The sequence below is a fragment of the Burkholderia sp. Bp8992 genome (assembly GCF_003853705.1).
Taxonomy (GTDB): Bacteria; Pseudomonadota; Gammaproteobacteria; order Burkholderiales; family Burkholderiaceae; genus Burkholderia.
Map to the genome: position 1 here is coordinate 1 of NZ_QTQI01000042.1, position 51,540 is coordinate 51,540.

The following is a 51,540-nucleotide window of genomic DNA, read 5'->3' on the forward strand; positions in this document are numbered from 1 at the left end:
ATGAACGACAACGCACCGGCGTGGAACGACGACGTGTTCGTGTCGTGGTCGCCGGCCAGCGGCGTCGTGCTGACGCAATGAGGGCGACGCGATGAGAACCTCTGCTTCCACGCCCTCCACGCCGGTGTCGACCGGCGCCGCGAGCGCCGGCGCCGGCCGCGCCCGCCCGGGCCGCTTCGCCGCGCTGTCGCGCTTCTTGCCGTCGGGCCGCAGCGTCGCGATCGGCGTGCCGTTCCTGTGGCTCGCGGTGTTCTTCGCGCTGCCGTTCGTGCTGGTGCTGAAGATCAGCTTCGCCGACCAGGTGATGGGCATCCCGCCGTACACGTCGCTCGTCGAGTTCAAGGACGGCGTCGTGCACTTCGCGCTGCAGCTGTCGCACTATGCGTTCCTGCTGCAGGACGACCTGTATGTCGCGACCTACCTCAGCTCGCTGAAGATGGCCGCCGTGTCGACCGTGCTGTGCCTGCTGATCGGTTATCCGATGGCGTACTACATCGCGCGCTCGGAGCCGAACCGCCGCAACGTGCTGATGATGGCCGTGATGCTGCCGTTCTGGACCTCGTTCCTGATCCGCGTGTACGCATGGATCGGCATCCTGAAGGACGACGGCCTGCTGAACCACACGCTGATCGCGCTCGGCATCATCCACACGCCGCTGCGGCTCTATCACAGCGACGCGGGCGTCTACATCGGGATGGTCTATTCGTACCTGCCGTTCATGGTGATGCCGCTGTACGCGCACCTCGTGAAGATGGACCTGACGCTGCTCGAAGCCGCGTACGACCTGGGCGCGAAGCCGTGGGTCGCGTTCACGCGCATCACGCTGCCGCTGTCGAAGAACGGGATCATCGCCGGCAGCCTGCTGGTGTTCATTCCGGCGGTGGGCGAGTACGTGATTCCGGAGCTGCTCGGCGGCGCCGACACGCTGATGATCGGCCGCGTGATGTGGGATGAGTTCTTCAACAACATGGACTGGCCGATGGCGTCGGCGGTGACGGTCGCGATGGTGCTGCTGTTGCTGGTGCCGATGGCGCTGTTCCAGTACTACCAGGTCAAGGAACTGGAGGAAGCGAAATGATCAAGCCGAGCAAACCGCTGTCGACGGGCGTCCTCGCCTTCGGCTTCCTGTTCCTGTACATCCCGATCATCAGTCTCGTCGTGTACTCGTTCAACGAGTCGAAGCTGGTGACGGTGTGGTCGGGCTTCTCGCTGAAGTGGTACGCGGCGCTGCTGGAGGACGACGAGCTGCTGACGGCCGCGTGGCTGTCGCTGAAGATCGGCCTCTTGACGGCGACCGCGTCGGTCGTGATCGGCACGTGGGCGGGCTTCGTGCTCGCGCGCTTCGGCCGCTTCAAGGGCTTCACGCTGTACACGGGGATGATCAACGCGCCGCTGGTGATTCCGGAAGTGATCCAGGGCATCTCGCTGCTGCTGCTGTTCGTGGCGCTGGAGCAGATGTTCGGCTGGCCGAAGGGGCGCGGGATGGTGACGATCTGGATCGGTCACGTGATGTTGTGCGTGTCGTACGTGGCGATCATCGTGCAGTCGCGCGTGAAGGAGATGAACAAGTCGCTGGAGGAGGCTGCGCTGGATCTGGGCGCGACGCCGCTGAAGGTGTTCTTCGTGGTGACGCTGCCGCTGATCTCGCAGGCGCTGCTGTCGGGGTGGCTGCTGTCATTCACGCTGTCGATCGACGACCTGGTGCTGTCGGCGTTCCTGTCGGGGCCGGGCTCGACGACGCTGCCGCTGGTGGTGTTCTCGCGCGTGCGGCTGGGGCTGAACCCGGAGATGAATGCGCTGGCGACGCTGTTCATCACGGCCGTGACGATCGGCGTGATCGTGGTGAACCGGATGATGATCGCTCGCGAGCGGCGCCGGATGGCCGACCTGAAGGCGGCGTTCGCGATGGCGTGACGCCCCGTTTCCCGCTTCAAGGATAACAAGCACTGCAGACAAGCAAGGCGCGCTGCCCCAGGGGGGGCGCGCGATTCGATCCCGATTTGACAGGCGCACGACAAGGAGAATCCGCAATGAAGAAGAAACTGATCTGCCTGCTGGTGGCCGGCGCGTTGCCGGGCATCGCGCTGGCCGGCTCGACATCCGCCGAGATCAAGGCGCTGCAGGCGCAGGTCGCGGCGCTGCAGAAACAGATGAAGGCGATGCAGGCGCAGCTCGCCGCGAAGCCGGGTGGCGGCGCGGTCGCGACGGCCGGCGCGAGCGCGGGTGCGGGTACGGCCGGCGGCGGCAAGGCCGTCGCCGTGGCGGCCGATCCGGGCTCGCCGGATTACGGCAAGGCGCAGGCCGCGCTGACCAACGACGAGGTCAGCGAAATGAAGCAGCAGATCGCGAACCAGCAGCTGAAGGTCGACTCGCTGACCGACGCGGCCAACACCGGCCCGCTGGCCGGCCTGTCGGTCACCGGCTACATCGATCCGACCTACATCTACAACCGTGCGGCCGGCACGTCGTCGTTCCTGTTCGCGAACCACGAGAACGCGTACAACTACTTCAACAGCACGTTCGGCGATCTCTACCTCGACATCAAGAAGACGTTCGGCGTCGGCCCGATGGCGCCGTCGGCCGAGATCACGCTGATGCCGAACCGCGGCAACGGCATCACGTTGCTGCAGAACTCGCGCGGCTCGATCACCGACAACCTGCTGAACACGGCGGTCATCAACGTGCCGATCACCGCCGAGACGACGCTGGTCGCCGGCTTGATCCCGAGCTTCGGCGGCTACGAGGTGCAGCAGTCGAACCAGATGCTCACGCTCACGCACAACCTGCTGTACGATTTCTCCGATCCGGGCAGCTACGTCGGCGTCGGCGCGAACTACACGAAGGGCAACTGGGCGTGGAAGTTCTTCCTCGGCAACGAGCAGTACCGCACGTACGGTTCGGTCACGACGACGGGCACCAATGCGCTCGGCGACCCGATCACCACCAGCAACAAGGTGCCGACCTTCACCGCGCGCGCGGACTACACGTGGTCGAGCGCGCTTGACCTCGGCGGCTCGTTCAACATCGGCCGCCAGACGTTGGCGAGCGCGATCGATTCGAACGGTGTCGTCCACTACGGCCCGGGTGGCGCGGCACCGAGCGGCTACGGTTCGTTCTTCTTCGGCGAACTCGACGCGACCTACACGCTCGCCGATATTCAGTACAACGCGGAAGTCGACTACGGCCGGCAGCAGCATGCGGCGTTCAACGGCGGCCTCGCGCAGTGGTACGGCCTGTCGCTGCTCGCGCACCGCAAGTTCAACGCGCCGGTGGTCGGCCGCATGGGCGTGACGCTGCGCTACGACCTGCTCGCCAACTCGAAGAACGGCGGCGGCGGTGGCGGCATCGCGCTGAACGGCAACGGGATGGATCCGAGCAACGGCTTTGGCGTCGACGCAGACTGCCTCGCGCAGTCGAAGGCCGGCGGCGGCCTGGGCTTCGAGTGCAAGGGCGCGGTACGCCAGGATGTCGCGCTCGACCTGCTGTTCTATCCGACCCAGCAGATCACTGTGAAGGTCGAATACCGGCACGACTGGGCGAACAACAAGGTGTTCCTGCGCAACGACGGTTCGTACGGCAAGTCCAACGACCTGCTCGCCACGCAGTTCATCTATTCGTTCTGACGCAGCACACGCGGGACGCCGTGCCGCGCGCACGGCGTCCCGCGCCGTTTTCAGGGTGGCTGCGTGCGGGTTGCAGCCGTTTTGAGGGAGTCGTTTTCATGACGCAGTCTTTCACCCGCCGCGCCGATGCGCTCGCGCGCGACTCGTACTACGAAGCAACCGTCACGCGGCCCGTGGTCGACGACCCCGTGCTCGACGACGCGATCGATGTCGACGTCTGCGTGATCGGTGCCGGCTTCGCGGGCCTGTCGACGGCGCTCGACTGCCGTGCGCGCGGGCTGTCCGTCGCCGTGATCGATGCGCACCGGCCCGGCTGGGGCGCGTCGGGCCGCAACGGCGGCCAGGCGATCACGGGCTTCGCGAAGGACGAGGTGATCGAGCAACAGCTCGGCGCCGACGGCGCGCGTGCCGCGTGGTCGCTGTCGCTCGACGGCGTCGCGCTGATCGCCGAACGCATCGCGCGCTACGGGATCGACTGCGACTTCACGCGCGGCTACCTGACCGTCGCGACCAAACCGCGCCGCATCGACGACCTGCGCGCGTGGATGGCGGCCGCGACGTCGCGCTGGGGCCATCCGTCGCTCACCTGGCTCGACACCGGCGAAATCCACGCACGCATTGCGTCGACACGCTATCTGGCCGGCGTGCACGACCCGCTGTCGGGCCACCTGCATCCGCTCAAGTACTGCCTCGGTCTCGCCGAGGCCGCACGCCGCGAAGGCGTCGCGCTGCATGCGCATACGCCGGCGCTCGACGTCGTGCGCGGTGCGCGCCCCGTCGTGCGCACGCCGTCGGGCGAGGTGCGCTGCCGCTACGTCGTGTCGTGCTGCAACGCGGGGCCCGGCGGCATCCTGCCGGCCGCGACCGCCGCGCGCATCGCGCCGATCGCGTCGTACATCATCGCGACCGAGCCGCTCGGCCAGGCGCGCGCCGACGCGCTGATCGCGAAGCGCGAAGCCGTGTGCGACAACAATTTCTTCCTCGACTATTTCCGGCTGTCGGCCGACCACCGGATGCTGTTCGGCGGCCGCGCGAACTCGGCCGGCGCATCGCCCGCCACGCTCGCCGAAACGATCCGCCAGCGCATGGTCAGCGTGTTCCCGCAACTCGGCGACGTGCGCGTCGACCACGCGTGGGGCGGCTTCGTCGACGTCACGCGCAACCGCGCGCCGGACTTCGGCGCACTCGATCCCAACTTCTTCTACGTCCAGGGCTTCAGCGGGCACGGCGTCGCGCTCACCGGCATTGCCGGACGCTCGATCGCCGGTGCGATCGCGGGCGACACGCGCGCATTCGGCCTGTTCGCGCGTCTGCGTCACCGGCGCTTTCCCGGCGGCGACGCATGGCGGCAACCCGCGCTCGAACTCGGGATGCTGTACCACCGCGTGCGCGAGCTGTTCTGAGCCCACTTCCTTCGTTATCCAGACCATGCAGACATTCGCCAACCAGCCGCACGTCGCGTCCTACTACGCGGCGACCGCCAACGATACGACCCGCCACGCGCCGCTCGCCGGCACGGTCGACGCCGACGTATGCGTGATCGGCGCGGGCCTCACGGGCCTGTCCGCCGCGCTCAACCTCGCCGAGCGCGGCCATTCGGTAACCGTGCTCGAAGCGTCGCGGGTCGGATGGGCGGCGAGCGGCCGCAACGGCGGCCAGCTGATCGGCGGCTTCGCGTGCGACATCGACACGTTCGCGCAATTCATGCCCGAAGGCGACGTGAAGCGCATCTGGGACATGGGGCTCGAAACGCTGTCGCTCGTGAAATCGCGCATCGCACGGCACGACATCGACTGCGCGCTGGTGCCCGGCTACCTGACTGCCGCGAACACCGAGCGCGACGCCGATTCGCTGAAGCGCTGGCGCGACGAAGCCGCGAAGCGCTTCGGCTACGACCGCTTCCACTTCGTCGAAGCCGACGAACTCGGCGACTACGTGCAGTCGGTCCGCTATTGCGGCGGGCTGTACGACCCCGACAGCGGCCACCTGCATCCGCTCAACTACACGCTCGGCCTCGCGCGCGCGGCGACCGACGCAGGCGTGCGCATCCACGAGGACAGCTGCGTGACGCGCGTGCGCGACGTCGCCGGCGGCCACGTCGTCGAGACGAGCGGCGGCAACGTGCGCGCGCGCTTCGTCGTGCTGGCGTGCAACACCTTCGTCGGCACGCTCGCACCCGCGCTGTCGAAGAAGATCATGCCGGTCGGCACCTACGTGATCGCGACCGAGCCGCTCGGCGAAGCGCGTGCCGCCGCGCTGATGCCCGCGCGCGCGGCGATCTGCGACAGCCGCTTCGTGCTCGACTATTTCCGGCCGGCGCCCGACACGCGGCTCGTGTGGGGCGGCAAGGTCAGCTATTCGACGCGCGAGCCGCGCGACCTCGCCGCGGCGATGCGGGCGGACATGCTGAAGACGTTCCCGCAGCTCGCGGACGTGAAGGTCGACTACGCTTGGGGCGGCTTCGTCGACATCACGATGAACCGCGCGCCGCACTTCGGCCGCATCGCGCCGACGCTGTACTTCGCGCAGGGGTTTTCTGGGCACGGCGTGAACACGACCGCGCTCGCGGGCAAGCTGATCGCCGAAGCGATCAATGGACAGGCGAGCCGCTTCGACCTGTTCGAGAAGATCCGGCATCGCGATTTCCCCGGCGGCGAAGCGCTGCGCACGCCGGCGCTGGTGCTCGCGATGAGCTGGTACCGGATGCTCGACGCGTTCGGCGTGCATTGAGCGGCGGACATGCCAGCGAGGAACGGCCGCGACAAAACGCGGCCGCCCCTTCCCGCCCGCGCGCATGCCGCGCCCGCTAGTCGGCCACCTTCTGCCGCATCGTCACGAATTCCTCGGCCGCGGTCGGATGGATGCCGATCGTGTCGTCGAACTGCGCCTTCGTCGCGCCCGCCCGAATCGCGATCGCGATGCCCTGGATGATCTCGCCCGCGTCGCGGCCGACCATGTGCGCGCCGACCACGCGCTGGCTGTCGCGCGCGACGACGAGCTTCATCATCGTGCGCTCGTCGCGGCCCGACAGCGTATGACGCAGCGCCTTGAACGACGTGCGATAGATATCGACCTCGCCGTGCGCGTGACGCGCATCGGCTTCGGTCAGGCCGACCGTCGCGACCTCGGGCTGGCTGAACACGGCCGACGGCACGTACGCGTGATCGGCCGCGACACGCGAGCCGCCGAACAGCGTGCGCGCGAGCAGCCCGCCGTCGCGCGTCGCGACCGGCGTGAGCTGCGGCCGCGACGTGACGTCGCCGATCGCATGGATCGACGGCACCGACGTCGCCGAATAGGCATCGACGGCGATCGCACCGCGTGCGTCGAGCAGCACGCCCGCCTGCTCGAGCCCGAGCCCGTCGACGTTCGGCACGCGGCCGGTCGCATAGAGCACCTGGTCGTACGGCCCGTGCCGCGCATCGCCGACCCGCACGCTCAGCGTGCCGTCGTCCGCGCGCTCGATCGACTCGACCACCGTACGCGCGTGGATCGCGACGCCCTGCTTCGTCATCTCGTCGGTCAGGAACTGGCGCACGTCGTCGTCGAAGCCGCGCAGGATCTTCTCGCCGCGATAGAACAGGTCGACGTGGCTGCCGAAGCCGTTGAAGATGCCCGCGAACTCGACCGCGATATAGCCGCCCCCGACCACCGCGATGCGCTTGGGGCATGTCGCGAGCGACAGCGCCTCGCGCGACGTGATCGCGTGCTCGATGCCGGGCCGCGCCGGCATCGACGGGCGCGAGCCGGTCGCGATCGCGATGTGGCGCGCACGTATCGTGCGGCCGCCGATCGCGACGGCATGCGCATCGACGAGCGTCGCGCGGCCGGCGTGCATGTCGACGCCCGATTGCCGCAGCAGGTTGATGTAGATGTCGCTGAGCCGGTTGATCTCGCGATCCTTCGCGGCGATCAGCGCGGACCAGTCGAGCGTGCCCGCGCCGAAGGTCCAGCCGAAGCCCTTCGCGTCCTCGACTTCATGCGGGTAGTGCGATGCGTAGACGAGCAGTTTCTTCGGGATGCAGCCGCGCAGCACGCAGGTGCCGCCGATCTGCTCCTCTTCCGCGATGCCGACGCGTGCGCCGTATGACGCGGACATCCGCGCGAGCCTCACGCCACCGGAGCCGGCGCCGATGACGAACAGGTCGTAGTCGAAATCCATCGCATTCCCTCATCGCAGTTCGGATGACGGCACGATAGCAAGATTCGGCGATTCGTGCGGCGCACGGTGCGACCCGGCGCGCGCCCAATAAAAAACGGCGAGAGACGTGGCCTCTCGCCGGTCAAACCGACTGCCGGGTGTGTCATGCGTCACCGATCGACCGCATGCCCGACCCGCCGGCTGCGCGGCACCGGTCCGCCCGGGCGCGCGAAGGGCGCGCCCGCGGCCGGACCAGCCGCCATGCTCAGGCCTGCGACGTGTCGCCGCCGTCCGTCGCCTGCGTGTCGTCTGCTGCTTGCTCGTCGTCCTTCTTCTTCTCGAGCATGCCTTCGATCGCTTCGGCGCCCTTGAAACCGGCGACGGCCGCGGCCGCCTTGGTCAGCAGGCCCGCATCCGGATCCAGCTTTTCCGCGCCTTCGACGGCTGCCACGGCGCCAGCGATTTCACCCACGGTGTTCAGGATACCCATCGTCATCCCCTTTCAAGAAAATCGTGAGCGCATCGTCCCACGAAAAAAAACCGGCAGACCGCGATTGTCATCACCGGATACACAAGTTACGCACCTGGCCGGCCGCGCTCGCCGAGCACCACCGGAACGACGCACGCGCGAGCCTCTCGGCACGCAACGGGCGATGCACGCAGCGTAGCGGAAAGCGCTCGCGCGTACTGTAAAAGTATGTTCTGGAATGCCGACGGATCGCTTACGGCGCGGGACTTCCGCAATGGAGCGATTGCCGAATAGTCGGGCACGCGTATGAACGTCGCGTGTCGAAAAAAAAGAGGCGCCTCGCGGAGCCTCTTCGATGCGCGCCGGGCGAATGCCGGCGCATGCGTTCCGACGTTCGTCAGAAGATATTGCGCAGGCCGATCGCGATGCCGGTCTGGTTGTTGCGCCCCGGCAGCTCGACGTTCGCCGCGCCGGTCGTCTTGTTGAAGTCGACGGTGCCGTAGACTTCCGTGCGCTTGCTCAGCGCGTACTCGGCGATGCCGACGACCGCGTAGCGGTTGCCGCTCGCGAGCGTGCCGTTCTCGGTCATCGCATTGCGCATGTGGTCGTAGTAGAACGCGCCCGTCAGCGTCAGCGGCGCGCTGACCTGCCAGCTCACGCCCGCGAACGGACCGTCGTCGATCCGGCCGGTGCCCTTCGCGACCGGAATCGTCTTCTGCGCGAGCAGGCTGTCGACGAAGCCGGTGTCATCCTTCGAGCGCAGGTAGCCCGCGTAGATCTTCGCCTTGCTGAACGCATACACGACGTTCGCGTGGTAGATCGTCTGCTTGCGTGCCGAGTTGTCGCTGTTCTGCTGCGCGCCGGCCGCGATGCTGAGCGGGCCCATCACGTACGACAGCGACACGCCCCACGCATTGCCCTTGCCGAGCGAGCCCGGAATCTGGCCCGAGAAGCCGCCGGCGCCGGTCGATTCGTAGTTGGTGCCGGTCGAGTACATCGCCTTCGCGGTCAGGCCTTCGAACTTGCCCGTGTACTTGATCTGGTTGTCCGCATACAGGCCGCCGCCGAGTGCGACCGGCAGCCACGCGTTTTCGAGGTAGTTGCCGACCGTCAGCGGATCGTAGGTATCCGACAGCAGGTCGAACAGCGGCGTCTTCTGGCGGCCGAGGGTCACCGTGCCGTACGGGCTCTGCAGGCCGACGTACGCTGCACGGTTGAACAGGCGGCCGCTGTCGGCGAATGCGCCGTTCTGCAGGTTCACGCCGCTTTCGAGGTTGAACACGGCCTTCAGGCCGCCGCCGAGATCTTCCGTGCCGTAGATGCCGAAGCGGCTGTTCGTGATCGCGCCGTTGGTCATCGACAGCAGGCCGTCGTTCTTGGCGTTGGCGTTGGTCAGGTAACGGATGCTGGCGTCGGCGACGCCCCAGAGCGTGACCGAGCTTTGTGCGGCCGCGTACTGGCTGGCAAATGCGAGCGCGGCGCCCCCTGCGATGGCTGCGAGTCGAGTGGTCTGCTTCATGAGCTTTCCTGTTTGTAGGTGTCTCCGTTCATGGCCGGCCGCGTGCGCAGCCGGGTGGCGATCGCTCACGTTCTTGGCGCGCGCGATGTGGGCTGAATCATATGACGAGTGCGATCGCTGAAAGAAATTGAAATGTGCGGTAACGGCGGAACTGTCGCCCGCGCACAACGTTGCGCATGGGACGCTTGTCCGGCGGACGGCGGGCGCCGCGCAGCAGCAACCGGCCGCGCGGCTTGCGGTGCGTCGGGGCGGTCAGGATCGCGCGGCAGGCGCCGCGGAACGGACGGGCGCACGGGAACGCCCGCCGGATGCGCGGTCACGCCGCCGCCGGCCCGCCGTCGGCCGCATGCCGGCGCCACGCGCGCCGCACGATTTCCGCGAAGGCGCCGACGAGCAGCAGCACCGCGCCCCACAGCGCGATGTCCGGCACGAGCCGCGTCACGAGTCCGCCGACCACCGCGCCGGCCAGGAAGCAGAAGCTGATCGTCGCGAGCAGAGCCGAGTCGTGCAGCGCGCCCGCGTCGTAGCGCGGGATCAGCCCGACGAACAGCTTCTGCGCGGCGCGCCGCAGGTTGCCGGTCGTCATCACCGACGTGTACGACAATTCCTCGAGATGGGTGAACGACAGCGTCTGCAGCGTCGCGACGAACGAGATGCCCGGAATCAGCCACGCGCTCGACGCGCCGACGAGGCCGCTCGCGGCGATGCCGAGAAACGCGATCTCGACGATCAGGCTCGCGAACGCCGTGTGCCGCATCCAGCCGCGCTGCGCGGCGAGGCCGAGCAGGTGCGCGACGAACACCGCGAGCACGAAGCCGACGAGCGGCGGCACGTGATGCAGCGCGGCGGCCCAGTCGCCGGCCGACACGTTGATGCCGAGCAGTGCGACGTTGCCGGTCATCGTGTTCGCGAATACGTGGCCGTGGCCGACGTACGTGTATGCGTCGAGATAGCCGCCGGACAGCGTCAGCAACGCGGCGACGGTGAGATTGCGGCTGGCGCCGTCGAGATCCATCGATCCTCCCGTGAAAAGTCGCGCCAGTATCGCGCACGGGCGGGCGGTTGTGCGTCGCTCACTGCCCGATACCCGTGAGCCCGATCAGCGCGCCGCCGGCGAGCAGCCACAGCGGATGGATGCGCGTGCGCCACGCGAGCACCGCACACGCGGCCGTGATGCCCCACTGGATCGCCGTGCGGTTCGACGCCTCGGAGATCAGCACCGCGCTTGCCGCGACCAGCCCGGCCGTGACGGGCATCATCCCCTGCTGCACGTAGCGGCGCCACGGCCGGTCGCGAAAACGCTCCCACGCATGCAGCGCGAGCACGGTGACGATCGACGACGGCCCGAACTTCGCGAGCGATGCGACCAGCAGCCCGGACCAGCCGGCCACGTGCCAGCCGACCAGCGACACGATCATCATGTTCGGCCCGGGCGCCGCCTGGGCCAGCGCGAACAGCGCGGTGAACTCGTGTGCGCTCATCCAGTGATGCACGTCGACGACCTGCCGCTGCATCTCCGGCAGGATCGTGTTGCCGCCGCCGAAGGCGAGCAGCGACAGCTGGCTGAAGATCGTCGCGATGGCGATCAGCGTGTCGGTCATGAGCGGTCTCCCGGCCGGGTGTCGCGCGCGGCGGCCCGCGCCGACTGCGGCTTGCCCGCGTCGCGGCGGCGTGACGCGAGCCACACGCTGACGGGGGTCAGCACGAGCATCGTGGTCAGCAGCGGAATGCGCAGCACCGCGATCGCGACGAACGCGAGCGCCGCGATGCCGGCCGCCGCCGGTGCGTGCCGCAGCGGCTTCGCGACCTTCACGGCCATCGCGACGAGCAGCCCGGCGGCCGCGGCGGCAAGCCCCGCGAACAGGTGCTGCACGTGCGGATCGTTCTGCGTCTTCGCGTACAGCACGCCGAGCGCGACGACGACGAGCGTCGGGCCCGCGATCAGCCCGAGAATGCCGGCGAACGCGCCGGCCACGCCGCGAAAGCGCATGCCGACGGCGACCGACAGGTTGATCACGTTGCCGCCCGGCAGGAACTGGCACAGGCCGAGCAGATCGGTGAATTCGTCGGCGGAGAGCCACTTGCGCTCGTCGACGATCGTGCGCCGCGCGAACGGCAGCGCGCCGCCGAACGACATCAGGCCGAGCGACAGGAAACCGGTGAACAGCTCGGCGAGGCCGACGCTGCGGGGCGTCGCGGCAGACGGCGGGGAAACGGATTGCATGGTGCTCCTCACTAAACGGTGAACCGAGGTTACCGCCGTTCCGGATCGTGGCAAAACGATTTTATCGGCACGCCCTTGTGATCTAGAATCACAAGCATGGCACGCGATCTCCCGCCCTTTTCCGCGCTTCGGGCCTTTGAAGCCGCGGCACGACATGAAAGCTTCAGCGCCGCCGGCGATGAGCTGCATGTGACTCATGGTGCCATCAGCCGGCAGATCGCCGCGTTCGAGGCATGGCTCGGCAAGCCGGTGTTCCACCGCTACGGCAAGCGCGTGAAGCTCACCGACGAAGGCCGCCGCTACCTGGACACCGTGCGCGCGGCGTTCGACAGCATCGCGCATGCGACCGAGCAGCTGCGCAACACCGGCGCGGCGCGCGTGCTGCGCATCAACGCACTGCCGACCTTCGCGATGAAATGGCTGCTGCCGCGCCTGTCGCGGTTCCAGCGCGACGTGCCGAACGTCGAGCTGAAGCTGTCGACGTCGAATGCGCCGCTCGACATGCTGAACGGTTTCGACGTCGCGATCCGCCGCGGCCCCGGCCACTGGCCGAACTGCACGAGCGGCCATTTCCTCGACGAAAGCGTGATCCCGGTCTGCAGCCCCGCGCTGCTCAAGCGCGCGCCGATCACCCGCGCGGACGATCTCGCGCGGCACGTGCTGCTGCATTCGGATACGCGGCCGGAAGGCTGGCGCGACTGGTTCGCGGCGGCCGGCGTGGCGATGAAGGGGCGCAAGCGGCAGTCGTTCGACCACTTCTACCTGGCATTGCAGGCGGCCGTCGACGGGCTCGGCGTCGCACTCGGCCCGCTGCCGCTGATCGACGACGAGCTCGCGAGCGGCCGGCTCGTGATGCCGCTCGACGGGCCGCGCATCGCGACGCGCAGCTACTGGTGGATCGCGCCGGGCGCGCCGGCCGACGATCCGCTCGTCGCGCAGTTCTGCGCGTGGCTGCAGGCGCAGTCGAATACCGGCGCGTGAGGGCGCGCCGGCGGGCGGCATTGCACCGCCCGCGCTTGAATCAGACCACCGGGCCCGGTTCCTTTTCCTTGCGCAGGATCGCATACAGGATGATCGCGCCGAACGTCGCGGTGCCGATCCCGCCGAGCCCGAAACCGCCGATCTTCAGCGAGAAGTCGCCGGCGCCGAGCACGAGCGTGACGGCCGCGACGATCAGGTTGCGGTTGTCGGAGAAGTCGACCTTGTTGACGACCCAGATCCGCGCGCCCGTCACCGCGATCAGCCCGAACACGACGATCGACACGCCGCCGAGCACGGGGCCCGGGATCGTCTGGATCACCGCGCCGAATTTCGGCGAAAAGCCGAGCCCGATCGCGATCAGCGCGGCGACCGCGAACACCAGCGTCGAATAGATCCGCGTGACGGCCATCACGCCGATGTTCTCGGCGTAGGTGGTCACGCCCGTGCCGCCGACGCTGCCCGATACGATCGTCGCGAGCCCGTCGCCGATGAACGCGCGGCCGACGTAGCGGTCGAGGCTGGTTCCCGTCATCGCGCTGACGGCCTTGATGTGGCCGAGGTTCTCCGCGACCAGGATCACCGCGATCGGCGCGAGCATCAGCATCGCGTGCGGATCGAAGACCGGCGCACGGAAGCTCGGCACGCCGAACCACGCGGCATGCGCGACGATCGCGAAATCGATCGGCTTGCCGAGGCCCATCCCGTTGGTCGCGACGGCATAGAGCGCGTACGCGATCGCGAGCCCGACGAGGATCAGCAGGCGCTGCATCATCCCGCGCGCGAACACCGCGACGCCGCCGACGCACAGCACCGTGACGAGCGCCATCACCGACTCGAAGGTCGAGCCCGACACGCCCTTCACCGCGATCGGCGCGAGATTCAGCCCGATCACCGCGACGACCGCGCCGGTGACGACGGGCGGCATCAGCGTCTCGATCCAGCGCGTGCCGATCGCCTGCACCAGCGCGCCGAGCGCGACGTACACGACGCCGCACGCGACGATTCCGCCGAGCGCGACCGGGATGTTCGGGTTCGGGCCGCTGCCGCCGTAGCCCGTCACCGCGATCACGAGGCCGATGAACGCGAAGCTCGAGCCGAGGTAGCTCGGCACGCGGCCGCCGACCAGCACGAAGAACAGCAGCGTGCCGATGCCCGACATGAAGATGCACAGGTTCGGGTCGAAGCCCATCAGCAGCGGCGCGAGCACGGTCGAACCGAACATCGCGACGACGTGCTGCACGCCCATCGCGACCATCTGCGGCCACGTCAGGCGCTCGTCGGGGCCGACCACGCGCGAGGCCGCGCCGGTCGACTGGACCCGCCAGCGCGGGAAGTAGGAATCGGACATGGGGAAAGGGCTCCTGTCGGTCGCCGGCTGCCAAGGATGCGCCGGTCTGGAATCTGGCGCGAGTTTACGGAGCGGGAATGGGGCTGGCAAGCGGGCTGACAAGCAGGCCGACACGCGGAGCGCAATCGCCGGCTGGCCGGCGTGCGACGCGGCTTGCCGGACGAGCGAACCGGTGCGCGGCCGCGCGGCCCGGTGCAACGGCCGCCCGCGCAGGGCACGCGGGCAGCGGATCGCGCCGGCGGTAATGCAAGCGTGCGCTCACATCGCCGCCGGCGCGCCGTGCATCAAGGATTGATGTACTGGAACAGCGACAGGTTCTGCAGTTGCACGTAGGCCTTCTGCGCGCCGGTCAGCGCGTTCTGCACCTGCAGGTACTGGCTGATCGTCGTGACCATGTTGGTGCTGGTCAGGTCCGACAGGTTGCTGGTCGTCTGCAGCGTCGCCGTCTGGTTGACGGCCTGCATCGCCTTGACTTCCTGCTCGCGACCGCCGACCGATGCCTGGATCGTCGTGACGTTGCGCATCGTGTTGCCGAGCTTGGTCGAGCCCGTCATCAGCGCGTTCTTCAGCGCCGCGCCCGCCACCGCATTGGCCGTCACGGGCGTATTCAGCGCCGAGATCATCGCGTCGAGCGTCGAGAACACGTCGGAGCCGCCGCTCGCCTGCGGCGCGGGCGAGACCGCGAACGTGTCGCCCGCGGCCGGCGTGCCCGATACGGCCACCGTCATGCCGCCGCCGAGCGCGATCGCCGAGCCCGCCGAATAGGCCTGCGCCGGCGTGGTGGTCGGCGGGCTGGCCGAGTTGTCGGTCACCGTGTAGGTCGGCGCGGCGGCCGTGCCGCCGAACGTGATCGCGTACTGATGGCCGTTCGTCGCGATCGACGGGTTCGTCACCGTGACCGTGCCGATCGTGCCGGTGCCCGTGTTGCCCGCGCCGGCCGACGGCACCGGCGAGCTGCCGATCCCCGGCACCGACATGAAGACGGCCGCGCCCGTGTCGCCCTGCGACACGGTGCTCGAATCGGCGATCTGCACCTGGCGCGTCCCCGTGTCGCCGACGTAGGCGACGCTGCCGCTCGCCGTCGTCGAAAACGGCGCCGCCGAATTCTTCGTGCCGGCGAACAGGTAGTTGCCCGCGCCGTCGTTGGTGTTCGCGAGCGTCATCAACTGGTCGCGGTAGCCCTGCAGCTGCGTCGCGAGCGCCGAGCGGTTGCTGTCGGACAGCGAGCCGTCGCCGGCGCGCACGAGCAGCGACTGCGCGCTCGTCAGCACGCCGCTGACGCTCTGCAGCGTCTGGTCCTCGGCCTGCAGCGACGCGAGCGCCGCGTTCTGGTTGGTCGCGTACTGCGACAGCGTCGCCGACGTCATCGACAGCTGCACGGCCTGCGCCGCGCCGGCCGGGTTGTCGGCCGCCGTCTGCAGGCTCACGCCGCTCGAGATCTGCTGATACAGCTGCGCGAGCTGGGCCTGCTGGTCGTTCATTTGTGAAACGTTCAGCTGGAAGAACTGGGTGCTGGAAATCCGCATCGCCTCTATTCCTCGAATCCGGTCAGTTGAACAGGCCGAGCACGGTCTGGAACAGCGTCGCCGCCGTCTGGATCACCTTCGCGTTCGCCTGGTAAAGCTGCTGGTACTGCATCAGGTTGGCCGCTTCCTCGTTCTGGTTCACGCCCGAAACCGACTGCTGCGCCTGGGTGATCTGGCCGACCAGCCCGGTCTGCGCGGCGCTCGACGATTTCAGCTGGGTCGTCGTGTTGCCGATGCCGTTCACGTAGCTCGCATACGCGCCCGTGAGCGTCGCCGTGCCGTTGCCGAGCGCCTTCGCGTTGACCAGCTTCGACAGCGCGAGCGCGTTGGAGCCGTCGCTGGTGCCGCCCGCGTACGGCCCGATCGTGAACGAGTCGCCGGTCGCCGGCGCGCCGGTCAGCGTGATGCTCACGCCGTTGAGCGCGCCCGCGGCCGTCCCCGACATCGTCATCGTCGCGCCGGCCGCCGGGTCGTACGGGACGGTGTCCGTCGGGCTGCCGATCGTGACCGACGTCGGCGGCGTGGTGCCGACCGTCACCGTGGTGCCGGCCGGGAAGCCCGTCAGCGTCTTCGCCGTCGCGTCGTAGGTCAGCTTGGTCGTCGGCACCTGGTAGCCCGCGGTCACGCCGGCCAGCGTGATCTTGCCCGTGCCGGTGTTGGTGCCCGCCGCCGACGTGACGGCCGGCGACGCGGCCGCGATCGCCGACGCGCTCGTCGTCGCGAGGCCGAAGCCGTTCAGCACGCCGCGCGTCGGCAGCACGGTGAACTTGTCGCCGGCGTTCATCGAGCCGGACGGGGTCGAGAAATTCAGCCCGCCGAGCGAGACCGGCATCGGCCCCGCCTTCTGGTCGACCACCGCACCGCTCGCGCGGTCGGCCAGCGTGTAGTTGGTGCCGTCGTAGGACAGCGTGTAGTCGCCCGTCGTCGGCTGCGACGCGTTCGCGAACGACACGGACAGCGACGCGTTGCCGGTGTTGCCCTGGTTCGAGTACACGGTCGGCGACGGCGTCGTGAACAGGTTGCCGCCCTTGTTGCCCGACAGGTCGATGCCGAGCGCGTTCTGCGCGTTGACCTGCGCGGCGAAGCTGGTCGCGATCGCGCCGAGCTGGGCCTGCGCGGGATCGAGCGTCTGGCTGCGGAACGCGAGCAGGCCGCCGAGCGTGCCGCCCGACAGCGACGAATCGGGCAGCGCCTGGTTCGGCCCCTGCGGGTTCGCGCCGGCGATCCCCTGCGACACGACGGTCAGCTCGCTCGGATCCGACGGCGACGTGACGGCCGCGAGCTGGTAGCTCTTGTCGGCGACGACGAGCGGCTGGCCGCCCGACAGGAACACGCTGTAGCCGCTGTCGTTGCGCACGACCTGGATGCCGGCGAGGCCCGACAGGTTCGACACCGCGAGGTCGCGCTGGTCCATCAGCTGGTTCGGCGGCTGCCCCTGGCTGCTCGCCGCCGCGATCTGCTGGTTCAGCTTCGCGATCTGCGTGGTGTACGTGTTGATCTGCGACACGGTGCTGGTGAGCTGCGTGTTCACGCTTTGGCGCAGCGCGTCGTACTGCTGGCCGGCCGCGTTGATCTGGTTGGCCAGCGTCTGCGCGTTGCTGATCGCGGTCTGGCGCACCGACGGGTCGGACGCGTTGTTCGCGACGTTCTGCAGCCCGGTGAAGTAGCTCGTGATCCCGGTCGAGATCCCCGCCGTCGGGCTGCCGATGTAGTTGTTCAGCTGCGCGACGAGCGTGTACCACGTCGACAGCGCGCCGCCCTGCGTCTGCGCGGTGTTCAGCTGGTCGCTCAGGTACTGGCTGTACTGGCGCTGCACGGTGACGGTGCTCACGCCCTGCGGCATGTAACCGCTGCCCGTGTACTGGCCGCTCGTTTCGGCATAGACCGGCCGCTCGACCGAATAGCCGGGCGTCGCGGCGTTGCTGATGTTGTTGCCGGTCGTCGTGAGGCCCCAGAGCGCGGCATTCAGGCCGCTGACGCCGAGGTTCATGAGTGTGTTGGACATGCGCGATCCTGATGAGCCGGCCGCGCTGCGGCCGCCGGGTTGCGTGACTCCCGGTATAACGGCCGCCGACGGGAAAAATTGAGGAAAAAATGCACGCGCGACGCGCGAATGCGCGGCGCGGGCCGAGCCGTCCGGCAGGTGGCGCCGGCGGAGGGTCGAGGGGCGCGCCGGGCCAGGCCGGCGGCCGCGGGCGCGTCAGGCCCGCGCGAGCGAGCGGCGCTTCATCTCGAGCTGCGTGATCAGCCGCTGCAGCGTGTTTTCCGCGCTGCCCGGCAGCGACATGTAGCGGAACCCGAGCTGGTAGCGCCGCGACCCGTTCGGCATCTGCGTCGAGCGCTGCGACACGAGCTGCAGGTCGAGCGACAGCTTGCCGTGACCGGTCAGCTCGAGCTCGACGTCCGGCAGCAGCGTGCCGACCTCGAGCGCCTCGACGCGTTCGTCGGCCGTGCGCAGCCCCACGCCGCCGAGCGACAGGTTGTGCACCTCGAACAGGAAGCTCTCGCCGTCCGGCAGCTTGCCGCGGCACAGGAACGGATCGACGATCGGCGCATCGACGCGGAAATATTCACGGCGCTGGATGCAGACCAGCACGTCGGGGAAATCGGCGACGAACGCGGGCAGCCCCTCGTAGCGCGTCTCGCGCGGCGTACCCGTGGTGAATTCGACGCGCACGCCCTCCGGCGAGGCCGCGAACGTGCAGTGCGACGCGCCGAGGATGCCGGCGTTCTGCTCGGACAGCGCACCCCAGTCGAACGTGAACGTCCGCGCGCCGACATCGACCTCGAGCAGGCGCGTGACGAGCTGGCCGCCCGGATACTGGACGGTCAGGAAATCGCCGCGATTCACGAGGTTGCGCAGCTGCACGCCGATTTCCAGCGGATTGCGGCGGGCATAGTCGGGCCCGGAGTGGCCTGCATCCAGGCTGGGGTCCGTCGACGTTTCGATATTCATGGCTAGCCGGTCTTTCTTGTCATGGGCGCCCGGGCAACCGGTGCGCAGTAAAACCGGGCCAGATCACGGGCCCGGTCGCAGGTCTCTCACACTTAGCGGCAGTGCTGACCGAAAGTTTAGATCGAATTGGCGAATTTTTTCGCGCAAACGTTGAAACCGCGCGCGGCGGGCTGCCGGGCGCGGTCCTGAGGGGGAAGCGGATGGCGGCGGGCGCCCGTCTTCAGCGAAGCGGGCGCTGGCCGTCAGCCGATCTGCTGCATGATCGAGATCAGCTTTTTCGCGTAATTCGGGTCGGTCGCGTAGCCAGCCTTCTGCATCCCGTGCGCGAAGCCTTCGACGCTGCGGCTCGCGCTGAGCACGCCCGAGTAGCGCGGGTTGTTCTTCAGCAGGTTCGCGTAGTCGGTCATCGCGTGCTCGTACGAGTCGTACGCGCGGAACTTGGCGACCACGCGGCGCGGCGTGCCGTTCACGTATTCGGTCGTCAGCGCCGATACCGTGCGGCCCGTCCAGCCCTTGTTCGCCTTGATGCCGAACACGTTGTAGCTGGTCGAGCCGTCGGACGCGCGGATCTCGCGCTTGCCCCAGCCCGATTCGAGCGCGGCCTGGCCGACGATGAAGCGTGCCGGGATGCCGGTCGTCGCACTGGCCGCCTGCGCGGGGCCGGCGAGCCGGTCGACGAACGCGTCGGCGTCCTGCACGCCGCTCGCGCCCTTGACCGGCGGCGTCAGCGCGCTGCCGGCCGAGTAGCCGCGCGCGCCGGCGAGCCCGCCGTTGTTCGCCGCGTTCGCATAGGCCTTCGCCATCGCGTTCATCGCGGCGAGGCTGCCTTCGTTGCCGGCCGTGCCGAGGCCGCCGGCACCCATGCCGCCCATGCCGCCCGCGCCGAGGTCGCCCGCGGCGTCGCTGCCCGTGCCCGCACCGGCGTTGCGCAGCAGCTGCTTCATCAGCGCGTCGGCGACGCCGATCCCGTGCTTCGACATCTGCTGCGCGAGCTGCTGGTCGAGCATCGACGTGTACATCTTCGACGTATGCGAATCGAACAGCCCGCCGTCCGGCGACGCGTCGCGCATGCTCTTGAGCATCATCTGCGTGAACATCGCGTCGAACTGGCCGGCAACCGCCTTCGCGCCGGCCTGCGGCGACTGTTTCGCCTGCGCGCGCAGCGCGTCGAAACCCTGCACGTCGAGCGCGAAGCGCTGCGTGAGGTCGTTTGCGTTGGGAAGGTTCGCCGCCATTTAGATCACCTCCAGGTCGGCGCGCAGCGCGCCGGCCGCCTTCATCGCCTGCAGGATCGACATCAGGTCCGCGGGCGTCGCGCCGAGCGTGTTCAGCGCCTTCACGACGTCGGCGAGGTTCGCGCCGGCCGTCACCATCTTCAGCGCGCCGTTGTCCTGCTTCAGCTGGATCTGCGACTGCTGCGCGACCACCGTCTGCCCGTTCGAGAACGGCCCCGGCTGCGACACCACCGGCTGCGTATTGACGACGACCGAGAGGTTGCCGTGCGCGACCGCGCAACTCTGCAGCGTGACCATCTGGTTCATCACGATCGAGCCCGTGCGCGCGTTCAGGATCACCTTCGCCGCGGCCTTGTCCGGGCTCACGTCGAGGTTCTGCAGCCGCGCCATGAACGCGACCTGCTGCGCCGAATCGGCCGGCGCCGCGAGCTGGATCGTGCGGCCGTCGAGCGCCGTCGCGGTGCCCGGGCCGAAGCTCGAGTTGACCGCGGACACGATCCGCTGCGCGGTACCGTAGTCCATGTCGTTCAGCTGCAGCTGCAGCACGCCGTTCATCTGCGCGACCGCGTTCGGCACCGCGCGTTCGACGATCGCGCCGCCGACGATCCGGCCGGCCGCGAGCTGGTTCACCTGCACGCGGCTGCCGTTCGCGCTGGCGCCCGCGCCGCCGACCGCCATGTTGCCCTGCGCGAGCGCGTACACCTGCCCGTCCGCGCCCTTCAGCGGCGTGAGCAGCAGCGTGCCGCCGCGCAGGCTCTTCGCGTTGCCGAGCGACGACACGGTCACGTCGAGCGCCTCGCCCGGCCGCGCGAACGGCGGCAGCGTGGCCGTCACCATTACGGCCGCGACGTTCTTCAGCTGCATGTTGTTCAGCGACGACGGGCCGCCGTTCGCCGAACCGTTGTTGATCGAGATGCCGAGGTTCGCGAGCATGTTCGCGAGCGTCTGCGTCGTGAACGGCGTCTGCATCGTCTGGTCGCCCGTGCCGTCGAGACCGACGACTAGGCCATAGCCGATCAGCGGGTTGTCGCGCACGCCCTGGATCTGCGCGAGGTCCTTCAGGCGTTCCGCCTGCGCGGGCGCCGCGCCGAGCATGCAGGCCGCGGCCACGAACGCGACGGCGAGCCGCGCGGCGCGATGCGCGCGCGCCGACAGGCGGTGGATCAGGGTCGTCTGCATCGTCATCACCACGGCGCGATGTTGAGGAAGAAGCGCTGCAGCCAGCCCATCGTCTCGGCTTCGTTGATGTAGCCCTTCGAAGAGTATTCGATCTTCGCGTCGGCGACCTGCGTCGAGTAGACGGAGTTCGCGCCCGAGATCGTGTTCGGGTTGACGACACCCGAGAAGCGCACGAATTCGTTGCCCTGGTTGATCAGCATCTGCTTCTCGCCGCTGACCACGAGGTTGCCGTTCGGCAGCACGCCCGTGACCGTCACCGTGATCGTGCCGTTGAACGTGTTCGCCGCGCTCGCGCCGCCGGTGGCCGCGAACTTGTTGGCGCCGGTGGCCGACAGGTTCGCCTTCGCGAACAGCCCGCCGAGGAAGCCGGCCGTCGGCACGTTGAAGTCGGTGTTGCCCTGCCGGTTGGTGTTCGCGCCCGACGACTTGGTCGCGTTGATGTTCTCCGCGATCATGATCGTCAGGATGTCGCCGATATTGCGCGGCCGCTGATCCTCGAACAGCGGCCGCCCCGCGTAGCCGGGGTTGTAGATCGAGCCGGGCGCCTGCATCGACATCGGCGCCGGCGGCTGCGCGGTCATCGGCTGCTGGATGATCGGATCGCGCGGAATCTGCGCGCAACCGGCGAGCGCCGCCACCGCGACCGCGCAGGCTGCGCGGAAGGGGGCTGACGGGAGGAGGCGAACCTGCTTCATGGCAACGGCGGGACTTTCCGGTTAGCTCTTCATCTGCGTGACGGTCTGCAGCATCTGGTCGGACGTCGTCACGGCCTTGCTGTTGATCTCGTAGGCACGCTGCGTCTGGATCATGTTGACGAGTTCCTGCACGACGTTCACGTTCGACGCCTCGACGTAGCCCTGGTTGAGCACGCCCGCGCCGTTCAGCCCCGGCTGCGACACGTTCGGCGCGCCCGACGACGTCGTTTCCGCGAACAGGTTCTCGCCCTTCGCCTCGAGGCCGGTCGGGTTGATGAAGGTCGCGATCTGCAGCGAGCCGATCTGCACCGCGTTGCTCGAGCCCGGCTGCGTGACCGACACGACGCCGTCCTTGCCGATCGTCAGCGACTGCGCGTTCTGCGGCACGGTGATCGCCGGCAGCACCTGGTAGCCGCTCGACGTGACGAGCTGGCCCTGCGCGTTGGTCTGGAACGAGCCGTCGCGCGTGTACGCGTTCGTGCCGTCCGGCATCAGCACCTGGAAGAAGCCCGCGCCGTTGATCGCGACGTCCTTCGAGTTGCCGGTCTGCGTGAGGCCGCCCTGCGTGTACAGGCGCTCGGTCGCGACCTGCTGCACGCCGGTGCCGAGCTGCAGGCCCGACGGCAGCTCGGTCTGCTGCGTCGAGTTCGCGCCGGGCTGGCGGATGGTCTGGTACAGCAGATCCTCGAACACCGCGCGCGACGCCTTGAAGCCGTTCGTGCTGGTGTTCGCGAGGTTGTTCGAAATCACGTCCATCTGCGCTTGCTGCGCATTCATGCCGGTGGCGGCGATGTAGAGCGAACGGTTCATTTATCGATTCTCCTGCTTGGGCTGGCGCGGGCGCTCAGCTGAAGTTGAGCAGCTGGTTCGCCGTCTGCTCGTTCTGGTCGGCCGTCTGGATCAGCTTCGACTGAAGCTGGAACGCACGCGCGTTGTCGATCATCGCGACCATCGCGGTCACCGGGTTGACGTTGCTGCCTTCGAGCGAATTCGGCGTGACGACCACGTTCGTGTCGGCATCGGCCGGATTGCCGTCGGCGGTACGGAACAGCCCGTCGTTGCCGCGCGTGAGCGTGGCCGGATCGGGATTGACGAGCTTCATCTGGTCGACGATCGCAACGGCCGTCGGCGGGTCGCCCGGCATCAGCGCGGACACCGTGCCGTCCTTGCCGATCGTCACTTCCGCGTTCGGCGGCACCGAAATCGGGCCGCCGTTGCCGATCACCGGCAGGTTGCTCGCGTTGACGAGCTGGCCGTTCTCGTCGACGTGCAGGTTGCCGGCGCGCGTGTACGCCTCGCTGCCGTCGGCCGTCTGCACCGACAGCCAGCCGGCGCCCTGCACGGCGACGTCGAGCGGGTTGCCGGTGCGCGTGATCGGACCCGGTGCGTAATCCGCGCCGGGCGTCGACGCGAGCACGTAGGTACGCGTCGTCGTCGGGTCGATGTTGCTGCCGTCGCCGAAATTCATCGGCACCGCGCGATACGTCGCGAGCTGCGCGCGAAAGCCCGTCGTCGATGCGTTCGCGAGGTTGTTCGCGACGATCGCCTGCTGGTCGAGCGACTGCGACGCGCCCGTCATCGCCGTGTAGATCAGTCGGTCCATGGCTGCCGGTTATCCGCGCTTACAGGTTGATGAGCGTCTGGTCGACGGTCTGCTGCGTCTTGATCGTCTGCGCGTTCGCCTGGTAGTTGCGCTGCGCGGTGATCAGGTTGACGAGCTGCGACGTGAGGTCGACGTTCGAGTTTTCCAGCGCGCTGCCCTGCAGCGTGCCGTGGTTCGTGCTGCCCGGCGCGGAGACCTGCGGCACGCCCGACGCGGAGCTTTCCGCATACTGGTTGCCGCCGAGGTTCACCAGCCCGTTCGGGTTGTTGAAGTTCGCGAGCGCGATCAGGCCGAGCACGGCGGTCTGGCCGTTCGAGTAGTTGCCGGTCAGCTTGCCGTCGGAGCCGATCGAATAGGTCGTCAGCGTGCCGCTCGCGAAACCGTTCTGCGCGAGGTTGTTCACGCCGTCCTTGCCGCCGTACTGCGTGGTGCCGGTCAGGTCGAGCGTGAGGCTCTGCGGCGTCGCCGAGCCGTCGGTGTTCGGCACGGTGAACTGGAACTGGCCGACCGAAGCGGTCGGCGCCGGCGGCGTGCCCGTCGTCGTGCTCTTGATCGCGCCCGACGTATCGAACGTGACCGTGCCGAGATCGGTCGTCGTGCCGCCCTGGACGCCCGCGTACGCTTCCCACGTGCCGGCTGCCGACTTCACGAAATACATGTTGACCGCTTGCGAGCCGCCGAGCGAGTCGTACACCTGGATCGACGTCGAGTAGTTGTAGGTCGTGCTGTCGGTCGCGCTGAACGGCGTCTTGGTCGGCACCGTGTCCTGCGAGTTCAGGTTGAACTGGCCGCTGATCTTGGTCGTCGCGGTCGGCGCGATGTTGGTCGTCGGCGCCTGCAGCGGCACGGTCTGCGCGGTGTTGATCACGCCGCCCGCCCCGGCCGCATAACCCATCAGGTTACGGCCCTGCGAATCGACGATGAAGCCGTTCTTGTCGCGCTGGAACGTGCCGTCGCGCGAGTACGTCGTCACGCCGTTGTTCGACATCTGGAAGAAGCCGTTGCCGTTGATCGCGACGTCGAGCGACGAGTTCGTCGTATTGATCGTGCCCTGGCCGAACTGCTGCTGCACCGACCCCAGCGACGTGCCGATGCCGATCTGCGTGTTGACCGACGTCGCGACCGAGTTCGCGTACATGTCGGAGAACTGCGCGGTGCTCGACTTGAAGCCGACCGTGTTCGCGTTCGCAATGTTGTTGCCGATCACGTCGAGTGCGTTCGAGGCACCGGCGAGGCCGCTCAGACCCTGTTGATAACCCATTTCGGTCTCCGTTTCGAGAAAGCTCGATCAGTTGGTGGGGGTGTCGCCGGTCGTGGACGACGTCTTGACGTTCGGGAAGATCGACGCGACCTGGGTGAGCCCCACCGTCGTACCGTTCGACAGCACCAGCCCCGCCGTGCCGTCCGCCTGCTTGATCACGCTCTGCACCGTGGCGGCTGCCAGCACGGTCGGCGCGTAGGCCTTGCCGTCGGTGCCGGTGTACTGCGCGCTGACCGTGTACGCGCCGTCCGGCAGCGCGTTGCCGGCCGCGTCGGTCGGCGTCCAGTTGAACGGCACCGTGCCGGCCGACTGCTTGCCCGCGTTGATCGTGTTGACGACGACGCCCGCGCTGTTCTTCACGGTGATCGTCAGGTTCGACACGTCGCTCGCGAGCGACACGCCGAACGGCGACGCCGCGCCGCTCTTCACCGCGACCGCGTTGCCCGGCGCGAGCACGTTCGTGCCGATCAGCAGCGCCGCCTGCGTCTGCTGGCCGGCCGTGAGCTGCGTCGACAGCGACGTCAGCGACGTGTTCAGCTGCGCGATGCCGCTCACCGTGTTGATCTGCGCGAGCTGCGACGTCATCTGCGAGCTGTCGACCGGGCTCGTCGGATCCTGGTTCTGCAGCTGCGTGACGAGCAGCTTCAGGAACGTCGCCTGCAGGTCGCTCGCCGACGTGCCCTTGGTCGACGACACGTTGTTGGTGTTCATCGTGTCGGTCGGCAGGGTCGACACGTTCGTGCCGTTGCTGCCGATCGTCGTGCTGGAGGAAGTCATCCTGGGTGGCCTTCTGTCGAAACTGTCGGGTCTGTCGGGTCTGTGAGGTCGGTGGACGCGCGGCTTACGAGCCGATCGTCAGCGTCTTGAGCATCAGCGTCTTCGCGGTGTTCAGCGTCTCGACGTTGGCCTGGTACGAGCGCGACGCCGAGATCATGTTCACCATCTCCTGCACCGGATCGACGTTCGGCATCTGCACGTAGCCGTTCGCGTCGGCGGCCGGATTCGCCGGGTCGTAGGTCGACTTCATCGGCGACGGGTCGTCCATCACCTTCGTCACGCGCACGCCGCCCACGCCCTGGCCGGACGCGGTGCGCGCGCCGCCGATCGGGTCGGTCGCGAACACGACCTGCTTGGCCTTGTACGGCTTGCCGTCGGGGCCGGTGGCGCTGTCGGCGTTCGCGAGGTTCGACGCGGTGACGTTCAGGCGCTGCGATTGCGCGGACAGCGCCGAACCGGCGACGCCGAAGATGTTCATCAACGAAGGCATGGTGGCTCCTGGTGCTTGTGCTCGGGTTCGGTTGCGCTTACGAGTTCGTCGAGATCGCGGCGATCATCGCCTTGATCTGCTGGGTCATCACGGTCATCCCGGTTTCGTAGTGCAGCGCGTTGTTCGCGAACTGCACGCGCTCGACGTCGAGATCGACCGTGTTGCCGTCGAGCGACGGCTGCAGCGGCATCCGGTACTGCGCACGGCCGTAGTCGTCCGACGGGCCGCCGGTCGGGATCAGCTTCGCGGTGCCGGCCATGTGACCGGCCGCCGTCGACACCATCGACATGCCGTTCGTCACGCCGGCCGGCTGCGCCATCGGCAGCTGCGCGGCGTTGCTCGGCGCCAGGCCGCCGCTCGTCTGCTTCAGCGAGCGCGCGAGCGTCGACGCGAAATCGACGTCACGGGCCTGGTAGCCGGGCGTGTCGGCGTTCGCGATGTTCGACGACAGCAGTTCCTGCCGGTAGGCGCGCACGTCGAGCGCCTGTCGGCCGAACGCGAATTCCGCATCGAGTTTGTCCAGCATGTGTGCGTCCCTCCGTATGAAGCGCTGCACGCCCCTCGCGCCGGATGGCGACCCGAGAGGCTTTTTTCCATGACAGCGATGGTAGGCGCCGGACGCAACCGGCAATCGGGCGAATAACGCGGCAAAGGCCCCCTCTATTCATCGTTTGCGCGGCGGCCCGGCTCCCTAGAATGCGAATCGGATCAACGGATCGAGGACACGGCGATGACGGGCGGCGCACTTCGCGGCAGGAACGGGCGGCTCACGCGCGTCCGGCGTGCGTTTGCGCTCGCCGCGGCGCTGTGGATCGTCGCGCCGGCCGCGCACGCGGAAGACGGGATGATCGTGATTCCCGGACGCGGCGAGACGGCCGAAACCGCGCTCGCGCACGCCAACGCGGCGAGCGGCGGGCAGTTCGGCGGGAATGCGGGAACGGCTTCGGGTGCGGGTATCGCGCCGGAAACGGGCCGCGCGGCGTCGGCGGCAAGTACCGCGACCGGCGTGGTCGCAACCGGCTACGCGGCGCAACCGGCCGGCGCGATGGTCGTGACGACCGTGCCGCCGCCGGCGCCCGTTTATGCAGCCGCCCGCGCGAACACCGGCTCCAGCCTGCAGCAGCGTGCAGCCGATCCAGCGGCAATCGCGACGGTCGTCGCCGGCACGGCCGAACCCGCGTCGAATCCCGTTCGGCCGGCGCAACCGTCGGCCGCCGCCGCACGCGTCGCGGCGGTCCGCGCGGCGCCAGCCGCACCGGCGCCGCGCGCGGCGGTGGCTTCCGCGAACGCGGCCCAGCCCGCGACGCCGCCCGGCCAGCAGGATCCCGAGACGATCCGCCGCGCGGCCCTCGCGTTCCTGCAGCAGCAGATCGCCGGCCTGCCCGGCAAGACCACCGCGACGGTCACGACCGCGTTTCCGCGCGGGCTCGCCGCGTGCACGACGCTCGAGCCGTTCCTGCCGACCGGCGCGCGCCTGTGGGGCCGCACGACGGTCGGCGTGCGCTGCGCGGGCGAGCGGCCGTGGACCGTCTACCTGCAGGCGAAGGTCGCCGTGCAGGCCACCTATTACGTCGCCGCGCGCCAGATCGCGCCCGGCGAGCCGCTCTCCGCGGCCGACCTGGTCGCCCGCGACGGCGACCTGACGGTCATGCCGCTCGCGGTGATCACCGACCCGACGCAGGCGATCGGCGCGACCGCGCTCGCGCGCATCTCGGCCGGCCTGCCGCTGCGGCAGGACCTGCTGAAGAGCGCGGCGTCGGTGTCGGCCGGCCAGACGGTGCGGGTCGTCGCGGCCGGCCCCGGGTTCACGATTTCGGCCGAAGGCAGCGTGCTCGCGAATGCGGCACCGGGCCAGTCGGTGCGGGTGCGGATGGCCGCGGGCCAGATCGTCACGGCGATCGTCAAGGACGCCGGCACCGTGGAAATTCCGCTATAGGGACGGATTCAGCCGCAAGAGTGTAAAGAATTGTTTATTCGGAGCATTTCGGGCTCGCGATGCTAAAGTTCGGGCCGACCCGGCCGTTATCTGGGTCAAACCGTACAGGAAACCCATCGTGAAGATCGATTCCACTCCGAACCCGAGCCCCCTGGCGCCGACCGGCAACGGCGCGTCCCGTGCGCAATCCGGCGCGGCCCAGTCGTCCGCGCAGGCGGCCGACGCTGGATCGACCGGCGGCGACACGACCGTGAACCTGTCGGGTCTGTCCGGCCAGTTGCGTTCGGCATCCGCATCGGGCGGCGCCGATATCGACACGGGCCTGGTCCAGTCGATCAAGGACGCGCTGAACAACGGCACGTTGACGATCGACGCGCACAAGATTGCCGACGGCGTATTGAATACTGCCCGCGAGCTGCTGCAGCAGCAGCGCCCGCAGGGTAACTAAGCCGGCCTCGCGGCCGGTTCCACCGGTTTGCCGGCGCGCGCCACCGCGTGCACCGGCGCGACGAGCATGACGCGATGAGAGAAGAGCTGCTGGCCACGGTCAACGACGAACACGCGACGGTCGAGGCGTTCGCGTCCCTGCTCGTCTACGAGGAAAAGGCGCTGACGACGGCCGAGCCGCTCGAGATGCTGCCCGGCATCGTCGAAAGGAAAAGCGCGCTGATCGACCGGCTCGCGCAGCTCGAACGCACGCGCGACACGCAGCTTTCCGCGCTCGGCTTTCCGGCCGGCAAGAAGGGCATGGACCAGGCCGCCGAGCGCGATGCACGCCTCGCCGGCCGCTGGCAGTTGCTGCAGCAGGCCGCCGAACGCGCGCGCCAGGCCAATGCGAACAACGGGATGCTGATCCGCATCCGGATGGACTACAACGAGCGCGCGCTCGCGGTACTGCGCTCGGCCCCCGCGCCGACCGGCGTCTACGGCCCGGACGGACGCGTGTCGGCGCTCGCGCGCTGACCGGCCAGCGGCACCGCCGCTACCGTATCAACTGCCTTTCGCCGCCGTTCGCGGCACTTCACGTTTCGACAGACCGGGCCCGAGCCCGGCACTCACGGTCCCTTCCGATACACGGCTGCGCAACCGCACCGCCGTCCCGTCACAACAATCAGAAGAGGGCCGCATGTCTCATTTCCGTATTCCGCTGTCGTCCCGCGTCGTCGCCGCTTCCACCGTCGCGGCGCTGGCCGCCGCGCTGACGCTCCCCGTCGCCCATGCCGCCGGCCCTGCGCCGCTGCCCACGCCGACGGGCGACATGTCGCTGTCGCCGGCCGGCCCCGAGGTCGCGCCGCCGGCCGCATCGAGCACGCCCGGCGCGACGGCGCGTGCGGCGCCCCGCGGCTCCGACACCTACACGTACCTGCGCTGCTGGTACCGGATCGATACAGATCCGCTGAAGCCGGCCGCGACCTACGAATGGGCGCGCGACCCCGCCGGCGGCGACTGGTATCGCGTGCCCGGCTACTGGTGGGCCGACGGCATCACGCAGTGGAAGAACATGTTCTACAGCACGACGACGCAGGACACGCTCGCCGACGTGTGCCGCAAGACGCTGGCCGCGAAAGGCATCCGGTCCGGGCTCACGCAGGCAGTCGCCGCCAACAACGCGCTGTCGTTCAACTACACGGTGTGGACCATCGATGCGGCGCAGCAGGATGCGCGCGTCAACAAGCTGATCGTGTTCGGCGACAGCCTGTCCGACACCCAGAACATGTTCAACGCAAGCCAGTGGAAGCTGCCGAACGGCACGAGCTGGCATGCGGGCCGCTTCAGCAACGGCCCGGTGTGGGCCGAATATCTCGCGAACGCGCTGCGGCTGCCGTTCTACAACTGGGCGATCGGCGGGGCGGCGACCGACCAGCACCTCGTCGTGCCGGGCCTCGTGCAGCAGATCGACTCGTGGCGCGAATACATGGATCGCGCGCCGGACTACCGGCCCGCGAACACGCTGTTCGCGGTGTTCGCGGGCGGCAACGATCTCGTGAACTACGGACGCTCGCCCGAGCAGGCGGCGAATGCGGTGCGCGACAGCCTCGAGCGGCTCGCCGCGGCCGGCGCGACGCGGATCATGCTCGTCACGCTGCCGGACGTGTCGCGCGCGCCGGTGTTCGCGACCCGCGCCGACACGGCGAGCGTCGCCGCGCAGGTCAAGGACTACAACCGGCGCCTCGTCGACGCGGCCGCCGCGCTGCGTGCCCGCTACGGCGCGACGCTGCGGCTCGAGGTGTTCGACGCGTACGCGCCGTTCGACGACCTGCTGAGCCACCCGGCCCAATACGGCTTCGACGACGCGACGCGCGCGTGCCTCGACATCCCGAAACCGTCGTCGCTCACGTACCTGGGCGCGCAGGTGCCGCGGGCGGACTGCCGCGATCCGGCGCGCTTCGTGTTCTGGGACACGCTGCACCCGACGACGCGCACGCATGCATGGCTCGCCGAGCGGATCGCACCGTTCGTGCGCGCACGCCTGCTGAACTGAGCACCGCGGGCGGCGGCGCCTACAGCAGCGGACACGCGGTGACCTGCGTGCCGCGCTCCACGCAAAGCCGCTCGTAGTCGCGCAGGTAAGCGCGCTCGTCGTCGTCGAGCAGCGCGAGATCGATCAGGTCCCAGTCGTAGCCGACCGTCACGATGTTCTCGAACCTCACGGTATCCGGCTGCGTTTCGTCCGGGCGGATGATCACGATGTTCTCGATCCGCACGCCGCCCTTGCCCGCCAGGTAGATGCCCGGCTCGACCGAGATCACCGCATTCGGCACCAGCCCGTACTGCGCGCCCGGCGCGAACCGCACGCCGCCTTCGTGCACGTGAATCCCGACGCCGTGCCCGGTGCCGTGGCCGAAATCGTGGCCGTGGTCGCGGCACACCTGCCGCACGAGCGCGTCGACGTCGGCGCCCGTCGCCGTGCTCGGGAAGCGTGTGACGAGCCCCTTGATGCAGGCCTTCAGCGCGACCGTGTAGATCTCGCGCTGCCACGGCTGCGCAACGGTATCGGGACGCGTACGGCGCAACACGACGCGCGTGCAGTCCGTCGCGAACCCGGCTTCGTAGTACGCGCCGCTGTCGAGCAGCACGAGCTCGCCTTCCGTCAGCTCGACGCCGGCGCTTGCCGCCGTGTAATGCGCGAACGCGCTGTTCGCGCCGTTCGCCGCGATCGACGGGAACGTCAGCGCGACGGCCGAACGCGCGCCGTACGCGTCGTTGATCGTGCGGGCGAGGTCGTATTCGGTGTGGCGGGCGCCCGGCTCGCCGGTCTTCGCCCAGCGCATCGTCTCGGCGATCGCCGCCGAGCTGCGCGCGAACGCGTCGCGGAACCGCTCGAGCACCGCCGGCGTCTTGCTCGCCCGCATCGCCTCGACCGGGTTGAAATCGGTATGCGGCGCGTGCGGCCACACGCGGCGCACCGCGTCGACGAGCGCACAGTTCACCGATTCGAAGCCGTAGCACACTTGCTCGACCGCGAACTGCGCGAGAAAACGCTCGAGCGCAGCCACCTCGCGGCGGATCACGTGCAGCGCCGGATACGAATCGAGCGCGACCTCGCAGCGGTCGCAGCCTTCCGGCAGGAACAGCGCGACCTCCCCGCCGACCGCGAACAGGTAGCCGAGGTGCGACGACACATTCGGGATGTGATAACCGCGGCTGTTCAGCAGATACGCGAGATCGTCCGACGCGCACGAGAAGAACGCGGTCTTGCCGTCGGCCGCGCCGGTCCGTGCGGCGAGCCGGCGGTTCAGCGTGTCGAGGTTCTGCGCGACGCTCAGGCCGGTCATCGTCTCCGGCACCTCGAAGATCGGCCGCTCGACGATCCAGCCCGGCAGCGCGATCGCGCGGTCGATCTCGCGATCGGCGAGGCTCGTCCAGTCGAGCGATGCGGCCTGCGTCTGCGCGAGCAGCCGGTCGCGCTGGCCGACGCTGATCCGCAGCGCGTCGTAGCCGACCCGCGCGAGCCGGCTGGCATGCACGACCAGCCAGTCGGCCAGCGCCTGCCAGATCGTCACGTTCATCCCGAGCTTCTCGATGCGCACGCGCGCCGGATCGCACTGCTGCTCGGCCTGCAGGTGGTAACGGCCATCGACGAACAGCACGAACGGCGGCACGCCGAGCGCCTGCGCGGTCGCCGCGCTCAGGAAGATCCCGCAGCCGGCCGAGCCGTCGAAGCCCGACAGCGCGTAGCGCGGGTTGTTGCTGCGCGGCAGGTACTCGGTCACGTATTCGTCCTGCGACGTGACGACCACCGCGTCGAGGCGCGCGGCATCGAGCAGGCGCGACAGGCCGGCCTGCGTGTCGGCGACGGACGCGTCGTACGGGGGAAGGCCGGAGAAGCTGTATTTCAGTCGATCGATCATCGTGTGCCCGTGATTCGTTGTTGTCGGCAGCCGGCGGCGTGACGCGGCATCGTGCATGCCTGAAGCGACACGCCGCCGTGGCGCCGATCGCGCACGACCCGGCGCGCCGCCGGGCCGCGGCGCCGTTCCGGCGGCAGGCCTTCGGGAAATTTTTGTCTCACTTAACTTTGTTTGATGCGCGACAGAATCTAGAGCACGCGGAAATTGAGGTCAAGCTAAAATTTTCGTAGGACTAAAATCGGCGCGACGGCTGCGGATCCCGGCACAACGCCGATTCACCCGGCGACGGTGCACGGTACAATGCGCCGGCATTGCCGCCCCGGCGGCCGTGCTTCGTGCGATGCGCGCAAAGCAAGTCCCGGCGACTGCACCGCCCCTCCGCTCGCCTCCCGACTCGTTGCCGAAAGAGATTCATGGATTCAGACATCATGCGTATCGGCCTGCGCATTCGCCGCCTGCGCCGGGAAGCGAAGAAGACGCTGCTGGAAGTCTCGACCGAGGCGAAGCTGTCGGTCGGGTTCCTGTCGCAGGTCGAGCGGCATCTCACCGGCATCTCGCTGTCTTCGCTCGTCAATGTCGCCAAGGCGCTCGACGTCCCGCTCGGCGCGCTGATCGACCAGCCGCGCCAGGCGCAGCCCGATTCGCACGAAGGCAGCCGCCAGCCGTATGCGCTCGACGCCACGTCGCAGTGGTACGAGCGCCTCTCCACCACCTTCGACGGCAGCCAGGTCAACGCGCTCAAGGTGCGGATGATGGAAGGCTACCGCTCGGAATGGGTGTCGCACGGCGGCGACGAGTTCGTGTACGTGCTGACCGGCCGCATCTGCTATACGGTCGGCAAGAAGGTGTACCCGCTGGCGCCCGGCGATTCGCTGCACTTCGATGCGCGCAAGCGGCATCGCGTCGCGAACGTCGGCGACGGGCCGGCCGAGCTGATCGCGGTCGGCACGCTGCCGCTGTTCGACGACAGGTGTGCCGAATTGGTGTCGGCGACGATGGACATCGGGCAGCCGGTGCCGGGCGAGCCGAGCGTAAAGCGGCGCGCCGCGCCGAGCGCCAAGCGCAGCGATCGCGACGGCGATGCGGCACGGCCGGCCACGGCCGGTGCCGCAGGCAAGAAGGCGTCGGCGAAGCCGCGCGCGTCCGCCGGCAAACGCCCGGCGGCCGCTACCCCGGCGCGCAGGAAGAAGTCGTAACGGCTGCGGGCGCGCGCCGCCCGATCGCCGCCCTTATTCGCCGATCTCGAGCGCTTGCGCGACGGCCTGGATCCGTGCGCGATGCACGGCATCCTTGATCTTCTCGGTATCGTTGCCGACGCCGCGCGCGATCGCACCGGCATCGACGCTGCGCGCGGCCGCGAGCGCGACGCGCAGCCGCTCGGCCTGCGGATACGGCTGCGCATCGAGCCCGAGCCGCCCGCGCGCATCCGATTCGCACGCCTGCAGCATCTCGGCGAAACGCGCCGGCTTGCGCAGCGCATCGCTGCGCTCGAACAGCCGCACCAGCGCGGCCGCCCCCATCTCCATCACGCGATGCAGGTTGCCGTGCTCGCGCGCGACCACGAGCGCGAGATCGCGGCATTCGTTCGGCACGCGCAGCCGCTCGCACAACGGCTTGAGCAGGTCGACGCTGCGGCCTTCGTGGCCGACATGACGCGGCAGCACGTCCGCGGGCGTCGTCGCCTTGCCGAGATCGTGCGTGAGCGCCGCGAAGCGCACCGGCAGCGAATAGCGCTGCTTCGCCGCATAGTCGACGACCATCATCACGTGGACGCCCGTATCGACTTCCGGGTGGTAGTCGGCGCGCTGCGGCACGCCCCACAGCGCATCGACCTCGGGCAGGATGCGCGCGAGCGCGCCGCACTCGCGCAGCACCGCGAACATCCGCGACGGCTTCGCTTCCATCAGCCCGCGCGCGATTTCCTGCCACACGCGCTCGGGTACCAGCGCGTCGACCTCGCCCGCGTCGACCATCCGCCGCATCAGCGCGAGCGTCTCGTCCGCCACCGTGAAATCCGCGAACCGCGCGGCGAAGCGCGCAATCCGCAGGATCCGCACCGGATCCTCGACGAATGCGTCGCTCACGTGCCGGAACACGCGGGCGCGCAGGTCGGCCTGCCCGTCGAACGGATCGATCACGGGCCCGACCAGCACGCCCTCCGGGTTCACCTCGCGCGCCATCGCGTTGATCGTCAGGTCGCGCCGCGCGAGATCCTCGTCGAGCGTCACGTCCGGCGCGTAATGGAACTGGAAGCCGTGATAGCCGGCCGCCGTCTTGCGCTCGGTGCGCGCCAGCGCGTACTCCTCCTGCGTCTGCGGATGCAGGAACACCGGGAAATCCTTGCCGACCGGCCGGTACCCCTGCGCGGCCATCTGCTCGGGCGTCGCGCCCACCACCACGTAGTCGCGGTCCTGCACGGGCACGCCGAGCAATTCGTCGCGGATCGCTCCGCCTACTGCGTAAATGTTCATGGCGTCGGCTCGTATTCGGCGATCACGTTCGTTTCGCGGCGCGCGGCGTCGATCCAGCGCTGCACGGCCGGCAGCGCCGTCACGCGCGCCGCATAGCCGGCCGCGTCCGGCGACAGGCCCGGCGCATACGTGTTGAAGCGCATCACGACGGGCGCGTACATCGCATCGGCGATCCCGAATTCGCCGAACAGGAACGGCCCGCCCGACGCTTCGAGACACGCGCTCCACAGCGCATCGATGCGCGCGACGTCGGCGAGTGAATCGGGCGTCGCCCCGCGCCCCGGCATCGACGCGCGCACGTTCATGCCCATCTGCGTGCGCAGCGCCGCGAAACCCGAGTGCATCTCGGCCGACACGCAGCGCGCGTGCGCACGTTCGAGCGGATCGGCCGGCCACATCGGAAATTGCGGATAGCGCTCGGCGAGCGTCTCGGCGATCGCGAGCGAATCCCAGATCGCGATGCCGTGGTCATCGACCAGGCACGGCACCTTGCCGGTCGGCGAGTATTCGCGGATGCGCGCGGCCGTGTCGTCGCGGCGCAGCTCGACCACGATCTCGTCGAACGGGATGCCGAAATGCGCGAGCAGCAGCCACGGCCGCATCGACCACGACGAGTAATTCTTGTCACCAATGACGAGTTTCATGACGGGATTCCGGACAACGCGAAAAGGGAAAACAAAGGGGCCGGACGACGGCGCCGCACGCGGGCGCTAGCGTCGCGAGCGGAACCAGTCGAATCGCGAGCGCTTCGTGGCTTCGCCGAGATACGCGGGCGCGATGCTTTCGAGACTCGCGGGCGAGATCCCGAGTTCCGGCGCGAGCGGGCCCGACAGCACGTTCGGCACCGACATCGTCGCGAGATTGTCCCGCGTGAGCACGGGCTCGCCGGGCAGGCACTCGAACACGCTCGCCTGCAGCCGCGCGAGCGCGTCGGGCAGCCGCACGATGCGTGCCTGCCGGCCGACCAGCGTGCCGCAATAGCGCACCAGCTGTTCGAGCGTATAGACGGTCGGGCCGCCGAGTTCGTAGGTCTTGCCGTGCGCGGCCGTGAGATCGAGCGTGTTGACGAACGCACGGACGACATCGCCGACGAATACCGGCTGGAAGCGCGCATCGGGCATCGCGAGCGGCAGCACGGGCACCGTGCGCTGCAGGTTCGCGAACGTGTTGAGGAACGCGTCGCCGGGGCCGAATACGACCGACGGGCGGAAGACCGTCAGCGCGAGCGAATCGGTCGCCGCGATCGCATGCAGCGCGGCCTCGCCGTCGCCCTTCGACCGCTGGTACATGCTCGCGCCGCGCGAATCGGCGCCGAGCGCACTCATGTGCAGCAGGCGCTGCACGCCGACTTCGGTGCAGGCGCTCGCGAGTGCGGCCGGCAGCGCGACGTGCGCGCGCTCGAAGCCCGGTCCGTACGGCGTACCGTGGCCGCCGTGCAGCACGCCGACCAGGTTGATCGCCGCGTGCGCGCCGGCGACGAAGCGCGCGAGCGTGCGCGTATCGAGCGCTTCGAGCTCGACGATCTCGACCGGCAGCATCTGCAGGTGGCGCGCGTGGTCGCGCCGGCGCGTGGCGATCCGGACCTGCTTGCCGGCGTCGATCAGCGCATTGACGAGCCGGCTGCCGATGAAGCCGGTGCCGCCCAACAGCGCGACGGTCTGGCGATCCATGTCTTGAGCCTCAAAAGAACACTGCCGCGTCTCGCGCGGCAGTGTGAAGATTGCGTATCAGGGCGAGATCATGCCTAGACGTTTCTTCAACGACTGCGGCTTGCCCTCGAAGAGCGCCGCATAGTAGACGGTGTTCGACAGCACGTTCTTCACGTAGTCGCGCGTCTCGTTGAACGGAATCGTCTCCGCGAAGATCGCGCCTTCGACCGGCTGCGTCAACACCTGGCGCCACTGGCGCGGCCGGCCCGGGCCCGCGTTGTAGCCGGCGGTGGCGAGCACCGGCGAGCTGTCGAAGTTGTTGTAGATGTCCGCCAGATACCAGGTGCCGAGCTGGATGTTGGTATCGATGTCGTGCATCTGCGCCCGCGTGATCGCGCCCATGCCGAGCTTCTTCGCGACCATCTGGGCCGTCGCCGGCATCAGCTGCATCAGGCCGCCCGCGCCCACCGACGAACGCGCGCTGATGATGAAGCGCGATTCCTGGCGGATCAGCCCGTACGCCCATTCGACGTCGAGGCCCGTCGATTGCGCATAGCGCTCGACGATGTTGCGGTACGGCGACGGATAGCGCAGCGTGAAGTCGTGCTCGGCTTTCGTGCGGTCGGCCGTGTTGACCGTGCGGTCGAGCAGCTCGACGCGCTTGCCGTATTCGGCAGCCGCGAGCAGCTGGCGATCGGTCATCCCGCGCAGCGGCCAGTTCCATTCGCGGTTGCCTTCGAGGCGCAGGTTCAGCCCGTAGAAGCGCTGAGCGAGCGCGAAGCCCGGAATCTTGCCCATCGCGTCGATCTCGGCGTCGCTCACCTTCGTGCGCGGCGGGATCGACGTGCGCTGCCCGAGCTCTTCGCCGGCGAGCTGCCCGTAGAAGTTGAACTGGCCGGCGACCTGCTCGAATTCCTGGTTCGCCTGCAGCGTGTCGCCGCTCTGCTTGAGCGCGCGCGCATGCCAGTAGATCCAGGCCGGATCGTCGCGCAGCGACGGCGGCATCTGCTCGATCGACCAGCGCACCATCGGCCAGTTGCCGGCGAGCAGCGCGGCGCGCGTGCGCCATTCGTAGCCGGGGTTCGACAGCGGCGCGTTGGTGGATTTCGCGTACCAGACCGACGCGAGCGGCGAACGCTTGATCGCGCCCTGATAGCCGATCGCGCCCCACGCGATCGCCTGTTCCTGCTTGGTCAGCGACGGCGCGACCGTCGTCAGCATGCCTGCCGCCGCGTCCGGATCGTTGCGCGCCATGCGGCCGAGCGCGATCAGCGCGAGCTGGTGCGACGTCGCGTCGGCGCCGACGCCGCGCGCGAGGTACAGCGGCGGCGCGCTCGTCGCCTGGTCGAAACCGACCGGGCGCGGGCCGAGCGCATCGACGATCTTGCCGCCGAGCGTCGTGTAGTTCTGCTCGTACGCGAGGCGTGCCTGCTGCCACACGTCGTCGCTCGTGAACTGCTGGTTGACGGTGAGCGCGGTGATCAGGTCGACGCAGGCGTCGCCGTAGTTCTTCGGCTCGACGAGCAGCGCACGCGCCGCATCGGCGACGTTCTCGCCGCGCGCCGCGCGCGATTCGAGCGCATAGCACTTGACCTGCGTGTCGTCGTCGAGCACGAAGCGCTTGTACTGGTCGTCGAAGTTGCGCCAGTCGTGGCGCGCGCCGAGCACGAGCAGGTAGTCGTTGCGCAGGCGGTCGGCGATCGCCTGGCCGTCGTAGCGCTGCAGGAACGACTGCACAGGCGCGTCCGGCGCATCGACGCGCGCGCGGCCCGTCGAATCGAACAGCTGCGGCTTGATCTGGAAATACTCGACGTAGGACGGGACCGGATAGTTCGGGATCATCGACGCGAGCTGCGCTGCTTTCGCGGCGTCGTTGCGGCGTGCGGCTTCGCGAAGCTGCACGAAGATCTGGTCATCCCCGGCGAGCGTGTCGTCGTTCGGTGCGGCGCACGCGGCCGTACCCGCGACGAGCGCGACGGCCGAAAGCGTCAGCGCGACCGCGCGATATACTCGAAAAAGGCTGTTCGACATCGTTTTGAATGGAGCACGAATTGAGCGAAAGCATAGCACGCCACCCTGTGCCGAACCCGAAGGTTGCGCTGCGCAAAACGCTGTCCGGCGCGCGTCGCGACGCCGCGTCGCAGCCTGCCGCGAACGCCGCACTCGATGCGCGGCTGCGCACGCTGCTCGACCGCCTGGCACCGCACACGGTCGGCTTCTACTGGCCGCTGCCCGGCGAATTCGATGCGCGCGATGCGGTGCTCGCGTGGTGCGCGGCAGGTGCCGGCCGGCGCGCCGCCTTGCCGGTGATCGGCGAGCGTCACACGCCGCTCGCGTTCCATGCGTGGGATGCGCACACGCCGATGCGCGAAGGTCATCACCGGATTCCGGAGCCTGCGTCGGGAATCGTCGTCGTGCCCGACCTGTTGCTGATTCCGTGCGTGGGATTCGATCCGCAGCGCTACCGGCTCGGCTACGGCGGCGGCTACTACGACCGCACGCTCGCCGCGTGGCCGGATGACACGCTGCCGGTGACGGTCGGCATCGCGTACGAAGCGTGCCGCGTCGACGCGCTGCCGGCCGAAGCGCATGATCTCGCGCTGCGTTGGATCGTGACCGACGCCGCGCTGTACCCGGCCGCCGGATGACGCGGCGCGCGGCGTCGCGGTCGTTGCCGCACGCCCGTCAGCGCAGTCTCGCGCGCAACAGTTTTCGCAATCGCTTACAGCGACGCCGCCGCGCGGGCGGCCGTGTCGTAGAGGCCCGATGCGTGGCGCAGGAGTTGCGCCGCGTCGCCGATCTGCTCGTTGGTGAGCCCGCTGTCCTTCAGCGTCTCGATCAGGCAGTGCTCGCGCACCTCGCGATATTTCAGGCACAGGTCGCGGCCCGCGTCGGTCGCGAAGAAGAACGCTTCCTTGCCGCTCTTCTCGCTCTTCACGTAGCCGCGGGCGATCAGTTTTTTCAGCGCATAGGTCGCGACGTGCGTATCCTCGATATTGAGCACGAAGCAGATGTCGGCGAGCTTCTTCTTGCGTTCGCGATGGCTGACATGATGCAGCAGCGACACCTCGACCGCCGTCATGTCCTTCGCGCCGGCCGCCGACATGCAGCGCACCATCCAGCGATTGAACGCGTTGCCGGCCATGATGAGCCCGTATTCGAGCTCCGACAGCTCCGCGCTCGAATCGGAAACGAGGTGTTCGGATGACACGATCTTGGTCGGATGACGCTTCATGGAAAGGCGGCGCAAGCGGGATGTCAGGGTGTGCCGAGTGTACGCCAGAAGCCCCGGTATACGGGCTAGGCGAAAACGCTTATTGGTAACTTATCGATATCTTATTGACAATGTGCGCTAACATTGCCGTCCGAACCGTGCCAGCCCGATGACGCAACCCCGCATTTATCCGCTCGGCGATGCCGCCCTCGTCTGCGAGGTGCCGCCGCCCGCCACGCTCGATTGCCAGCGCCGCGTCTGGGCCGTTGCCGAGGCCGCGCGCGCGTGGCCCGACGTGATCGACGTCGTGCCGGGCATGAACAACCTGACCATCGTGTTCGACGCGCTCGCGGCGACGGCCGAATCGCTCACGCCCGCGCTGCGCGACGCGTGGGAGACGGCCGACGTCGAGCATGCTGACGGCTGCGAGGTCGAGATCCCGGTCGAATACGGCGGTGCCGCCGGCCCCGACCTGGCGGCCGTCGCCGCGCACACGGGCCTGCCGGCCGACGAGGTCGTCGCGCGCCACGCGGCCGGCGAATACGTCGTGTTCTTCGTCGGCTTCCAGCCGGGCTTCGCATATCTCGGCGGCCTCGACGCGTCGCTGCACACGCCGCGCCGCGCCGCGCCTCGCCTCGAGGTGCCGGCCGGCTCGGTCGGCATCGGCGGCGCGCAGACGGGCATCTACCCGGCCACATCGCCCGGCGGCTGGCAGCTGATCGGCCGCACGTCGCAGGTGCTGTTCGATCCGGCGCGGCCGCAGCCGACGCTGCTGCTGCCCGGCGATCGCGTGCGCTTCACCATTGCGGGAGTCGACGCGTCATGACCCAGAGCAACGCACCGGGCACCATCGAGGTGTTGCGCGCCGGCCCGCTGTCCACCGTGCAGGATCTCGGGCGCCGCGGCAGCCGCCACCTCGGCGTCGCGCAGGGCGGCGCACTCGACGGCCTCGCGCTCGAGGTCGGCAACCGGCTCGTCGGCAACCGCCCCGACGCGGCGGCCGTCGAAGTCACGATCGGCCCCGCCGCGTTCCGCTTCACGCGCGCGACGCGCATCGCGATCACCGGCACCGAATTCGGCGCGACGCTCGACGGCCGGCGCGTGTATTCATGGTGGAGCCTGCCGGTCGAGGCCGGGCAGACGCTCGTGCTGCCGGCCGCGAAACGCGGGATGCGCGGCTATCTGTGCATTGCGGGCGGCATCGACGTGCTGCCAATGCTCGGCTCGCGCAGTACCGATCTCGCGTCGCGCTTCGGCGGCCTCGGCGGCCGCACGCTGCGCGACGGCGACCGGCTCCCGGTCGGCGTGCCGCCGGCCGGCGCGGGCTGCCTCGCGGCCGATGCGCCCGAGTTCGGCGTGAAGGCGCCCGCGTGGTGCGCGTTCGTGCGCGTCGACGAGCCGCCGCGCCGTCACCGCCCCGCGCATGCGCCTTGGGCGATGCCCGTGCGCGTGCTGCCGGGCCCCGACTACGCATCGTTCGCGGCCGATTCGCAGCAGGCGTTCTGGGACGAGGAATGGCTCGTCACCGCGAACAGCAACCGGATGGGCTATCGCCTCGCCGGCGCCGAGCTCGCGCGCGAGCGGCCGGTCGAGCTGCTGTCGCACGCGGTGCTGCCCGGTACGATCCAGGTGCCGCCGAACGGCCAGCCGATCGTGCTGATGCACGACGCGCAGACCACTGGCGGCTACCCGAAGATCGGCACGGTGATCCGCGCCGATCTGTGGAAACTCGCACAGGCGCGGCTCAACCTGCCGATCCGCTTCGTGCGCACGACACCCGACGCCGCGCGCGCCGCCCTCTCCGCGGAACGTGCCTATCTGCGGCAGATCGACGTTGCGATCGACATGCGAGAAGAAGCGCGCCGTCGCGCTCAATCGCGCGCAGCGTGACAATGGCGGAAGCAGTAACGAAGGACGTGCCACGCAATCAGTGGACGAGGAAACATCATGGAAATCGATCTGAATGCCGATCTCGGCGAAGGATGCGGATCTGACGAGGCGCTGCTCGACCTCGTCACGTCGGCGAACATCGCCTGCGGCTGGCATGCAGGCGGCGCGAATGCGATGCGCGACTGCGTGCGCTGGGCCGTGCAGAAAGGCGTGTCGATCGGCGCGCACCCGAGCTTTCACGATCCGGAAAATTTCGGCCGCAAGGAAATGCAGCTGCCGGCCGGCGACATCTACGCGGGCGTGCTGTACCAGCTCGGCGCGCTGTCGGCGATCGCGCAGGCCGAAGGCGGGCGCATCGCGCACGTGAAGCCGCACGGCGCGCTGTACAACCAGGCCGCGCGCGACCCGCTGATCGCCGACGCGGTGGTGTCCGCGATCCACGACTTCGATCCGTCGCTCGCGGTGTTCGGGCTCGCGAACAGCGTGTTCGTCGCGGCCGCGCGGCATGCGGGGCTCGCCGCCGTGGAGGAAGTGTTCGCCGATCGCGGCTACCGCGCGGACGGCTCGCTCGTGCCGCGCAACCAGCCCGGCGCCTTGATCGACGATGAAGACGCGGTGCTCGCGCGCACGCTCGACATGGTGCGCAACCGGCAGGTGCGTGCCTTGAGCGGCGAATGGGTGCCGCTCAACGCGCAGACCGTCTGCCTGCACGGCGACGGGCCGCATGCGCTCGCGTTCGCGAAGCGGATCCGCGCGGCACTGGAGGCCGCCGGCGTCGACGTCGTCGCACCCGGCGCACTGCAGGCCGACGAAGGCGCGTGACGCGCATTCATCCCGTACAGCAGCGCACGCTGCACGTATCGGCCGCACAAAAGAAAAAAGCGCCCTCGTGGCGCTTTTCCGTTGGCGCAATCGCTGCGGCTTCGCCGTCTGTCGATTCGCCCCCCGAAACCGTCTTTCGACGGTGACCGGAAAAATCTTCCGGATTAAAAAACGTCCGCCGCCGCCCGATCACTGCATTCCCCGGTCAGACGACGGAACGTTGCTTATGTGCAAGTCGGCCTGCATGCATGTGTTATCCGACGATGATTGGCCCCGCCGTGCATGCAGACTCTCCGCGGCCGGCACGTGCTTCACGTGCCGGCGACGCTCACCCCGCGCTTTATTTCTGCTACCCCGTAGAACTTATCTATTCTTTTCATTTTTTCAACTTGTGGGGTGAAGAATAGAGATTGGCAGAACGGGATGTCAATCGTTTTAAACGCTATTTTCCGACGAATCAAGGGTTTTCCTTATCGATTCACACCGCGGCTCATGCGCTTCACGCCGTGCGCGCGATGTCAATCAAACAGGGGAAGATCAGGGCGTACCGCCGGCCGCGATCAGTTCGCGTCGACCCGGTATCCTTGCTGGCGCAACAATTCGAGCACGCCGCGCGGGCCGCCCAGATGCAGCGCGCCGATCGCGACGAACAGCGGCCGGTTCGGCGCGGCGATTGCGGTCATTCGTGCAACGAAGCGCCGGTTGCGCTCGTACACGATCTTGTTGTCGATTGCGTCCGACAACGCCTTCGAACGCGCGAGCCGCTCGCTCTTCGCGACGGCCCACGCGGAGATCGCGTCGGCGTCGCCAATTCGCCACAGCCGGTGCAGCGCCTTGATGTCGTCGGCGTTCTGCGCGGGCGTCTGCACCATGTCCTGCGCGAGCATCTCGCGCTGCTCGGCCGGCGTCAGCCCGGTGAACGCGCGCATCTGTTCGGCGAGCGTCTCGAGCCCGATCACGCGGCCGCCCTTCTTCTTCAGGAACACGTTCTGCAGCTGCGCCTCGGTGCCGTATTCGGTCTGCAGGCCGGCCGACAGCGAGTCGTAGGTCTCGACGACGAGCGCCGCGAGCCACGGCCGCATCTTGCGGATTTCGGCGAGCGCGGCAGGATTGCCGCGCAGGCGCGCCGCGAGCCGCTGCCACAGCGGTTCGGGCAGCAGGCGCTGCAGGCACGGATAGCGGCACACGCCATACTTCGACACGTCGTCCTGCGATTCGAGCAGGTCGTCGGGCGACAGCTCGAGCGCGAGCGTCGGCGATGCGGCGAGCGCCGCGAGGATGCGCGGCCGGAACGGCTGCGCGCTCGGGTAATCGGACGGGTCGCCGGTGTGCAGCGTGCCGAGCACGTACAGCGTGACGTTGCCCTTCGTTGCGACGTAGAACGGCATGCGCGCGGGCTGCACGCGCACGGTGCCGCGCGACACCGTGCCGTCCGACACGGACGGTGCGTGGAAGCCCGGCAGGCTCATGCCGGGCGGCGGGACTTGCGACGGATGGATCGGTGAGGTGGCCGGCGCGCGCCCTTCGGCGCGCGCGGATTCGACGGGAACCACGAGGCTGGCCGCCACGCACGCGCCGGCCAGCGCCGCGCCCGTGACGGTGCGCACGCTCCAGCGCCGCGCGTAACGGTACGCACGCATCACGCGCGCACCGCTCGTCCCCGCACGGCGCACGCCGGACACGCGCGCCGCCAACACTTCAGGCATTCGCCTCCCCTACCTCCTCGGCGCGATGGCACGCGACCTGCCGGCCATCGACCTCGCGCAGCTTCGGCTCCTCCACGCGGCACCGCTCGACCGCGTACGGGCAGCGCTGGTGGAACGCGCAGCCCGACGGCGGATTGAGCGGCGACGGCAGTTCGCCCTGCAGCTTGATCTGCACGCGGCGGTCTTCCTCGAAGATCGCCGGCGTCGCCGACATCAGCGCCCGCGTGTACGGATGGCGCGGCCGCGCGTAGATCGTTGCCTTGTCGCCAAGCTCGGCGACGCTGCCGAAGTACATCACCATCACGTCGTCCGCGACGTGCTCGACCACCGACAGGTTGTGCGAGATGAACACGTAGCTCGTCTTGAACTGCTCCTGCAGATCCATGAACAGGTTCAGGATCTGCGCCTGGATCGACACGTCGAGCGCGGACACCGGCTCGTCGGCGACGACGATGCGTGGATCGAGGATCATTGCGCGCGCGATCGCGACACGCTGGCGCTGGCCGCCCGAGAACATGTGCGGATAGCGCTTCGCGTGCTCGGGCCGCAGGCCGACCGTGCGCATGATCTGCGCGATGCGCTGCGCGCGCTCGGCCGCCGTCAGGTTCGCGTTGATCTCGAGCGGCTCGGCGAGCGTCTGCTCGACGGTCTTGCGCGGGTTCAGCGATGCGAACGGGTTCTGGAACACCATCTGCACGCGGCGGCGCAGGTCGGCAACCGTCTCGCGGCTCGCGCCGGCGACGTTCTTGCCGTCGATCGTCAGGCTGCCCGACGTGGGCGTCTCGATCATCGTGAGCTGGCGCGCGAGCGTCGACTTCCCGCAGCCCGACTCGCCGACGACGGCGAGCGTCTTGCCGCGCTTCAGCGAGAACGACACGCCGTTCAGCGCCTTCACGGTGCCCTGCCCGAACATCCCGCGCTTCACCGAGTAGTGTTTCGCGAGGCCGTCGGCCACCAGGACGGCTTCATCGTCGTGCGACGCGCGAGGCGTCTGATTGACTGCATTCATCGTGCGCCTCCCGTCAGGTCGAGGTTGGAAACATTGAGCGGCCTGATGCAGCGCGCGCGCATCGCATCGTTGGCCGGTACCAGCGTGTCGAGCGCCGGCCGCGCCTTGCGGCAATCGTCGACGACGTATTTGCAGCGCGGCGCGAACAGGCACCCGGACGGGCGATCATCGCGGCCCGGCACCATGCCGGGCAATGCGGCAAGGCGACGCGCCCCCTGATTGTGCTCGGGAATCGCCGCGAGCAGCGCTTCGGTGTACGGATGATGCGGCGCACGGAAGATGTCGGGCACGCTGTTGGTCTCGATGATCTCGCCCGCGTACATCACCGCGACGCGCTGCGCGACCTCCGACACCACGGCCAGGTCGTGCGAGATCAGCACGAGCGCCATGCCGCGCTCCTTCTGCAGCTTCACGAGCAGATCCATGATCTGCGCCTGGATCGTCACGTCGAGCGCGGTGGTCGGCTCGTCGGCGATCAGCAGCTTCGGGTTGCATGCGACGGCCATCGCGATCATCACGCGCTGGTTCATCCCGCCCGACATCTGGTGCGGGAACGACGCGATGCGGTTCTTCGCATCGGGAATGCCGACCTGGTCGAGCAGTTCGAGCGCGCGCCGGTTCAGCGCGTCGCCGCGCAGGCCTTCGTGCAGCTTCAGCACCTCCTTGATCTGGTAGCCGACCGTGTAGCTCGGGTTCAGGCTCGTCAGCGCGTCCTGGAACACCATCGCGATGTCCTTGCCGACGATCTTGCGGCGCGCCTTCGGCGACGCCTTCAGCAGATCGACGCCGTTGAACGTGACCTCGTCGGCCGTCACCTTGCCCGGCGCGTCGATCAGGCCCATCAGCGCCATCATCGTCACGCTCTTGCCCGAGCCCGATTCGCCGACGACGCCGACCACCTCGCCCGGCGCGATCGACATGTTGATCCGGTCGACAGCGGGCAGGCCGTTGAAGTTCACCGCGAGATTGCGGATGGTCAGAAGATTCTGTGTCATGTCACGCCATCCGTTTCAGTTTGGGATCGAGCGCGTCACGCAGCCCGTCGCCGAGCAGGTTGATCGCGAGCACCGAAATCAGGATCGACAGGCCAGGCATCGTCACGATCCACCACGCGTTGTCGATGTAGTCGCGCGCGGAGGCCAGCATCGCGCCCCACTCGGCGGTCGGCGGTTGCACGCCGAGGCCGAGGAAGCCGAGCGCGGCCGCGTCGAGGATCGCCGACGAGAAGCCGAGCGTCGCCTGCACGATCAGCGGCGCCGTGCAGTTGGGCAGCACCTGCGAGAACATCAGGCGCAGCGTGCCGGCACCGGCCACGCGCGACGCCGTCACGTATTCCTTCTGCAGCTCGCCGAGCGCCGACGCGCGCGTCAGGCGCACATAGGCCGGCAGCGCGACGATCGCGATCGCGAACATCGTGTTGGTGAGGCCCGGGCCGATGATCGCGACGACCGCGACCGCGAGCAGCAGCGACGGCAGCGCGAGCAGCACGTCCATGATGCGCATCACGGGCGTGTCGGCCCACTTCTGGAAGAACGCGGCGACGAGCCCGAGCACGATGCCGGGGATCAGCGCGAGCACGACCGACACGAAGCCGATCCAGAACGACATCCGCGCGCCGAACATCAGTCGCGAAAGAATGTCGCGGCCCGCTTCGTCGGTGCCGAGGATGAATTGCCAGTTGCCGCCGGCGAGCCACGCGGGCGGGATCTTCACGAAATCGCGATATTGCTCGACCGGGCTGTGCGGCGCAATCAGCGGCGCGAGCAGCGCGACTGCGATCAGCACGATCACGACGATGCCGGCGCCGACGGCACCGCGGTTGCGCGAGAAGTTGGCCCAGAACTCGCGCAGCGCGAGCGCACGGCCGCCGGCCGGCGCGGATTCGGTCGGCAGGGTGTTTTGCAGATTGCTCATGGAATTACCTCGTGTGGCGGATGCGCGGATTCAGCACGCCGTACAGCAGGTCGACGACCAGGTTCACGACGATCACGAGCGTCGCGATCAACAGGATGCCGCCCTGGACGACCGGATAGTCGCGGCGGCCGATCGCATCGATCAGCCATTTGCCGACACCGGGCCACGAAAAGAGCGTCTCGGTCAGCACGGCGCCCGCGAGCAGCGTGCCGATCTGCAGGCCGATCACGGTGACGACCGGGATCAGCGCGTTGCGCAGCGCATGCACGACGACCACGCGCACGGGCGACAGCCCCTTCGCGCGGGCGGTGCGGATGTAGTCCTCGCGCAGCACTTCGAGCATCGACGAGCGCGTCATCCGCGCAATCACCGCGAGCGGGATCGTGCCGAGCACGATCGCGGGCAGGATCAGGTGGCTCACCGCCGACTTGAACGAGCCTTCGTCCGGCGCGAGCAGCGCGTCGATCAGCATGAAGCCCGTCGGGTGCGGGAAATCGTATTCGACGGCGATGCGCCCCGACACGGGCGTCCAGCCGAGGTATGACGAAAACACCATGATGAGGATCAGCCCCCACCAGAAGATCGGCATCGAGTAGCCGGTGAGCGCGGTGCCCATCACGCCGTGGTCGATGACGGAACCGCGCCGCAGCGCGGCGATCACGCCGGCCGGCAGCCCGACCGCGAGCGCGAACACGAGCGCGCACAGCGACAGCTCGACGGTCGCCGGGAAGCGCGCGAAGAATTCGCCCGCGACGCTCGTGTTGGTGATGATCGACATGCCGAGGTCGCCATGCAGCGCCCGGCCGATGTAGTGGACGTACTGCAGGGGCAGCGGCTGGTCGAGCCCGAGGCGTTTCATCGCCTCTGCGTGCATCGCGGGGTCGACGCCGCGCTCGCCCATCATCACTTCGATGGGATCGCCCGGTATCAGGTGAATCAGCGCAAACGCCAGGATGGTGATGCCGATGAAAGTCGGGATCACCATGCCCACGCGGCGCAACACGAATCTGAGCATGATGCGTCTCGTATTTTCTTGTGGGAAATGTGCGACCGGCGACGGGAAGCTTTTGGCCTCCCGCCGCCGGATGAGTTAGCCGGTCTTCGCGACAGCTTACGACAGGTGTGTTACTTCACGCCAACACCGTCGAAGCGGGCATAGCCGAGCGGTTCGATACGCATGTCGACCACGTTCTTGCGCACCGGCTGGTAGACCGTCGAGTTCGCGATCGGCGAGAACGGCAGCTGTTGCGCGAAGATCTGCTGGGCCTGCGTGTAGAGCTTCGTCCGTGCGTCCTGGCCGGTCGTCGTACGGCCCTTCTGGACCAGTTCGTCGAACGGCTTGTAGCACCAGTGCGAGAAGTTGTTGCCCTTGATCGCTTCGCAGCCGAGCAGCGTGCCGAGCCAGTTGTCCGGATCGCCATTGTCGCCCGTCCAGCCGATCAGCATCGTGTCCTGCTCGCCCGAGTGCGCGCGCTTGATGTACTCGCCCCACTCGTACGTGACGATCTTCGCCTTCACACCGATCTTCGCCCAGTCGGCCTGGATCATCTCGGCCATCAGGCGGGCGTTCGGGTTGTACGCGCGCTGCACGGGCATCGCCCACAGCGTGATCTCGAAACCGTTCGGGAAGCCTGCCTTCGCGAGCAGCGCCTTCGCCTTCGCGGTGTCGTAGGCCGGCAGCTTCAGGTTCTTGTCGTACGACCATTGGGTCGGCGGCACCGGTGCGTTCGCGGCCTGGCCGGCGCCCTGGTAGACGGACTCGAGGATCGCCTTCTTGTTGATCGCCATGTCGAGCGCCTGACGCACTTCGAGCTTGTCGACCGGCTTGTGCTCGACGTTGTACGCGAGGTAGCCGAGGTTGAAGCCGGCCTGTGACGGCATGTCGACGTTCGAGTCGGCCTTCAGCGTCGCGATGTCGGCCGGGCGCGGGTAGCTCATCACCTGGCATTCGTTGCGCTTGATCTTCTGCACGCGCACGCCCGGATCCGGCGTGATCGAGAAGATCAGCTTCGAGATCTTCACTTCGCCCTTCTTCCAGTAATCAGGATTGCCATCGAAGCGGATCGTCGCGTCCTTCGTGTAGCTGCGGAAGATGAACGGGCCCGTGCCGACCGGCTTCTGGTTGATGTCGGCGGCCTTGCCGGCCTTCATCAGCTGATCGCCGTATTCGGCCGACAGGATCGATGCGAATTCCATCGCCATGTTCTGGATGAACGGCGCATTCGGCTCGGCCAGCGTGAACTTCACGGTGTACGGATCGACCTTCTCGATCTTCGTGATCAGCTTGTCGAGGCCCATGTCGGTGAAGTACGGGAACGACACCGGGTATGCCTTGCGGAACGCATTGTTCGGGTCGAGCATGCGCTCGAACGAGAACACGACGTCGTCCGCGTTGAATTCACGCGTCGGCTTGAAGAAGTCGGTCGTGTGGAACTTCACGCCGTGGCGCAGGTGGAACGTGTACACCTTGCCGTCGGACGATACGTCCCACTTCTCGGCGAGGCCCGGCTCGACCTTCGTGCCGCCGCGCTCGAATTCGACGAGGCGGTTGTAGACGGTGAACGTGGCGGCGGTGAAATCGACGCCGGTCGTAAATTGCGCGGAATCGAAACCCGCCGGGCTGCCTTCTGAGCAGTAGACGAGCGTTTTGTTCGGGATCTGTGCGAATGCAGAGCCCGCGACGCCGAGCGATGCCGCTGCCACGCCTGCAATGGCGGTAACACGCAGGGTGTGCAACAGACGGTTGTATTCCATGTTTCCTCCAGGTCTCCAGATCGGAACCGGTCCCGCCAGGGTCCGGCGTACGCGGATATTACTTGAGCTAACGATGCGGCAACAAGCTGGAGAAAAAACTCTTCTAGACGCACCCACGCGGGTTTTTGCCGATGTATCGCGCGAATGAAAAATGCGAAAAACGCGCGCGAGCGACAGTTCCGTTCATTCGGCGCAAGTTTCGTTCGACAACTAAACAATTCGGGCGCGAACGCGTCGGTTCAGCGAGGCTGCTTTCGTCTTCGGGCCACCCATCATTGCGTTTTACGAAACGATCCGATGACCGTCTTCAATCCGTCATGCGATCACGCCGGCGCGTCGAGGTCGGCACTGCGCGCGGGCACGAATGCGACCGCGACGATCGACAGCGCGATCCCGGCCATCACGTAATAGGTCGGCGCGAGCGGCGTGCCCGTCACCTTGATCAGCCACGTGACGATGAACTGCCCGAAGCCGCCGAACAGCATCACCGCGACGTTGTACGCGATCGACAGCCCGGTCGAGCGCACGTTGGCCGGGAACAGCTCGGCGATCATCGCGCCGAACGGTCCGTAGTAGCCCGCGAGCGTCACCGACAGCACGGCCTGCACCGCGATCAGCCGCCCGATGCTCGGCGCCGCATCGAGCCAGGCGAACAGCGGATACATCAGCGCGAGCGTCAGCACCAGCGACCACAGCGACAGCCCCTTGCGGCCGATGCGATCGGACCATGCGCCCGCGATCGGCGACAGCACCATCAGCAGCAGGTTGCCGACGATCACCGCGTAGAACGATTCCGAGTACGGCAGCTTCAGCTGCTTCACCGCGAAGGTCGGCAGATAGCTGATCAGCACGTAGATCGTCACCGTCAGCGCGATCACCGAGCCGAGCCCGCACAGCACCTCGCGCGGGTAGCGCGTGAACACTTCGCCGAGCGTCGCGCGGCGCGCGCTCTGCTGCGCATGCAGGAACGCTTCGGAATCGGCGAGATGGCGGCGGATGTAGAAGCCGATCGGGCCGATCACGAGCCCGAGGATGAACGGCACGCGCCAGCCCCAGCTGCGCAGCGCGTCGTGCGACAGCCCGCGCGTGACGGCCGCGCCGACGAGCGCGCCGATCAGCAGCGCGGCTGCCTGGCTCGCCATCTGCCAGCTGCCGTAGAAACCGCGTTTCGAGAACGGCGCCGCCTCGATCAGCAACGCCGTCGCACTGCCGAATTCGCCGCCCGCGGAGAAGCCCTGCAGCAGCCGGCCGAGCACGATCAGGATCGGGCCGCCGATGCCGATCGCCGCGTAGGGCGGCGCGATCGCGAGCAGGAAGATGCCGGCCGTCATCAGCAGGATCACGAGCGACAGCGCGGCCTTGCGGCCCGCGCGATCCGCGTACAGTCCGAACACGATGCCGCCGATCGGGCGCATGAAGAACGCGACGCCGAACGTCGCGGTGGTGAGGAGCAGCGACGAATATTCGCTGGAGGTCGGGAAGAACAGCTCGGCGATCACGACCGTCATGAAGCCGAACACCGTGAAGTCGTACCACTCGAGCGCGTTGCCGATCACGGCAGCGGCCACCGCACGGCGGTTCAGCGCACGCTCGGGCCGGACCGTTTTGGTTGAATTCGCAATCGTCGCCATGCGTGCCTCGTCCTCGTGATTTCGCCGTGTCGGGCGGTGCGGCGCGCGGGTGGGTCGCGGCGCGCAGGTTTGCAGCGAGTGTAGAAAGCGCCGGAACCGTTTTCAAGCATTAAAAAACGCCCGCCATCTTTCGACGGCGGGCGTTTTGCGGTTTTCGCCACAATG

General features: G+C 68.3%; 47 protein-coding genes. 15 read left to right on the plus strand and 32 right to left on the minus strand.

Features of this window, described 5'->3' with window-relative positions:
- Nucleotides 1-91: 91 nt before the first annotated feature.
- The 5 genes from DIE03_RS35575 to DIE03_RS35595 all read left to right on the plus strand — a co-directional run bounded on the left by DIE03_RS35575 (nt 92) and on the right by DIE03_RS35595 (nt 6,353).
- Complete coding sequence (locus DIE03_RS35575) at nt 92-1,078, plus strand: ABC transporter permease subunit (protein ID WP_124456774.1); 987 nt, start codon at nt 92-94, stop codon at nt 1,076-1,078.
- Nucleotides 1,075-1,914, plus strand: coding sequence for an ABC transporter permease subunit (locus tag DIE03_RS35580; RefSeq protein ID WP_124456775.1), 840 nt, complete (start codon nt 1,075-1,077; stop codon nt 1,912-1,914). The genes DIE03_RS35575 and DIE03_RS35580 overlap by 4 nt, the downstream gene beginning before the upstream one ends.
- A gap of 116 nt (nt 1,915-2,030) precedes the next feature.
- Nucleotides 2,031-3,623 (plus strand): DUF3138 family protein, encoded by a 1,593-nt coding sequence (locus DIE03_RS35585; protein ID WP_124456776.1) that lies wholly within the window; start codon nt 2,031-2,033, stop codon nt 3,621-3,623.
- Nucleotides 3,624-3,721: 98 nt separating this feature from the next.
- Nucleotides 3,722-5,026, plus strand: a complete 1,305-nt coding sequence (locus tag DIE03_RS35590; protein ID WP_124456777.1) for an FAD-binding oxidoreductase — start codon at nt 3,722-3,724, stop codon at nt 5,024-5,026.
- Between the two features lie 25 nt (nt 5,027-5,051).
- A complete protein-coding gene (locus DIE03_RS35595) occupies nt 5,052-6,353 on the plus strand; it encodes an FAD-binding oxidoreductase (RefSeq protein ID WP_124456778.1) in 1,302 nt (433 codons plus the stop codon).
- A 76-nt stretch (nt 6,354-6,429) separates the two neighbouring features.
- Here DIE03_RS35595 and gor read toward each other — a convergent pair whose 3' ends face one another.
- The 6 genes from gor to DIE03_RS35625 form a co-directional block, all read right to left on the minus strand.
- Entirely contained in the window at nt 6,430-7,785 is a 1,356-nt protein-coding gene (gor, locus tag DIE03_RS35600) for a glutathione-disulfide reductase (RefSeq protein WP_124456779.1), read from the minus strand.
- A gap of 244 nt (nt 7,786-8,029) precedes the next feature.
- Nucleotides 8,030-8,254, minus strand: a complete 225-nt coding sequence (locus DIE03_RS35605; RefSeq protein WP_124456780.1) for a hypothetical protein — start codon at nt 8,252-8,254, stop codon at nt 8,030-8,032.
- A 376-nt stretch (nt 8,255-8,630) separates the two neighbouring features.
- Complete coding sequence (locus DIE03_RS35610; RefSeq protein ID WP_124456781.1) at nt 8,631-9,752, minus strand: porin; 1,122 nt, start codon at nt 9,750-9,752, stop codon at nt 8,631-8,633.
- A 316-nt stretch (nt 9,753-10,068) separates the two neighbouring features.
- Nucleotides 10,069-10,767 carry a YoaK family protein gene (locus DIE03_RS35615; protein ID WP_124456782.1) on the minus strand — a complete coding sequence of 233 codons (699 nt, stop codon included), beginning with the start codon at nt 10,765-10,767 and terminating at the stop codon, nt 10,069-10,071.
- 58 nt (nt 10,768-10,825) lie between these two features.
- Nucleotides 10,826-11,353 (minus strand): chromate transporter, encoded by a 528-nt coding sequence (locus DIE03_RS35620; RefSeq protein ID WP_089495784.1) that lies wholly within the window; start codon nt 11,351-11,353, stop codon nt 10,826-10,828.
- Nucleotides 11,350-11,976 carry a chromate transporter gene (locus DIE03_RS35625; RefSeq protein WP_124456783.1) on the minus strand — a complete coding sequence of 209 codons (627 nt, stop codon included), beginning with the start codon at nt 11,974-11,976 and terminating at the stop codon, nt 11,350-11,352. The genes DIE03_RS35620 and DIE03_RS35625 overlap by 4 nt, the downstream gene beginning before the upstream one ends.
- Nucleotides 11,977-12,072: 96 nt before the next feature.
- Between DIE03_RS35625 and DIE03_RS35630 the strand changes: the two genes are divergently transcribed.
- Nucleotides 12,073-12,957 carry a transcriptional regulator GcvA gene (locus DIE03_RS35630; protein ID WP_124456784.1) on the plus strand — a complete coding sequence of 295 codons (885 nt, stop codon included), beginning with the start codon at nt 12,073-12,075 and terminating at the stop codon, nt 12,955-12,957.
- A 40-nt stretch (nt 12,958-12,997) separates the two neighbouring features.
- Here DIE03_RS35630 and DIE03_RS35635 read toward each other — a convergent pair whose 3' ends face one another.
- From DIE03_RS35635 to flgB, 13 genes are all read right to left on the minus strand, one after another.
- The gene (locus DIE03_RS35635) at nt 12,998-14,305 is read right to left on the minus strand and encodes a solute carrier family 23 protein (protein ID WP_124456785.1); all 1,308 of its coding nucleotides are present in this window, start codon (nt 14,303-14,305) and stop codon (nt 12,998-13,000) included.
- Between the two features lie 284 nt (nt 14,306-14,589).
- Nucleotides 14,590-15,831, minus strand: coding sequence for a flagellar hook-associated protein FlgL (gene flgL / locus DIE03_RS35640; RefSeq protein ID WP_124456786.1), 1,242 nt, complete (start codon nt 15,829-15,831; stop codon nt 14,590-14,592).
- Nucleotides 15,832-15,853: 22 nt separating this feature from the next.
- Nucleotides 15,854-17,836 carry a flagellar hook-associated protein FlgK gene (gene flgK, locus DIE03_RS35645; protein WP_124456787.1) on the minus strand — a complete coding sequence of 661 codons (1,983 nt, stop codon included), beginning with the start codon at nt 17,834-17,836 and terminating at the stop codon, nt 15,854-15,856.
- 195 nt (nt 17,837-18,031) lie between these two features.
- Nucleotides 18,032-18,787, minus strand: coding sequence for a flagellar brake protein (locus tag DIE03_RS35650; RefSeq protein WP_006477567.1), 756 nt, complete (start codon nt 18,785-18,787; stop codon nt 18,032-18,034).
- Between the two features lie 242 nt (nt 18,788-19,029).
- Nucleotides 19,030-20,022 carry a flagellar assembly peptidoglycan hydrolase FlgJ gene (gene flgJ, locus DIE03_RS35655; RefSeq protein WP_124456788.1) on the minus strand — a complete coding sequence of 331 codons (993 nt, stop codon included), beginning with the start codon at nt 20,020-20,022 and terminating at the stop codon, nt 19,030-19,032.
- Nucleotides 20,023-21,201 carry a flagellar basal body P-ring protein FlgI gene (locus DIE03_RS35660; RefSeq protein WP_124456789.1) on the minus strand — a complete coding sequence of 393 codons (1,179 nt, stop codon included), beginning with the start codon at nt 21,199-21,201 and terminating at the stop codon, nt 20,023-20,025.
- 5 nt (nt 21,202-21,206) lie between these two features.
- Nucleotides 21,207-21,896 carry a flagellar basal body L-ring protein FlgH gene (gene flgH / locus DIE03_RS35665; RefSeq protein WP_124456790.1) on the minus strand — a complete coding sequence of 230 codons (690 nt, stop codon included), beginning with the start codon at nt 21,894-21,896 and terminating at the stop codon, nt 21,207-21,209.
- 21 nt (nt 21,897-21,917) lie between these two features.
- Nucleotides 21,918-22,706: a flagellar basal-body rod protein FlgG gene (gene flgG / locus DIE03_RS35670; protein ID WP_006477564.1), complete on the minus strand. Its 789-nt coding sequence runs from the start codon at nt 22,704-22,706 to the stop codon at nt 21,918-21,920.
- Between the two features lie 34 nt (nt 22,707-22,740).
- Nucleotides 22,741-23,499, minus strand: a complete 759-nt coding sequence (gene flgF, locus DIE03_RS35675; RefSeq protein ID WP_124456791.1) for a flagellar basal-body rod protein FlgF — start codon at nt 23,497-23,499, stop codon at nt 22,741-22,743.
- Between the two features lie 19 nt (nt 23,500-23,518).
- A complete protein-coding gene (gene flgE / locus DIE03_RS35680; protein WP_124456792.1) occupies nt 23,519-24,760 on the minus strand; it encodes a flagellar hook protein FlgE in 1,242 nt (413 codons plus the stop codon).
- A 27-nt stretch (nt 24,761-24,787) separates the two neighbouring features.
- Nucleotides 24,788-25,537: a flagellar hook assembly protein FlgD gene (locus tag DIE03_RS35685; protein ID WP_124456793.1), complete on the minus strand. Its 750-nt coding sequence runs from the start codon at nt 25,535-25,537 to the stop codon at nt 24,788-24,790.
- Between the two features lie 64 nt (nt 25,538-25,601).
- Nucleotides 25,602-26,027 (minus strand): flagellar basal body rod protein FlgC, encoded by a 426-nt coding sequence (flgC, locus tag DIE03_RS35690; protein WP_034190310.1) that lies wholly within the window; start codon nt 26,025-26,027, stop codon nt 25,602-25,604.
- Nucleotides 26,028-26,064: 37 nt separating this feature from the next.
- Nucleotides 26,065-26,553 carry a flagellar basal body rod protein FlgB gene (gene flgB, locus DIE03_RS35695; RefSeq protein ID WP_124456794.1) on the minus strand — a complete coding sequence of 163 codons (489 nt, stop codon included), beginning with the start codon at nt 26,551-26,553 and terminating at the stop codon, nt 26,065-26,067.
- 204 nt (nt 26,554-26,757) lie between these two features.
- Here flgB and flgA point away from each other — a divergent pair, with 204 nt between their 5' ends.
- The 4 genes from flgA to DIE03_RS35715 all read left to right on the plus strand — a co-directional run bounded on the left by flgA (nt 26,758) and on the right by DIE03_RS35715 (nt 30,445).
- Nucleotides 26,758-27,963: a flagellar basal body P-ring formation chaperone FlgA gene (flgA, locus tag DIE03_RS35700; RefSeq protein ID WP_124456795.1), complete on the plus strand. Its 1,206-nt coding sequence runs from the start codon at nt 26,758-26,760 to the stop codon at nt 27,961-27,963.
- A gap of 118 nt (nt 27,964-28,081) precedes the next feature.
- Entirely contained in the window at nt 28,082-28,411 is a 330-nt protein-coding gene (flgM, locus tag DIE03_RS35705) for a flagellar biosynthesis anti-sigma factor FlgM (RefSeq protein ID WP_124456796.1), read from the plus strand.
- A 74-nt stretch (nt 28,412-28,485) separates the two neighbouring features.
- A complete protein-coding gene (locus tag DIE03_RS35710) occupies nt 28,486-28,926 on the plus strand; it encodes a flagella synthesis protein FlgN (protein WP_034190345.1) in 441 nt (146 codons plus the stop codon).
- 163 nt (nt 28,927-29,089) lie between these two features.
- A complete protein-coding gene (locus tag DIE03_RS35715) occupies nt 29,090-30,445 on the plus strand; it encodes an SGNH/GDSL hydrolase family protein (protein ID WP_124456797.1) in 1,356 nt (451 codons plus the stop codon).
- A 19-nt stretch (nt 30,446-30,464) separates the two neighbouring features.
- Here the strand turns inward: DIE03_RS35715 and DIE03_RS35720 are convergent, their stop codons facing one another.
- Nucleotides 30,465-32,315, minus strand: coding sequence for a M24 family metallopeptidase (locus DIE03_RS35720; protein ID WP_124456798.1), 1,851 nt, complete (start codon nt 32,313-32,315; stop codon nt 30,465-30,467).
- Nucleotides 32,316-32,728: 413 nt separating this feature from the next.
- Between DIE03_RS35720 and DIE03_RS35730 the strand changes: the two genes are divergently transcribed.
- Nucleotides 32,729-33,511 (plus strand): helix-turn-helix domain-containing protein, encoded by a 783-nt coding sequence (locus DIE03_RS35730; protein WP_124456799.1) that lies wholly within the window; start codon nt 32,729-32,731, stop codon nt 33,509-33,511.
- A 33-nt stretch (nt 33,512-33,544) separates the two neighbouring features.
- On the opposite strand, the gene DIE03_RS35735 is transcribed toward DIE03_RS35730, so the two are convergent.
- The 4 genes from DIE03_RS35735 to DIE03_RS35750 form a co-directional block, all read right to left on the minus strand.
- A complete protein-coding gene (locus DIE03_RS35735; RefSeq protein WP_124456800.1) occupies nt 33,545-34,786 on the minus strand; it encodes a multifunctional CCA addition/repair protein in 1,242 nt (413 codons plus the stop codon).
- The gene (locus DIE03_RS35740; RefSeq protein WP_124456801.1) at nt 34,783-35,430 is read right to left on the minus strand and encodes a glutathione S-transferase family protein; all 648 of its coding nucleotides are present in this window, start codon (nt 35,428-35,430) and stop codon (nt 34,783-34,785) included. Before DIE03_RS35740 ends, DIE03_RS35735 begins: the two co-directional genes overlap by 4 nt.
- A 66-nt stretch (nt 35,431-35,496) precedes the next feature.
- On the minus strand, nt 35,497-36,456 hold the full coding sequence (locus DIE03_RS35745) for a complex I NDUFA9 subunit family protein (RefSeq protein ID WP_124456802.1): 960 nt from the start codon (nt 36,454-36,456) through the stop codon (nt 35,497-35,499).
- A 57-nt stretch (nt 36,457-36,513) separates the two neighbouring features.
- Nucleotides 36,514-38,466 carry a lytic transglycosylase domain-containing protein gene (locus DIE03_RS35750; RefSeq protein WP_124456803.1) on the minus strand — a complete coding sequence of 651 codons (1,953 nt, stop codon included), beginning with the start codon at nt 38,464-38,466 and terminating at the stop codon, nt 36,514-36,516.
- 8 nt (nt 38,467-38,474) lie between these two features.
- Here DIE03_RS35750 and DIE03_RS35755 point away from each other — a divergent pair, with 8 nt between their 5' ends.
- The gene (locus DIE03_RS35755; RefSeq protein ID WP_124456804.1) at nt 38,475-39,083 is read left to right on the plus strand and encodes a 5-formyltetrahydrofolate cyclo-ligase; all 609 of its coding nucleotides are present in this window, start codon (nt 38,475-38,477) and stop codon (nt 39,081-39,083) included.
- A 74-nt stretch (nt 39,084-39,157) separates the two neighbouring features.
- Here DIE03_RS35755 and DIE03_RS35760 read toward each other — a convergent pair whose 3' ends face one another.
- A complete protein-coding gene (locus tag DIE03_RS35760) occupies nt 39,158-39,670 on the minus strand; it encodes a winged helix DNA-binding protein (RefSeq protein ID WP_124456805.1) in 513 nt (170 codons plus the stop codon).
- A gap of 148 nt (nt 39,671-39,818) precedes the next feature.
- Between DIE03_RS35760 and pxpB the strand changes: the two genes are divergently transcribed.
- Genes pxpB through pxpA form a run of 3 tightly spaced genes read left to right on the plus strand, consistent with a single transcriptional unit; the run spans nt 39,819 to nt 42,361 of the window.
- Nucleotides 39,819-40,475 (plus strand): 5-oxoprolinase subunit PxpB, encoded by a 657-nt coding sequence (pxpB, locus tag DIE03_RS35765; RefSeq protein ID WP_124456806.1) that lies wholly within the window; start codon nt 39,819-39,821, stop codon nt 40,473-40,475.
- Nucleotides 40,472-41,539 carry a biotin-dependent carboxyltransferase family protein gene (locus DIE03_RS35770; protein WP_124456807.1) on the plus strand — a complete coding sequence of 356 codons (1,068 nt, stop codon included), beginning with the start codon at nt 40,472-40,474 and terminating at the stop codon, nt 41,537-41,539. The genes pxpB and DIE03_RS35770 overlap by 4 nt, the downstream gene beginning before the upstream one ends.
- A gap of 57 nt (nt 41,540-41,596) precedes the next feature.
- Nucleotides 41,597-42,361, plus strand: a complete 765-nt coding sequence (gene pxpA / locus DIE03_RS35775; RefSeq protein WP_124456808.1) for a 5-oxoprolinase subunit PxpA — start codon at nt 41,597-41,599, stop codon at nt 42,359-42,361.
- A 560-nt stretch (nt 42,362-42,921) separates the two neighbouring features.
- On the opposite strand, the gene DIE03_RS35780 is transcribed toward pxpA, so the two are convergent.
- The 7 genes from DIE03_RS35780 to DIE03_RS35810 form a co-directional block, all read right to left on the minus strand.
- The gene (locus tag DIE03_RS35780) at nt 42,922-44,067 is read right to left on the minus strand and encodes a TraB/GumN family protein (protein WP_124456809.1); all 1,146 of its coding nucleotides are present in this window, start codon (nt 44,065-44,067) and stop codon (nt 42,922-42,924) included.
- Nucleotides 44,060-45,076, minus strand: coding sequence for a peptide ABC transporter ATP-binding protein (locus tag DIE03_RS35785; RefSeq protein WP_124456810.1), 1,017 nt, complete (start codon nt 45,074-45,076; stop codon nt 44,060-44,062). The genes DIE03_RS35780 and DIE03_RS35785 overlap by 8 nt, the downstream gene beginning before the upstream one ends.
- Entirely contained in the window at nt 45,073-46,071 is a 999-nt protein-coding gene (locus DIE03_RS35790) for an ABC transporter ATP-binding protein (RefSeq protein ID WP_124456811.1), read from the minus strand. Before DIE03_RS35790 ends, DIE03_RS35785 begins: the two co-directional genes overlap by 4 nt.
- A gap of 1 nt (nt 46,072) precedes the next feature.
- A complete protein-coding gene (locus DIE03_RS35795; protein WP_124456812.1) occupies nt 46,073-46,990 on the minus strand; it encodes an ABC transporter permease subunit in 918 nt (305 codons plus the stop codon).
- Between the two features lie 4 nt (nt 46,991-46,994).
- A complete protein-coding gene (locus DIE03_RS35800) occupies nt 46,995-48,005 on the minus strand; it encodes an ABC transporter permease subunit (RefSeq protein WP_124456813.1) in 1,011 nt (336 codons plus the stop codon).
- 110 nt (nt 48,006-48,115) lie between these two features.
- The gene (locus DIE03_RS35805) at nt 48,116-49,744 is read right to left on the minus strand and encodes an ABC transporter substrate-binding protein (protein ID WP_124456814.1); all 1,629 of its coding nucleotides are present in this window, start codon (nt 49,742-49,744) and stop codon (nt 48,116-48,118) included.
- A gap of 323 nt (nt 49,745-50,067) precedes the next feature.
- Complete coding sequence (locus DIE03_RS35810; RefSeq protein ID WP_124456815.1) at nt 50,068-51,375, minus strand: MFS transporter; 1,308 nt, start codon at nt 51,373-51,375, stop codon at nt 50,068-50,070.
- Between the last annotated feature and the right edge of the window lie 165 nt (nt 51,376-51,540).

Coding starts and splice junctions, on each gene's coding strand:
- DIE03_RS35575 (WP_124456774.1), top strand. CDS start 92: ATGAGAACCTCTGCTTCCACGCCCTCCACGCCGGTGTCGACCGGCGCC.
- DIE03_RS35580 (WP_124456775.1), top strand. CDS start 1,075: ATGATCAAGCCGAGCAAACCGCTGTCGACGGGCGTCCTCGCCTTCGGC.
- DIE03_RS35585 (WP_124456776.1), top strand. CDS start 2,031: ATGAAGAAGAAACTGATCTGCCTGCTGGTGGCCGGCGCGTTGCCGGGC.
- DIE03_RS35590 (WP_124456777.1), top strand. CDS start 3,722: ATGACGCAGTCTTTCACCCGCCGCGCCGATGCGCTCGCGCGCGACTCG.
- DIE03_RS35595 (WP_124456778.1), top strand. CDS start 5,052: ATGCAGACATTCGCCAACCAGCCGCACGTCGCGTCCTACTACGCGGCG.
- gor (WP_124456779.1), bottom strand. CDS start 7,785: ATGGATTTCGACTACGACCTGTTCGTCATCGGCGCCGGCTCCGGTGGC.
- DIE03_RS35605 (WP_124456780.1), bottom strand. CDS start 8,254: ATGGGTATCCTGAACACCGTGGGTGAAATCGCTGGCGCCGTGGCAGCC.
- DIE03_RS35610 (WP_124456781.1), bottom strand. CDS start 9,752: ATGAAGCAGACCACTCGACTCGCAGCCATCGCAGGGGGCGCCGCGCTC.
- DIE03_RS35615 (WP_124456782.1), bottom strand. CDS start 10,767: ATGGATCTCGACGGCGCCAGCCGCAATCTCACCGTCGCCGCGTTGCTG.
- DIE03_RS35620 (WP_089495784.1), bottom strand. CDS start 11,353: ATGACCGACACGCTGATCGCCATCGCGACGATCTTCAGCCAGCTGTCG.
- DIE03_RS35625 (WP_124456783.1), bottom strand. CDS start 11,976: ATGCAATCCGTTTCCCCGCCGTCTGCCGCGACGCCCCGCAGCGTCGGC.
- DIE03_RS35630 (WP_124456784.1), top strand. CDS start 12,073: ATGGCACGCGATCTCCCGCCCTTTTCCGCGCTTCGGGCCTTTGAAGCC.
- DIE03_RS35635 (WP_124456785.1), bottom strand. CDS start 14,305: ATGTCCGATTCCTACTTCCCGCGCTGGCGGGTCCAGTCGACCGGCGCG.
- flgL (WP_124456786.1), bottom strand. CDS start 15,831: ATGCGGATTTCCAGCACCCAGTTCTTCCAGCTGAACGTTTCACAAATG.
- flgK (WP_124456787.1), bottom strand. CDS start 17,836: ATGTCCAACACACTCATGAACCTCGGCGTCAGCGGCCTGAATGCCGCG.
- DIE03_RS35650 (WP_006477567.1), bottom strand. CDS start 18,787: ATGAATATCGAAACGTCGACGGACCCCAGCCTGGATGCAGGCCACTCC.
- flgJ (WP_124456788.1), bottom strand. CDS start 20,022: ATGGCGGCGAACCTTCCCAACGCAAACGACCTCACGCAGCGCTTCGCG.
- DIE03_RS35660 (WP_124456789.1), bottom strand. CDS start 21,201: ATGCAGACGACCCTGATCCACCGCCTGTCGGCGCGCGCGCATCGCGCC.
- flgH (WP_124456790.1), bottom strand. CDS start 21,896: ATGAAGCAGGTTCGCCTCCTCCCGTCAGCCCCCTTCCGCGCAGCCTGC.
- flgG (WP_006477564.1), bottom strand. CDS start 22,706: ATGAACCGTTCGCTCTACATCGCCGCCACCGGCATGAATGCGCAGCAA.
- flgF (WP_124456791.1), bottom strand. CDS start 23,499: ATGGACCGACTGATCTACACGGCGATGACGGGCGCGTCGCAGTCGCTC.
- flgE (WP_124456792.1), bottom strand. CDS start 24,760: ATGGGTTATCAACAGGGTCTGAGCGGCCTCGCCGGTGCCTCGAACGCA.
- DIE03_RS35685 (WP_124456793.1), bottom strand. CDS start 25,537: ATGACTTCCTCCAGCACGACGATCGGCAGCAACGGCACGAACGTGTCG.
- flgC (WP_034190310.1), bottom strand. CDS start 26,027: ATGCCTTCGTTGATGAACATCTTCGGCGTCGCCGGTTCGGCGCTGTCC.
- flgB (WP_124456794.1), bottom strand. CDS start 26,553: ATGCTGGACAAACTCGATGCGGAATTCGCGTTCGGCCGACAGGCGCTC.
- flgA (WP_124456795.1), top strand. CDS start 26,758: ATGACGGGCGGCGCACTTCGCGGCAGGAACGGGCGGCTCACGCGCGTC.
- DIE03_RS35710 (WP_034190345.1), top strand. CDS start 28,486: ATGAGAGAAGAGCTGCTGGCCACGGTCAACGACGAACACGCGACGGTC.
- DIE03_RS35715 (WP_124456797.1), top strand. CDS start 29,090: ATGTCTCATTTCCGTATTCCGCTGTCGTCCCGCGTCGTCGCCGCTTCC.
- DIE03_RS35720 (WP_124456798.1), bottom strand. CDS start 32,315: ATGATCGATCGACTGAAATACAGCTTCTCCGGCCTTCCCCCGTACGAC.
- DIE03_RS35730 (WP_124456799.1), top strand. CDS start 32,729: ATGGATTCAGACATCATGCGTATCGGCCTGCGCATTCGCCGCCTGCGC.
- DIE03_RS35735 (WP_124456800.1), bottom strand. CDS start 34,786: ATGAACATTTACGCAGTAGGCGGAGCGATCCGCGACGAATTGCTCGGC.
- DIE03_RS35740 (WP_124456801.1), bottom strand. CDS start 35,430: ATGAAACTCGTCATTGGTGACAAGAATTACTCGTCGTGGTCGATGCGG.
- DIE03_RS35745 (WP_124456802.1), bottom strand. CDS start 36,456: ATGGATCGCCAGACCGTCGCGCTGTTGGGCGGCACCGGCTTCATCGGC.
- DIE03_RS35750 (WP_124456803.1), bottom strand. CDS start 38,466: ATGTCGAACAGCCTTTTTCGAGTATATCGCGCGGTCGCGCTGACGCTT.
- DIE03_RS35755 (WP_124456804.1), top strand. CDS start 38,475: ATGGAGCACGAATTGAGCGAAAGCATAGCACGCCACCCTGTGCCGAAC.
- DIE03_RS35760 (WP_124456805.1), bottom strand. CDS start 39,670: ATGAAGCGTCATCCGACCAAGATCGTGTCATCCGAACACCTCGTTTCC.
- pxpB (WP_124456806.1), top strand. CDS start 39,819: ATGACGCAACCCCGCATTTATCCGCTCGGCGATGCCGCCCTCGTCTGC.
- DIE03_RS35770 (WP_124456807.1), top strand. CDS start 40,472: ATGACCCAGAGCAACGCACCGGGCACCATCGAGGTGTTGCGCGCCGGC.
- pxpA (WP_124456808.1), top strand. CDS start 41,597: ATGGAAATCGATCTGAATGCCGATCTCGGCGAAGGATGCGGATCTGAC.
- DIE03_RS35780 (WP_124456809.1), bottom strand. CDS start 44,067: ATGCCTGAAGTGTTGGCGGCGCGCGTGTCCGGCGTGCGCCGTGCGGGG.
- DIE03_RS35785 (WP_124456810.1), bottom strand. CDS start 45,076: ATGAATGCAGTCAATCAGACGCCTCGCGCGTCGCACGACGATGAAGCC.
- DIE03_RS35790 (WP_124456811.1), bottom strand. CDS start 46,071: ATGACACAGAATCTTCTGACCATCCGCAATCTCGCGGTGAACTTCAAC.
- DIE03_RS35795 (WP_124456812.1), bottom strand. CDS start 46,990: ATGAGCAATCTGCAAAACACCCTGCCGACCGAATCCGCGCCGGCCGGC.
- DIE03_RS35800 (WP_124456813.1), bottom strand. CDS start 48,005: ATGCTCAGATTCGTGTTGCGCCGCGTGGGCATGGTGATCCCGACTTTC.
- DIE03_RS35805 (WP_124456814.1), bottom strand. CDS start 49,744: ATGGAATACAACCGTCTGTTGCACACCCTGCGTGTTACCGCCATTGCA.
- DIE03_RS35810 (WP_124456815.1), bottom strand. CDS start 51,375: ATGGCGACGATTGCGAATTCAACCAAAACGGTCCGGCCCGAGCGTGCG.